This window comes from Microbispora sp. H13382 (assembly GCF_014161445.1).
Taxonomy (GTDB): domain Bacteria; phylum Actinomycetota; class Actinomycetes; order Streptosporangiales; family Streptosporangiaceae; genus Microbispora.
In genome coordinates, this window is the sequence record NZ_JABBXA010000002.1 from 338083 (window position 1) to 393166 (window position 55084).

Below are 55084 nucleotides of genomic sequence, written 5' to 3' on the forward strand. Positions count from 1 at the left end.
TCTTCCTCCGGCTGACCGCGCTGGGAGACGGCACCGAGGACACCAGGCGTCCCATCTCCCGGACGGAGCTCGTCGGCGTGGCCGACCCCGGCGTCACCGCACGCGTGCTCGACCGGCTCGCCGCCGCGCGACTCGTCGTCCTCGCGGAGGAGACGGTCGACGTGGCACACGAGGCGCTGATCAGGGCCTGGCCGCGGCTCCATCACTGGCTCACCGACGACCGCGAGAACCTGTTCGTCCACCGGCGGCTCACCGACGCCGCCCAGTTGTGGCGGGAGCTGGACCGCGACCAGGGGGCCCTGTATCGGGGCGCCCAGCTTCTCGTCGCCCGGACCTGGGCGGAGGACCACCCGCAGGAGCTCAACGACACCGAAAGCGCCTTCCTGCGGGCCAGCCGCGCGCTGGAGGAGAGCGAGCGCACCGCGGCGCGGCGCCGCACCCGGCTGCTGCAACGCCTCCTGGCCGGGATGGCCGTGCTCTTCCTGCTCGCCCTGCTCGGCGGCGGCGTGGCCGTACGGCAGGGCGGCGAGGCCGCCCACCAGCAACTGGTCGCCCTGTCGCGGCAGCAGTCCCTGCAGGCCCGATCGCTCCTCGGCACCGACCCCGACCTCGCCGGCCTGCTGGCGATCGCGGCGTTCCGGCTCGACCCCGAGCCCGAGACACGGGGCGCACTGCTGAGCGTGTCGGCCGCCGCGCGCCGCCGCACCGAGCTCAACCAGGAAGGGCCGGCGGTCTTCGGGCTGGCGTTCAGCCCGGACGGGTCGCGCCTGGCCTCGGCCGGCACCGACGGAGCCGTCGGCCTCTGGGACGTGCGGGCCCGCGAGCGGGTCGCCACGTTCCCCGGTCCGCTGACCCGTACGGGACCGGGGGAGATCCACGCCAGGGCGGCGGCGTTCAGCCGCGACGGCAGCCTGCTCGCCTCCGTGGTCAGGGACGCCGCGCTCGGATCGAGCAGGGGCGTGGTCGTCGTCTGGGACGTGGCCTCCCGCCGGGCCGTGTTCCAGCGGCAACGGGACAGGCTCACCGACGCGATGGCGCTGAGCCCGGACGGCACGAGGATCGCGGTCGGGGCCGGCACGGGCGAGGTCGAGCTGTGGGACCTGCGCGACGGGAGCATGCGCACGCTCAAGGGACACCGGGAGGAGGTCGTGGCGCTCGCCTTCAGTCCCGACCAGGCGTTCCTGGTGTCGACCACGGGTGGCACCGAGAACCCCCTCGTGTGGGACGTCTCCTCCGGGGCGAAGGTCGCGGCGCTCGACGCCGTGAACGTCCACAGGCTGGGCTTCGATCCCGCGAACGGAACCCTCGCCACGGGATCGTCGCACTACGGTGTGCGGTTCTGGCGGATCGCGCGCGACCATGTCACTCGACTGCCGGGGCTGCCGAAGAGGTCGCCGTACACCTGGGACATGTCGGCTCCGGTCGCCGGCCGGATCGCCGTCGCCGACGAGGACGGCCTGATCACGATCTGGGACGTGGCGCGACGGCAGCCCGTCGAGACCTACCAGGACAGAAGCCGCACGGAGACGCTGTCCCTCGCCCTGAGCGCCGACGGCTCCATGCTCGCCTCGGGCGGGCTCGGCCGGACCATCGTGGTCCGCGAGCGCGCCGTTCCCCCGTTCAGCGGACACAGCCAGGCCGTGAACGACATCGAGATCAGCCCGGACGGCCGGCTCGTGGCGTCGGCGAGCAGCGACAGGACCGTCCGCCTGTGGGACGTGCGGGGAAACCCGGTCGCCACGATCGGCGACCACCCCGACCATGTGCGGGCCGTCGCCTTCAGCCCGGACGGGCGCCGGCTCGCGACCGTCACCCGCAGTCACACGCTCACCCTCTGGGACACCGGCAGCGGACGCAGGCTCGGCACGGCCGCGTACCAGGGGCTCGGCGCGTCCACCGACGTCGCCTTCGATCCGCGCGGGCGCTTTCTCGTCGCCACCGCGCTCGGCCGGTTCCGGTGGGACGTCAGCGATCCGGCGAAGCCGGTCGAGGCGCCGTTCCCAGGCGGATACCTCGTCTCGGCGCTGGCGTTCAGCCCCCACGAGCCGCTGCTCGCCACGACCGGCCCCGCCGGCGACCTCATCGTCTGGGATCTGGCCCGGGACCGGGAGGTACGCGCCCTCAGGGCCGGGCAGGGGTCGGTGCTCGACGTCGCCTTCAGCCCGGACGGCACGTCGATCGCCACGGCGGGCGCCGACCGCACCGTCAGGCTCTGGGACACGCGGACCGGGGCGGGCCGCGGCACGCTGATCGGTCACACGGCTCCGATCCAGGTCCTCGCCTTCAGCCGGGACGGCCGTTCGCTCGCGTCCGCGGGGGACGACCGCACGATCATCGTCTGGGACCTCGGGACGATGCGGCCCTCGGCCACGCTGACCGGTCACACGGCTCCGATCAGGGGACTGGCCTTCACCGCCGACGGGGACCTGATCTCCGGAGGCGAGGACGGCAGGATCATCCGCTGGGGGCTCCGGCCCGAAGCGCTCGTGGGCCGGCTCTGCGCGGAGATCGGCCGCGACCTCACCCGCGCGGAGTGGACCTCCCACTTCCCCACGCTGGACTACCGCCCGACGTGCTGAGGGACCACGTGTGCTGAGGGACCACGTGCCGGCAGGACCGCGCGGTCAGGCGAACGTGAGCGCCATGGTGTCGGTATGTCCCGACCAGCTCAAGGTCAGGCGCCAGCAGCCGGCCGTGGGCAGGCTGACCGACGAGGGCCCGGCGCCTCCCGTGATCTCACGGGTCACCGAGGTCGTCGTCCCGTCGAGGCGCGCCTCGATCGTCAGCGGCCGCATCGGCTGCTGCGGCAGCCGCGAGACCCACAGGATCTTGGTGCCGTCGCCGGGATCGGTGGACGCCTTCGGCGGATACTCGAACAGCACGGCGAGTATGTCGCCGCGCTCGCCGAACACGTGCGGGATTCCCGATCCGTCGTCGCTGAAGCCCCCGCGTGCCCAGGTCGGCAGCGCGTCCCGGCTGACGGCGGACGCGCACGCGCCGGACGGCCGCCCGGCGTCCCGGGCCTCGGGCGCCTGACCACCCGCCGAGCACCCGGCGGCCACGACGAGTGCGCTCAAGGCCCACAGGCCCCGTCTGATCACCACACCGACCTCCTCCGCGATGTCGTTCTCCATACGGTCGGGGGCCGCCCGAGGTTCCCTCCGGCGGCCGCCGCGCCGCGTGTCAGCGCAGCGGCTCCCCTTCCGGCAGGGCCAGGGCGGGCAGCTCCGCCCGGGTGGGCAGCCCTTCCCAGTCCCCGGCGCAGGCCACGGAGGCGGCGCCGAGCAGGGTCGCCCGTTCGAGCCGGCCGTACGCGTCGAGCCCGTCGAGCCGCCCGGACAGGTATCCGGCGGTGAACGCGTCGCCCGCGCCGACGACGTCCACGACGGGCACCCTGCGCGCGGGGACGTCGAAGGAGGTGCGCCGGTCGTGGTAGCCGGCGCCCGCGGCGCCGCGCTTGACGACGACCTCCTCGACTCCGGCCTCCAGCAGGGCCGCCACTTGGTCGCGGTCGCCGTCGCCGTCCGCCACGAGGGCCAGCTCGTCGTCGGACGCGATCAGCACGGTCACGTACGGCACCAGCGGGCGCAGCGCTCGCGCGGCCGCCTCCCGGGTCCAGAGCAGGGAGCGGTGGTTGACGTCGAGGCTCACCCAGGCGCCGGACCGGCGCACCTCGCGGGCGGCGGCGGTGACGGCCTCCAGCGGCGCGGGCCCCAGCGCCGGCGTGATGCCGGTGAGGTGCAGGCCCGCCTGACCCGCGTCGACGGCGGGCCGCACCTCCGTCCAGGACAGCGCCGAGGCGGCCGAGTCCCTGCGGTAGTAGTGCACGCGGGCCCGGCCCCCGGCGGCCACGTCCCGGAGCAGCAGGCCTGTCGGGGCGTCCGTACGCCGCACGACGTGGTCGGTGAGGACGCCCTCGGCTCGCAGTGTGCGCAGGACGAGCTCGCCGGGCTCGTCGTTCCCGAGGGCGCCGGCCCAGCGGGCCGTGTGCCCGAGGCGGGACAGGGCGATCGCGACGTTGGCCTCGGCGCCGGCCACGGACACGCGCGCGTCGCCGCCCAGGCGCAGCGATCCGGCGCAGCGGACCGTGACCATCGCCTCGCCGATCGTCAGGACGTCCGCCCTCATGGCGCGCCCACCAGGCCGAGCGCCTTTCTCACGCGGCGGCGCAGGCCGTCCAGGTCGCCGCCGCGCGGGGCGTCGCCGAGCAGCGGCGAGCCGAGACCGACCGCGACGGCGCCGGCCTCCAGATAGTCGTGCACGCTGTCGAGGCCGACACCGCCAACCGGAACGAACGGCACGGCGGGGAACGGGTCGCGCAGCGCGCGCAGATAGGAGGCCCCTCCCGCGGAGGCGGGGAAGAGCTTGACGGCGGCGGCGCCCCGCGCGGTCGCGGCGATGACCTCGGTGGGGGTCAGCGCCCCGGCGAGCACGGGCAGTCCGAGGCGCAGCGCCTCGTCCACTCCTTCGCCCAGGCCGGGCGTGACGACGAACGTGGCGCCCGCGTCCCGGGCCGCGACGGCGTCCCGTGCGGTCAGCACGGTTCCGGCGCCGAGGTGCACGTCCGCGCCCAGGGAGGAGGCCGCCTTCCGGATGACCGGCAGCGCGCCGGCGCCGCTGAGCGAGACCTCCATCAGGGTCACGCCCTCTTCGGCGAGGACGTCGATGCTGCGCAGCGCCGCCACCGGGTCGTCGCCGCGGACGATGGCCAGGAGCCGCCGGGCGCCGAGTAGGTCGAGCAGATCGTGTGGGTGCACGCGGTCACCATTCTGCGTAGGAAGCGGCCGGGTGGCGCCGGCTCGGAGAGCGCCGGCGCATGGCCCTGCTTGTCGGCCTCACGATGCCCAGCCTCGGGTCGGTCGGCCTCAAGCCGGCCGGCCCGGCATGGGCGGCCGTGTCATCGTCTACCACATCTGCGGCCGCGGGTGGTGCTCCGAGCCGCTCTGACAGCCGATTGCGTCGGTCCGACGTGTGGCTGGGCGAGGCGTCCGCGGACGCGGGGCCGCAGGACCTGCGCTCGGAAGCTGTCGCCCGTCTTGGATAGCGTCTGGGCCATGCGGCTTCATGTGGGATGCGCGATGTGGACGCACGCGCCGTGGCGGGGGCGTCTGCTGCCGCATCCGCTTCCTCCCGGGGAGCGGCTGCGGGCCTACGCGACCTGGTGCAACGCGGTTGAGGGCAACACCACGTTCTACGCGACGCCCTCGCGGGACACGGTCGAATCGTGGGCGCGGCAGACCGACCCCGGCTTCCGCTTCGTGGTCAAGCTGCCCAAGCCGATCACCCACGAGCGCCGTCTCACGGGGGCCGACGAGGACCTGCACGCCTTTCTCGACGCGATCGAGCCCCTGGGCCCGCGCGCCCACGCGCTGTGGATCCAACTCCCGGGCTCGTTCGGCCCGGCGGACACCGGCGCGCTGGCGGCCTTCCTCGGCCGCCTTCCCCGTGCGTACCGGTACGCCGTGGAGGTGCGTCACCGCGCGTTCTTCGACGACCCCCGGGCCGTACGGCTCCTGGAACGCGTGCTGACCGGGGCGAAAGCCGAGTGGATCCCGTTCGACACGACCGTCCTGTTCCGCAGCCCGCCGACCAGCGACGCCGAACGGGACGCCTGGACGAAGAAGCCGCGCGTGCCGCTGCGTACGGCGGCGCTCACCGACCGCCCGATCGTCCGCTACATCGGCCGAGACGACCCGGAGCGTACGGCCGAGGGCTGGCGGCACTGGGTGGACGCGGTGGCCGGATGGCTGCGCGAGGGCCGCTCGCCGACGGTGTTCGTCCACACGCCCGACAACGCCGACGCGCTGACGCTCGCCCGCCGGTTCCACGACGACGTGCGCGCCGAGGTGCCCGGCGTGGAGCCGCTGCCCGAGCCTGTTTCGCAGGGACCGGCGCCGGACGAGCCGCTCACCCTGTTCTGATCACCGTTTGACGGCCCGCAGCACGACGAACTTCGGGTCGCTCGCGACGACCTCGCAGCCGCCGAAGAGCCGGCGCAGCTTGACGTGGTAGCCGAGGTGGCGGTTGCCGACCACCCACAGCTCGCCGCCCCGGCGCAGCGCGGCGCGCGAGCCGTTGAACATCCGCCAGGCGGTCGCGTCGGTCCTGCCCCGGTGGCTGTGGAACGGCGGGTTGTTCAGGACCAGGTCGGCCGTGCCCGGAGGGAAGCCCGACAGGCCGTCGGCCGCCACGAACCGGGCGGTTGCGCCCGCCGGGGCGTTCGCCCGGAAGGTGGCCTCCGCCGAGGCCAGCGCCTGGTGGGACTCGTCGACGAACGTCACCTCGGTCTCGTCGCCGGCCAGCGCGGCGGCGAGCCCGACGACCCCGTTGCCGCAGCCGAGGTCGACCACGTGCTCGCTCCCCGTACGCGCGGGCAGGTTGCGCAGCAGGAGCCGGGTGCCGGCGTCGAGGCGCTCGGCGGAGAAGACGCCGGCGTGGTTGACGACGGTCAGGCCGGAGACGACCCCGACGTCGGCGGGCAGCGCGTAGCTCCGCGGCCACGGGCTCACACCTCGGGGCAGCCCGGCGCCGGGCGAGCAGAAGATCAGCCGCGCCTTCTTCACCGCCAGCGAGGTCCGGGTCGGCCCGAGGACGCGTTCGAACAGCTTCAGCGTCGAGGTGTGGATCTCGGTGACCATCCCCGTGCCGACGACCACGGTGCCCTCGTGCACGTGCGGGGCGAGGCGGTGCAACTGGTCCTCCAGGAGGGCGAGGCTCTTGGGCACCCGCACCAGCAGCACGTCGATCCGTTCCGGCGGCGCGTCCCTGGTCGTGCGCAGCCTTACGGCGCTCGCGTCCAGGCCGTTGCGCTCCAGGTTGGCGCGGGTGGCCTGCTGACCGAGGAAGGAGTCGCTGATCTGGACCGGCCGGTGGACGGGGCGGTGCGCGGCGAGGGCGGTGACGAGGGCGCCCCACCGATCGCCCAGCACGACCACGGTCCCCGACAGGTCCACCGGCCCGCCCTCGCGTTCGTCGAGGTGCCGCAGCAGGTATTCGTCGGCCGCGTCCCACGCGCGGAGCGGGTCGCGGGGGTCCTCGGGAAATCGGGCGAGGTCGAAGTCTCCCCGCGCCGTCGTCATACGGTCCATCAGAGCCTCAGGCTAGTGCCGCGGCCGACAAGGTTCGCCCGGGCGAGGATCGGCGGGAGGGGCACGAGTGCCCCGGCTCAGGGACGGCGGCGGGCCATCCAGAACCACATCGACGCCAGGGCCGCGATCGCGACGCAGGCGCCGACGGCCATGCCGGCGAAGAAGCCCGCCCCGTCACCGTCGGACGGCGCCAGCACAAGCCCGGGCGCGACCAGGGCGAGCAGGGCCACGGCCATCAGCAGGTAGAAGCGCCGGCTGAAGAAGACGCTGCTCCGGGGCGCCGCGGGCGGCGAGTCGAGCTGCGCGGCAGGTCCCACGCTGGCGGCCCTGGGCCGCTTGAAGTACCGGTAGTACATCCAGGTGCCGCAGGGCTCCCAGCCCTCGGGCGCCAGCCGCGCCGCCAGCGCGCGGCCCCCGCCCGGAGGCACCAGTTCCCTGCGGTACTCCCATCGCTGCGGCCGTTCCGGATCGCGGTGACTGACGAACCTGCCGAGATGGTCGATCCGGTCGATCTCCCAGCCCTGGTCGCCGAACCGGGCCAGCGTCTGCCGGTCGGCGAAGATGTCCGCGGTCCACCGCCATTCGGTCGCGTCCGCCGGGTCGGCCTCGGGCGCGCGCGCCGTCAGCAACTGCCCCGCGAAGTCGCCGACCGGCCCGAACTCCTCCTCCGGGTCGGCGCCGGTCTCCGCGACGTACGCGGCGAGGTCGGAGACGGTGGCCTCGACCTGCTCCGCGGGCACGCCGCCCTCGCGCAACAGGGCCTTCAGCTCGTCGAGGTAGGTGATCACTTCAGTCCTCCCGAGGCCAGCACTGTGCGTACGGACTCGTCGAACGCCAGCCACAGGCGGCCCTGCTCGGCCAGCGTCTGCCTGCCCTGTTCGGTCAGCCGGTAGTAGCGCCGGCCCGGCCCGCGCTCGGTCACCCGGAACTCGGCCGACACCAGGCCCGCCTCCTCCAGGCGGTTGAGCACGGGATAGAGAGTGCCGCCCCGGATCTGGCCGAGCCCGGAGCCGGCCAGCATCTTGGCGATCTCGTAGCCGTAGTTCTCGCCCTCCGTCAGGGTGGCCAGCACCAGCAGGTCGAGGACGCCCTTGAGCCAACTCGCGCGGCGGTCGGTCGCCATGACGTCATCCTCGCACGGTAGGAGTACTACCTAGACCGCTTGACCGACCGTCCCCCGGGGAGGTGCCGGCAGGCACACGAGCCCCCGGACGTCGATCAGGACGTGCATCACGATCGGCAGCAACAGGCTGCCGGTCGCCAGGTACACGGTGGTGAGCCAGAAGCCGAGGAGAGCCACCACGGCCATGCCCTTCCAGCCCTGGTACCAGTGGCCCGCCACGAAGACCGCCAGGGCCAGGGCGGCGGCCGCGGTGGTGCTCAGGCCCAGGGCGCCGACGCCGAGCGCGATGAGCAGGCCACGGTAGACGATCTCCTCGCAGACGCCCGCGGTGACCGCCATGCCCAGGCCGTGCCACCGCTCGGCGGAAGTGCGGGGCATCAACTCCGCCACGGCCGCCTGGCCCGGTACGGCGCGGCCGGAGCGGGCCAGGCGGTGCAGCAGCACAGTGCCGATCACGATGGCGCCGGTCATGCCGGCGACCGCCGGGGCGATCTGGCTGAGGTGGGTCGGCGTCGCGAAGCCCAGATCCGCGGGGCGGATCCCCGGCGACAGCACCAGGATCAGCGCCGCCACGGCGACCCAGACCCACTCCTCGGCGATCCACAGCCGGTACGCGTGCACCAGCGCCCGGGGGTCGTGGTCGCGGCGGCGCGCCAGCCGGTCGTACTGCCGCCTGCCCAGCCACGGGGAGACGAAGGCCAGATAGGCCGTCAGCGGGGCCGCGAGGAGAAGGCTCGGAGCCGAGAAGCTCATGGATTGCCGCCCTTCTTACGTCAGGTTCACGAGCTAGACGATAGAGCGAGCTAGTTAGGATTGCAATCTAGGTAGAGGGATAACTACTTCAGGGACGATCATCGGCTGTGCTAGCGTTCGCGGCATGATGCGCGCGCTGACGACGACGCCGGAGACCGTCCCGGCGCGCTGACACGTACCTTCACCGAAGCCCCGGGGCGAGTGCCCCGGGGCTTCGTCGTCGTCCGGTCACTCGCCTCGCCGCGGACGAACGCGAGGAGACCGCGATGCACGACCACCGCAAGCTGGGCCGCGAGCTTGGCCTGTTCGACACCGACCCGCTGATCGGCGCGGGGCTGCCCTACTGGCTGCCCGACGGCGCCGTCATCCGGCACACCCTGGAGGAGTACATCCGCGACGCCGAACGGCGGGCGGGCTACCGGCACGTGTACTCCCCCGTGCTGGGCAAACGGGAGCTGTACGAGATCTCGGGGCACTGGTCCCACTACAGCGACGACATGTTCCCGCCGATGGACCTCGGGGGCGAGCAGGTCGTGCTGCGGCCGAGCCTGTGCCCCCATCACGCGTTGATCTACCGCTCCCGCTCGCACAGCTACCGCGAGCTGCCGCTGCGCGTCGCCGAGCTGGGCGGCATGTACCGCTCCGAGCTGTCGGGCGTGCTCGGCGGGCTCACCCGGGTTCGGGCGATCCAGCTCAACGACGCGCACATCTTCTGCACCCTCGACCAGGTCGCCGACGAGGCGGCCGGGGCCCTGGAGCTGATCCGGCAGGCGTACGAGGTGCTCGGCATCCGCCCGGTCCGCTACCGGCTCTCGCTGCCGGGGGCCGGCGGGAAGTACGTCGCCGCCCCCGAGATGTGGCGGCGGGCGACCGCCATGCTGACCGGCGTCCTCGACCGCTCCGGGCTGGCGTACGAGGCCGTGGAGGGCGAGGCCGCGTTCTACGGCCCGAAGATCGACGTGCAGATCGCCGACGGCGCCGGGCGCGAGGCGACCCTGTCCACCGTGCAGGTCGACTTCCACCAGCCCGAGCGGTTCGACCTGCGCTACGTCGGCCCGGACGGCGGCAGGCACCGGCCCGTCATGGTCCACCGCAGCATCATCGGCAGCGTGGAGCGGGCGGTCGCGCACCTCATCGAGGTGTACGGCGGCGCCTTCCCCACCTGGCTCGCCCCCACCCAGGTCGTGGTCCTGCCGGTGACCGAGGCCGAGGCGCCCCCGGCCGAGGCGCTCGTACGGCGCTGCGCCGAGCTGGGCCTGCGGGCGGAGGTCTCCGGTCCCGAGCAGGGCAGCCTGGGCGCCCGCGTCCGGGCCGCCCGGCTGGCGCCGTACCAGGCGGTGATCGGCGCGAAGGAGGCCGGGAGCGACCAGGTCGCGCTGCGCCTGCGCGACGGGCGCGCACTGGAGGCGATGCCCGCCGCCGAGGCGCTGGCCCGCATCGGCGCTCTCGCCGAGGCCCGCGCCGCCGACCTGTGGGAACCGGCCGTCCAGCGGGCCTGACCGCGCGCTGACGACGCTGACGCCCCCCGGCGCCACGGGTTCACTCGTCGGCGAGTTGTGCGAACAGACGGGAGGCCTCGGGCTGCTTCCACTCGATCCGGTTCGGATCCCGCTCGGCGGGCCGCCACGGCACGGTCAGGGCCGTGACCCGGGTGCCGGCCCGCTGCACGTCCACGGCCAGCGTGAGCATGGCGTCCAGGTCCAGCCCCGCGTCGGTGGTGACCGACGTGGCGGCCACGCGGACGAAGGAGACCAGGGCGGCGGGCTCGCCGAGACGAGAGGCCTTCTTCAGCATCGCCTGCATCAGGGTCATGTTCCGCTTGATGCGGGCGATGTCGGAGCCGTCGCCCACGTACCGCAGGCGCGCGTACGCCACCGCGGTCCGGCCGTCGACGAGGGAGCGGCCCGCGGGGAGCTTGAGCTTCGACTTGGGGTCGTCCACCGCGCGGGGGAGGGTGACCTCGACGCCGCCGAGCGCGTCGACCAGCTTCGCCAGGCCGTCGTAGCGGATGGCGACGGCGTGGTCGACGCGCACGCCCGTCGTGGTCTCCACCGTCTTCCACGCACAGGCCAGGCCACCGATCGCGTACGCCTGATTGATCATGTCGACGTGCGCGGCGACGGTCCGGCCGTCGGCGGACCGGCACTGTGGGATCCGGACCAGGGAGTCGCGGGGCAGGCTGACGGCCGTCGCCCGCTTCCGGTCGGCGGACAGCCGCAGCAGGATGATGAGATCGCTGCGCTCCGCGGGGTTGCCGCCGTGCAAGGGCGGCTGGTCGGTGCCGAGGAGCAGCACCGTCAACGCCTCGCCCTGCTTGAACGGACGGTCTCCCGTGGCCGGCGTCAGGAGGTGCGCGCCGGTGCTCCCGCGCAGCAGCACGGTCGGCACCACGATCAGCGCGGCGGTGATCGCCGCGACCGCTGCCAGGGCGATCCAGCCCGCCCGGCGGCCGCCCGGCCACCTCGCCGGGCGCCGCCTGCGCCCGCCCGCCGCCTCGTCGAGCAGGCGGCTTCGCTGGCGTACGAGACCGGCGGGAGGCTCGTGCTCGAGACCCCGGCCGAAGTCGCGGAGCGTCGTGAGGTCGTCCATGGTCACTCCTCGTCCCGCAGCGGATTGGTGTGGCCGAGCGCCTCGCGCACCTTGCGACGGGCCCGGTTCAGGCGTGAGCGCACCGTGCCCACGGGGATGCCGAGTGCCTGCGCCACCTCGTCGTACGACAGGTCCGCCCACGCGATGAGCAGCAGGACGTCGCGGTCGCCCTTCGGCAGGCGCGCGAGCGCGGAGGCGAGCAGCGGGCGGACGGCCGTCGCGCGCACGCCGTCCTCCACCCGTTCGGCGGGGGACTCCGCGACGTCGTCGAGAGGACTGCGGGTGAGCGCGCGATAGCGCGCGGCCTCGTCGCGGTGGTGCCGGGAGACGAGCTTGCTGACGATGCCGAACAGCCAGGGACGGGCGTCCGGGCGGGTGAGGTCGTAGCGGTCCCGGCGCCCGAACGCGACGAGGAACGTCTCACCCACCAGGTCCTCGGCGACCTCCGGACCGAGTCGGCGGGACACGTAGCGGTAGAGCATCGCCGCGTAGCGGTCGAACAGCGCCGCGAACGCCTCGGGCCGCGCCCTTGACTCGGCGATCAGGTCCGAGTCCTGGCGTGGGGTGGCAAGGGGGATCATCAACGACACCATGGCATCGAGCCGGACCTAACTTCGGGAATCTGACAGCCATGTCTCGCCACTCGTGCCGCTGGGAGTTCACGGGCGCTACTCGCCGACGTATACTCGCGAACGAGTATCAGGATGGGGTGAGGCACTTGGCCGGACGGCGGAAGGTGAACAACCTGCTGGGCCTGGCCGTGCTCGCCACCGTCGTCGAGCGGCCGATGCACCCGTACGAGATGGCCACGCTGATCCGCGCCCGCGGCAAGGACCGCGACATGGGCGTCAAGTGGGGCTCGCTCTACACGGTCGTGCGCAACCTGGAGAGACACGGGTTCCTGGCCGTGGAGGAGACCGTGCGGCAGGGGGCGCACCCCGAGCGCACGATCTACCGCATCACCGACGCCGGACGGGCGGAACTGGCCGACTGGGCGCGCGACCTGATCGCGACGCCGGAGCGGGAGCAGTCACGTTTCCAGGCCGGTCTGTCGGTGGGCGCCGTGCTGCCGCCGGACGAGCTGGCCGGCCTGCTGCGCCGGCGGCTGGCCCTGCTGGACGAGGACATCACCGCCCAGCGGGAGATGCTCGACACCGCACGCCGGGAGGTGCCGCGGCTGTTCCTCGTGGAGGCGGAGTACGAACTCGCCGTTCGTGAGGCCGAGGCGTCCTGGGTCCGCTCCTTCCTGGAGGAGCTGACCGCGGGGTCGTTCCCCGGCCTGGACCTGTGGCGGGCCTGGCACGAGTCCGGGCGGATGCCGCCGGAGGTGGCCGAACTCGCGGAAAGGGGCCGTACGACGGACTGAACTCGCAGGAACGGACCCCGGCGAGGTGCGGGAACACCTGGCCGGGGCCCGTGACCCCCGAACCGAAACCGCGGGCGGAATCCGGCCGGAAGGTGGCAACCGCAAGGATATCCGGGCTCCCTCCGCGGGCCGGTTCGGACACGCATGATCCGGAACCGGAGGAGAACCATGGAAAAGATCACGAAGACCCGGGCGCCCGGCATGGAGGGCGCGATGGCCCGGTGGTACGCGCGGCAGCGTGCCTCGGCGCCCCAGATCGCCGTCGTACGGCGGTACGCCGCGCGGGTCACCGCCGGGCTGCCGGCCGGGGCGGCCGTCCTGGAGGTGGCTCCCGGGCCCGGTTACCTGGCCGTCGAGATGGCACGGCTCGGCTTCGCCGTGACCGCGCTCGACCTGAGCCGCACGTTCGTGGAGATCGCCGCGGACAACGCCCGGCGGGCGGGGGTGCGCGTCGACGTGCGGCGGGGTGACGCCGCCGACCTCCCCTTCCCCGGCGGCTCGTTCGACCTGGTCGTCTGCCAGGCCGCGTTCAAGAACTTCGGGCGGCCCGTCCGCGCGCTGGACGAGATGCACCGGGTGCTGCGTCCCGGTGGCACCGCGGTGGTGCACGACATGACCAGGGAGGCGTCCCGGGCCGACATCGACGAGGAGGTCAGGGGGATGGGGCTGACGCCGCTGAACTCCGTCCTGACCAAGGTGCCGCTGCTGATGCTGCGCCGCCGCGCCTACTCCCGCGACCTGTTCGCCCGCTTCGCCGCCGAGAGCGCGTTCGGCACCTGCGAGATCCGCACGGAGGGGATCACCGCCGAGGTCCGGCTGACGAAGTAGGTCCGAAGATTCCGGGGTGGGGTTCCCCACTCCGCCCCGGGCGTCCGGTCAGACGGACGCGGCGGTCATCGCGTCGAGCGTCTCGGTCATGTGCTTGCGCAGCTCCTCGAGGCGTACGTCGAGGATGATCGGCGCGATCTCCGGGTGGCTGTGGATCATCTCGCGCAGGCCGCTGTGCCCCGGGCCGTGCACGAAGCTGTGCCGCACCAGGGTCTGGCCGGGAAGGTCGCCGGGCTCGAGGTCGTAGCGCCAGGACGACGAGGGGCGCTCCGGGTCGGCGGCACGGTCGAGCACCAGCCAGGCGAACGAGCGCTGGTGCTCGACCTCGGTCACGACGCAGTTCACCGTCCAGACCCGGCCCTCGCGGCGGTTGCGCCCCTCGAAGCGCGTCCCCACGGTGACCGGTCCCTCGCCGCCGTCGAGCAGGGCGGTGTGCTCGCACTCGGGGCTCCACTCGCTCACCCGGTGGACGGCGGTGACGAGGTCCCACAACCGCTCCTGCGGCATGTCGACGACGACCTCGAGGTCCACCCGCGCGCCGGTGATGCCGTAGTCCTCCATGCTGACCTCCGTGTGCGGCGTCCCGTCCCCCTCACCATGGACCACCGGCGTGCCGGTGAACAGACCCGCCCTTATCGCAGAATGCGCGGTTTCAGGACACGGCCGCGACGGCCGCGGGCTCCTCGTCGGCGACCCGCAGCCCGCGTACGCCGGGGGCCAGCAGCGCGGCCAGCGTGACCAGCACGATGATCGTCCCGCAGGCGACCAGCGCCGGCCGCGGCCCGACCGCGATGGCCGCCGGCCCGGCCAGCAGCAGGCCGAGCGGCCCGAACATCAGGGATCCGAGCGCGTCGTAGGAGCTCACCCGCGACAGCGACTCGGCCGGGATCTCGCGTTGCATGGTGGTCTGCCACAGCACGCCGAAGATGTCGAAGCACACCCCCATCACGAACGCGCCGCCGATGACCGTCCACAGCGGCGCGCTCATGCCCAGCAGCAGGTACGGCAGAGCCGTGGGCAGGGTGACGAGCGTTCCGATCAGGATGGGCCGCCGCGGCCGCAGCCGCAGCGTGACGACCACCCCGACGATCATGCCGACGGCCTCGCCCGCCAGGACCGCCGACCAGGCGGGCGCCCCGCCGAGCGACTCCTTGGCGACCAGCGGCCCGAGCACGCCGTGGGCGGCCTGCAATGCCATGACCAGGATCGAGAACTGGGCGACCACCACCCACAGCCACTGCCGGGAGACGAACTCGCGCCAGCCGGACCGCAGGTCGGCCAGCACCGAGTGCCCGCCGGCCGAGCTCCGTTCGGCGGGGGTGAGGCGCAGCAGCGTGATCAGCGCGCCGGCCGTGGCGAACATCGCCCCGCTGACGGCCAGCGCCCACCCTCCGCCCAGCAGCACCACGGCGGCGCCGCTCAGCACCAGGCCGGCGACCCGGGAGATGTTCTGTCCCAGTCCCAGCAGGGCGTTGGCGGTCTGCAGCCGGTCGGCGGGCACGACGTCGGGGATGATGCCGGTCAGGGCGGGGAACAGGATCGCGGTCGCGATGCCGCTCACCGCGCTCGCGATGACCAGCGCGGGCAGCGGCGTCCATCCCGTCAGCATCATTCCGGCCAGGCAGAAGTACGCCAGCGCGTTGATCGACTCCCCCGCCGTCATGACCCGGTGGCGCGGCAGCCGGTCGGCGATCACCCCGCCGACCAGCATGAAGAGCACCATCGGCAACGCCTCGGCGGTGAGCACGGCCGACAGCGTCCTGCCGTCCGCGCCCGGGAGGCCGAGCACGCCGAAGGCGAGGGCCACCGGCGCGAAGGCGGTGCCGAGTACGGAGATCGTCCGGGCCGCCAGCAGCAGGGCGAACCGCCGATCCCTGAGCATGCCGAGATCATGGCGGAAGCCAGGCATGAGAGAACTCCGGATGACGTGGAACACGAAGAGGGGGACACTCCATCGTGCCGTCCCCGCTCGCGCCCGTCACCTCATTTACGCCGCAGGCGCGTCGACGGCGGAGGAGGCGGAATAGCGGCGGCATCTGCCGTCGAGCCAGGCGCGGTAGTCGGGGGTGTGACTGGTCATCACGCTGGTGGGGGCCTCGTCGAACACGGCCTGCCATCGGGGCGCGTTGAGCTGCCAGGGGGGTGGTGGTTCGTCCCACGCGACGCCGTCGGTCCACTTCGCCGCCGAACCTCGCAGATGCCCGGGCAGCCGGTCGGCGAGCTTCGCCTTGATCCACTGGTCCCGTGAGTAGACGAGGATCGGCTGGGCGTGCTGCCGCTCGACGACGGGATCGACGATCTCCCGCCACGCGGAGGGTCCGTACGCGGGGTCGGCCAGGACGGGCGCCGCGGACTTCTTGATCTCGAGCAGCGCGACCAGTCCCCGGGCGCGGACGTGGTCGAGCCACTCCCGCAGCGTCGGCACGGGCTCGCCCGCGTAAGGGCCGCGGGCGACGCGGCGGTCCCGCAGGTCGCCCGGCCCGTCGGCCCACCAGGTCTCGCGGATCTCCTGCCGGGGGCCGGTCAGCCCGTTGGTCGTCCTGTTGTGCCACATGACCGCCTTCGCGCCCCGCCTCGTGAGCTGGACGTCGGCCTCCACACCGTCGGCGCCCCACGACCACTGGTCGTCGACCGCCCGCAGCACGTTGGGCTGACGGATCGCGTCCTTCGCCTTGGCCCCGGCGCTCTTCGGGTAGCCGCCGTGACCGAAGACCAGCGGGCACGGCGGCAGGTCCGTGGGGGGCGCGGGAGCGGCGAGCACCGCGACCGCGAGGGTCAGCGCGACACCCGCACATGCCCCGGTCATCGTTCCCCCCGTCTGTCGGCCAGCAGGCATTGTGCGCGGACGCCAGGAGGACGGGCGGCTGGCACAAGGCCACAAAAAGTAAAAAGTTCCCCAAATGTCCACGAGCACATAAGGGCCCTGTGCTCAGGGCGAAGGGCGGGACGTGACGGAACGCCGCCGGGATACCAAAGGGCGTCCAGCACCTGTCCCCGGCTGCGGCAGGTAACCTCATCGGGAAGGCAAGAGCGATCCTCCATACAGTCCGCTCTTGCGGATGCCTTGCGAAAGGTGGCCGGCGGATCGATGAGCGGAGGTGATCGCATCCTGCGGCTTACTCCAGTGAGCGGCCCGTCTGTCGACCTGGACGAGTCGTCTGTCGAAGCGATGGCCGGGCTGGTGCAGGCCATGCTTGACGCGATCTCCATTCAGGGTGTCTGGCTGGCGCCCATCCGCGACAAGGCCGGCGCGATCGCCGATTTCGAGGTGCTCGCGGCCAGTCCCGACGCCAGGGACATCCGCGATCGGGCCGGCAAGGAGCTCGTCGGTCTGCGGACGATCGAGGCGTATCCGGGCGTCGGCGGTTCCCCGCTGTGGGATGCCTACCTTCGTGTCATGGAGACGGGGGAACCCGAGAACGTCGACCCCTACATCCACCGGGAGACCGGGGAAGGCGTCTCGCACCTGTCCACCTACGGCGTCCGCCTCGCCCCGCTGCACGGCGGCCTCTTGGCCTCCTGGGTGCGCCACGACAGGGAGGAGCGCCTGTCGGCCAGGCTGCTCCACACCGAGCGCCTGGGCCACCTCGGATGGGGGCACTGGAGCCTTGTCACCGGCGAGGCCGAGTGGTCGGACCAGCTCTACACCATCCACGGGCGCGACCCGGCCGAGGGGCCGTTCGCGCTGGAGCACTACCGCGAGATCGCCCACCCGGACGACGTGCCGATCGTCGAGCACGCGCTCACGACGCTGACCAGCAGCGGCGGGCCGCACGAGTTCGAGGTCCGCATCCGCGTCGGCGGCGAATACCGGCACATCAGGGCAACGGCCGAGGTCAGCCGGGACGCGAACGGCCGGCCCGTCGAGATCCACGGCGTCGTGCAAGACGTGACCGACTGGCGCAGGACCGCCGACGAGCTCGCCGAGGTCACCCAGCGGCTGGAGGAGGAGTCGCAGCTCACCGCGCGACTGCAGAGCATCATCCTGCCCGTGCAGGACACGGTGCCCGGGCTGCAGATCGGCGTGCGCTACTTTCCCGCCGAGACCGCTCCGCTGGGCGGCGACTGGTACCAGGCCATCCACCTCGATCACGAGGAGGCGCTGCTGGCCGTGGGCGACGTCGCCGGGCACGGCCTGGCCGCCGCCTCAGCGATGGCCAAGCTGCGGCACGCGATCACCGGGCTGGCCTTCGCCGACCACGACCCGGCGCAGATCCTCGTGGCGCTGAACCGGCTGCTGCGGCGGATGCGGCCGGACGTGCTGGCGACCTCGGTGGTGGCCCGCTACCGGACCAAGGACCGCACGCTGCGGTGGACCCACGCGGGTCACCCGCCGATGCTGCTGGTCCGCGGGAGCAGGGTCCAGCGGCTGCTCCACCCGGGCGTGCTGCTCGGCGTCTTCGAGGACGTGAGCTACAGCTGCGCCGAGATCCGGCTGGAACCGGACGATCTACTCCTCATGTTCACCGACGGTCTTATCGAGCGGCCGGGCCGGGACCTGTTCGAGGGCCTGGACATCCTCAGCGCCGCGATCGCCGAGACAGTGCCGAAGGTGCCACCGCAGGATCGCGTGGCGGCGGTGATGGAGGCTCTGGCCCCAAGCAACACCGGCGACGACACCTGCATTCTGGTCGCGCGCATTTTGCCGAACTCCACGGAAGTGTCCTGATGTCTGATCTGCACAACATCTCGACAGCCGAGACCACGTTCGCCGCCGAGAGCAGCGGAAGCATCGGACTGCTGACGGTGCGGGGGACCCTCGACTTCACCACCCACGAGGTGGCCACGGAATTCCTCGACAAGGCCTTCGCTCATTTCGGGCCGTACCTTGTGGTGAACCTGCTCGAACTGGCCTTCCTCGACTCCAGGGCGACGGGCCTGCTGGTCAACTGCTGGAAGCGCGCGCTGGACGAGGGCGGCTGGATGGCCCTCGTCGCGGTCGAGCAGGGCGCGGCCCGCGCCCTGTGGATCACCGGGCTGGCCTTCCACGTCCCGGTCTTCCCCACTGTGGCGGACGCCCTCGCCGCCGCGCCGTCCCGCGAGCCGGAGTAGTCCGCAGGCCCGCCATCCACGACCGACTCCCCTCAGGCACCGCCACTGGCGGGTAGAGCCCCGGAGCCGGGGGTAGCACCCGAGAAGTCGGCCGTGGAGGGGGCGAAGTCATGAAACGTCTCATTGCCGGAGCGGCGGCCCTTGCCGCCGCGGGCCTGGGAGCGGCGCGATGGGCGGCCTCGCGTAGGCGTGTGCAGGCCGCGGCGAAGGACCCCCTGGAGTCGAGCCGCTGGCTCGGCGTCACGATCAACCGGCCGCCGGACGAGGTCGCCCCGGGTGGGCACCTGCCGGATCCGCTGGCCCGGGTGGACGCCGAGGTGCGGATGAACCGGGCGCCGGGCGACCGGGGCACGGAGATCTACGCCCGGCCGAGGGAGCACCGCGCGGGCGCCGAGGGCGTCCTCGCCCGGCTGCGGGGTGACGATCCCCGTACGGTGGTCCGTACGGCGTTGCGTGAGACGAAGTCCCTGCTGGAGACCGGTGACGTGCTGCGGTCGGACGAGGAGCTCGGCACGACCAGGCCGACGATGCCGGGCAAGGTGCTCGACATGGCGCTGGGACGCGCGGCGGAGGGGGGACGACTGTGAAGGCGCTGTGCTGGCAGGGCGTGAACGAACTGTCGGTCGAGCAGGTGCCCGACCCCGCGATCCTCAACGCCCAGGACGCGATCGTGAAGGTGACGGCGAGCACCACCTGCGGTTCCGACCTTCACCTGCTCGGCGGATACATCCCCGCGATGCGGGCCGGGGACGTCATCGGGCACGAGTTCATCGGCGAGATCGTCGACGTCGGCCCCGAGGTGAACCGGCACCGCGTGGGTGACCGCGTCGTGGTCTGCTCCATCATCGGATGCGGCCGCTGCTGGGCCTGCCGGCACGACGAGTGGTCGCTGTGTGAGAACAGCAACCCCAAGCCGGGCGTCACGGACCTGATGTGGGGTGGCACGACCGCCGGCATCTTCGGCTACTCCCACGCCATGGGCGGCTTCCGGGGCAGCCACGCCGAGTACATCCGCGTTCCCTTCGTCGACTACAACGCGTTCACCGTCCCCGAGGGCATCGCGGACCTCGACGCCCTGTTCGCCTCCGACGCGGCCCCGACCGGCTGGATGGGCGCCGAGCTCGGCGGTGTGAAGCCGGGAGACGTGGTCGCGGTGTGGGGGTGCGGCGCCGTCGGCCAGATGGCCGCCCGGGCCGCCATGCTGCTCGGCGCCGAGCGGGTCATCGCGATCGACCGCTACCCGGAACGCCTCGCCATGACCGCCCGCCACGTCGGCTGCGAGGTGATCGACTACACGAGCACCGACGTCACCGCGGAGCTGCGCGAGCGCACCGGCGGCCGGGGCCCGGACGTGTGCGTCGAGGCCGTCGGCATGGAGGCCGACAGCACCGGGATCCAGCGCGTGTACGACGGGATCAAGCAGCAGCTCCGCCTGGAGCAGGACCGCCCGATCGCGGTACGCGAGGCGATCCACGCCTGCCGCAAGGGCGGCTCGGTGTTCGTGCTGGGGGTCTTCGCCGGATTCGTGGACAAGTTTCCACTCGGCGCGCTGATGAACAAGGGCCTCACGCTGCGCGGCGCGCAGCAGCACGGCCAGCGGTACATCCCGAAGCTCCTCGACCGGATCGCGAAGGGCGACCTGAAGACCTCCTACCTCGCGACGCACACGATGACGCTCGACGAGGGGCCGAAGGGCTACGACATGTTCAAGCACAAGAAGGACGGTTGCGTCCGCGCCGTCTTCCGCCCCTGGGCGTGACGTGAGGGGGCGCCCGCCGCCCCGAGGTGGGGCGGCGGGCGGGTGATCTCAGCGTACGGCTGGGGCGGCCAGCCGTTCCGCCTCATGGTGCAGTGCCTCGATCAGGACGAGCTCCAGGCGGAGCTCGTCCTCCACGAGGCTGTCGAGGACGTCCATCCGGGCCTCCTTGTTTCCAAAGACGTCCCGCGGCACGCGGCGGTTGACCATGGCACGGCACGAATCCGGATGGAACGAGGCAATCTTCCCAGTCGGCCGCGCCGCACGTCGGCTACCCAGAACGGATGCGTCATCACTCACATCCGTCACAAAAGACTCGGAAAACAAAAAATCCACCCCGAAGCGGAGTGGAGATCGCGAGGCATGCATGCGATGCCCTATAGTGAGAGATTCCCAAATATCTGATAGACAGACCCTCTCGACAGGAGTTTATCACAGGAATGGGTGACCGTCAATCCGACTCCGCTCGCGCCGACGCCCTGCGGATCGAACAGTCCTACGTCTCCATGCTGTACGACCGCCTCGACATCGCACGTGAGCGGGCCGAGCACGGCATGCGGGAGGTCCTGGCCCGCGGTGGCACGGGCACCCGCCAGGCCGTCGTGGAGCGGGAGGTGACGGCGGCCGAGCACGGCCGCCGCCTCGCGCAACTGTCGGCCGTGGAACGCGGCCTGTGCTTCGGGCGCATCGACGACGCCGACGGCGAGACCCTCTACATCGGCCGCATCGGGCTGCGTGACGACGACCACACCTCCGTGCTCGTCGACTGGCGCGCCCCCGCCGCCCGCCCCTTCTACGTCGCCACCCCCGGCGACCCGGGCTCCCTCGTACGCCGCCGTCACCTGCACACGCGGCACCGCGAGGTCGTGGGCATCGACGACGAGGTGTTCGACCTCGACCGGATGGCCGACGGAGACCGCCGTACGCTCGTCGGCGAGGCCGCGCTGCTCGCGGCGCTGCGCCGCGGGCGCACCGGACGCATGGGCGAGGTCGTCGCCACCATCCAACGCGAGCAGGACCGGGTGATCCGCTCCGGCCTGGCGGGGGCGCTCGTCGTGCAGGGCGGGCCGGGCACGGGCAAGACCGTCGCCGCCCTGCACCGGGCGGCGTACCTGCTCTACACGCACCGCGACACGCTGGAGCGGCGTGGCGTGCTCGTCGTCGGTCCCAACGCGACGTTCTCCCGCTACATCAGCCAGGTGCTGCCCGCGCTGGGCGAGACGCAGGTGGTGCTGACGAGCATGGGCGGGCTCCATCCCGGGGTGCGGGCCAGCGCCGAGGACGAGCCGGCGGTCGCCGTCGTCAAGGGCGACCCGCGCATGGCCCGGGTGGTCGAGGAGGCGGTCCGCGACCGCCAGCGCGTGCCGGAGGGCGACCTGGAGGTGAAGATCCCCGTCCGCACCTCGGTGCGCGGCGGCGTGGAGGTGGTGGTCGAGGAGATGCCGCTGCGGGTGGACCACGCCACCTGCCTGCGGGCCCGGGACCGCGCACGCGGCCTGCGGCGTCAGCACAACATCGCCCGGTGGACGTTCGTGGACCAGGTGCTGCGGGCCCTGGCCCGGGACGAGGCGGCACGGCTCGACCGGCCGCTGGAGGACGGCGACCTGAAGTACGCCGCCACGACCCTGTGGGAGCACCGGCCGGTCCGCGACGCGCTCGACGCCCTGTGGCCGGAGATCACTCCGGAGCGGCTCGTCCGCGAACTCCTGTCGGACGAGGAACGGCTGCGCGCGGCGGCCGGGCCGCACCTGACGGAGGAGGAGCGCACGCTCCTGCTGCGGCCCCGCGAGGCGCCGTGGACGGTCGGCGACGTCCCCCTGCTGGACGAGGCCGCCGAACTGCTCGGCGAGTACGACTACGGGGCCGGGGCCAGGCGGCGCCGCGCGGAGGAGGAGCGGCGCGAGGAGGAGCTGTACGCCCGGGAAGTGCTGACGATCACCGACGTCGACCCCGTGCTCGACGCGACCCTGCTGGCCGGCCGCAACCGCGCCGACGAGGCGTACGTGACGACCGCGGACCGGGCCGCCCGCGACCGCACCTGGGCGTACGGGCACGTGATCGTGGACGAGGCCCAGGAGCTGTCGGCGATGGCGTGGCGGACGGTGATGCGGCGGGTCCCGGCACGCTCCCTCACGGTGGTCGGCGACATCGCCCAGACCGGCTCGGCCGCGGGCGCGCGCTCCTGGGGCGAGATGCTCGACCCCTATGTGAAGGGACGCTGGCGGGAGGAGCGCCTGCTGGTCAACTACCGGACGCCGGCCGAGATCATGGAGGTCGCCGCCGACGTGCTGCGCGCCGTGGCGCCCGGGGAGGAGCCGCCCGAGTCGGTCCGGTTCGGCGGCGCCCGCCCCCGCGCCGTGCCCGCCGCCGGGACCGACCTGCGGCTGCTCGTGGAGTCGGAACTGCGCGAGATCGAAGAGGGACGGGTCGGCGTCGTCACGCCGGACACCCGGCACGCGGAGGTCGCCGCGCTGTTCCCCGAGGCCGTCGACCCCCTGGACAGCCCGGTCGCCGTCCTCACCGTACGCGGCTCGAAGGGCCTGGAATTCGACGCCGTGGTGGTCGTGGACCCCGAGGGCATCCTGAGCCAGTCGTCCAATGGCGGCCAGGATCTGTACGTCGCCATCACCCGGGCGACCCGGCGGCTCACCGTCCTCTACGAGGACCGCCTGCCCGCCATACTCCACCGCCTGGCCACGAGAGCCTCGACGGTGAAGCGGGGTACACCGAGCGAGCCGGAGGGGCGCGCCGCCGGTCTGGACTGAGGAGCGCGCGGGAGCGAAGCGACCAAGCACGACGAGGGCTGTGCCCCTGGCGCGCCTCCGGCACGACCCCGCCGGGAGTGAGCGCCCCGATGAGCGAAGCGGGGAACACCGAGCGAGCCGGAGGGGCGCGCCGCCGGTCTGGACTGAGGAGAGAGGGAGTGAGGAACGAACTCCCGAACGACGAGGGAAGACGGCGGAAGTGAGCGCCCCGACGGTGAAGCGGGAAACACAGTACGGCCGGCGTGGGGGACGCCGGCCGTACTGGGTGGCTGTGAGGGATGAGCTAGGGCATTTTTCCCGAGATTTCATCGGCGGCCTTGTCGGCCTTCTCGCCGACTTCCTCGGCCTTGTCTCCGACCCACTTGCTGGCGTCGGATCCGGTGTGCCGCATGCTCTCCCGCATCGTCTCGGTCCAGCGCTGGGCGTTGTTCCGGTACATCGCCACACCGACCGCGCCGATCGCGACGCCGCTCAGCAACGCGAGGACCGGCCAGCGCCGGCGCGTCTTCTTGGTGCTGGACACGTCGATGCGGCGGGCCATCTCGGTCAGGAACGCGCTGACGATCGGCGCGATCTGCTCCTCGACCGACTGTGCCGCCTGGTCGAGCTTCGGCGCCGCCCAGACCCTGGCGTCCTCGATCCGGTGCGTCGCGAGATCCCGGGCGGTCTCCGCCATCGGGCTCATCCGGCCACCGGCTCTCCTCGCCTGGTCTCTCATCCTGCTCAGCCACGTCTGCGGGATGACCACTTCGGCGCGGCGCCTTCTGTTCATTGTCAGGGACACGATCAACCTCCCCAATCGACGGGGCCCCGGAACGACCCCTTCCCGGATGGTCGCGGCTCAATCACGAGCAGTGCTTGAAGGCATGCTCGATACCCTGTTCACGGACAACAAACACGATCAGACAAAGGGGGCGGCCCTCGTGGCTGACAACCTCATCGCGAATCTGCGCACGAACCACGGCACGATCCGCGTCCAGCTCTTCCCCAACAAGGCGCCGAAGACCGTGCGCAACTTCGTGGAACTCGCCGAGGGCACCCGGGAGTGGACTCACCCGGAGACCGGCGAGAAGCAGACGAACGTCAAGCTCTACGACGGCACGATCTTCCACCGGGTCATCAGCGGCTTCATGATCCAGGGTGGCGACCCGCTCGGCCAGGGCATCGGCGGGCCCGGCTACGACTTCGACGACGAGATCCACCCGGAGAACCAGTTCAACCGGCCCTACCTGCTCGCCATGGCGAACGCGGGCAAGCGGTTCGGCAAGGGCACCAACGGCTCCCAGTTCTTCATCACCGTCGCGCCGACGCCGCACCTCAACCAGGGGCACACGATCTTCGGCGAGGTGATCGAGGGCACCGAGGTGGTCGACGCGATCGCCAAGACCCCCACCGGCCGCAACGACCGCCCGGAGAACGACGTGGTGCTCGAAGAGGTCACCATCGAGCGGTCCTGACGCCGCGTCGTCCGATCCCCGGCGCCCCGGCCGCAGCGAACGCGCGGCCGGGGCGTTTCCGGCTTATAGGCTGGCTCGTGGATGCGCTCCCCCGCACAGGGACACGCCAGGAAAGGACCCCATGACCTCCCAGCCTCCGCCGCCCCCGCAGCCGGGGGCGCAAGCCGTACCCACCTGCTACCGGCACCCCGACCGCGAGACCTACGTCCGCTGCCAGCGCTGTGAGCGCCCGATCTGCCCCGACTGCATGCGGGATGCGGCGGTCGGTCACCAGTGCCCCGAGTGCGTCCGTGAGGGCAACCGGGAGGTGCGGCAGGCCCAAGCCACGTTCGGCGGCGCCGCCGTCGCCACGCCCCGCGTCACGTGGACGCTGCTGGTGCTCAACGTGCTCGCGTACGCGGCCGAGGTCCTGCGCCCGGACGAGGTCGTCCAGCGGTTCGCGATGTGGTCGCTCGGCGTCCACCTGGGTGAGTGGTGGCGGCTGATCACCAGTGCCTTCCTGCACGCCCCGCCGCCGTCCTTCTGGCACATCCTGTTCAACATGTGGGCGCTCTACGCCCTCGGCCCCGAACTGGAGCGCAGGCTCGGCTCGGGCCGGTTCGCCACGCTCTACCTGTTGTCGGCGCTGGGCGGCTCGGTCGCCATCTACCTGTTCGGCACGTCGGCCGTCGGCGCCTCCGGCGCCATCTACGGCCTGTTCGGCGCGTTGTTCGTGGTGGCCCGCAGGCTCGGGTACGACGCGCGTGGCGTTCTCTGGCTGATCGGCATCAACGTGGTGCTGACGTTCGTCGTGCCCGGCATCAGCTGGCAGGGCCACCTGGGCGGGCTCGTGACCGGCGCGATCGTCGCGGCGGGCTTCGCCTACGCGCCGCGCCACAACCGCGCCATCGTGCAGTTCGGCATCGCCGTGGCCGTGCTGGTGGCGCTGGTCCTGCTCGTCACCATGCTCCCGCCGTACGGCCTGCGCCTGGAGGGCGCCTTCACCTGACGGCGTCCGGGGCTCCCTGCGTGATGCGGTCGAGCCAGCGCAGCAGCAGGGCGGTCTCGACCGGCTCCAGTGCTTCGGTGCCGGCGAGGGCGAGTTGCGCGCGCAGGCGCAGCGCGGCCTCGCGCAGGGGGTCGCCGTCCTCGCGTGGGGTCGTCTCGGTGAGAACGTGCCCGAACACGGCGTCACGCATGCGATGCGACAGCGCGGGATCGTCGAAGCACTCCGGACTGGCGATGTGATCGAGAGCGGTGCCGACGCTCGCGGACAGGATCAGCCGGGCGGCGACGCGCGGCTCGACCTTCAGCGCGCCGATCGCCGCACACCGTACGAGCGTGGCCTCCAGGAGGTCGAACACCCGGTCGCGAGCCGTGGAGTGGGACCACGGCCGTGGGGTGAACATGAGCTGGTAGAGGGCCGGGTTGTCCCGCGCGAACGCCATGTGGCCGTCCCAGCCGGCCCGCAGGTCGGTCACCGGATCGGCCGTCTGCTCCTGTGCGGCCTTGAGTGCGACGTAGCGCTCGTACCCGTGGTCGGCGACGGCGTCGAGGAGCCCCCGCTTGTCGCCGAACAGCCGGTAGAGCACGGGCTGGGTCACGCCGACGGCCTCACAGACCGCCCGCGTGGCGATGTCGTTGTCGGATGACGCCGCGAGTTGCTTCTCGGCGGCCTCGATCATCGCCGCGCGTAGGGTGTCCGCACCTGCCATGTAACCAATGATACGAAACTCCGCTAGCGGCGATACGCCGACCGTGCTAACGTTTCGCTCGTAACGTCGATATGCAGAATGCTTATCGACGATAGATGAGGAGGTTCGTGATGAGTGACCAGCGCGTGGCCGTCGTCACCGGCGGCTCCCGTGGGATCGGCCGGGCCGTCGCCACAACGCTCGCCGCACGCGGTCTCGCCGTCGTCGTGGGTTATCAGGGAGCGGCCTCGGCCGCGGCCGAGGTGGTCGACGCGATCACGTCGGCGGGCGGCCGGGCGTTCGCGGCGCAGGCCGACGTCGCGGACGAGAACGCGGTCGCGGCGATGTTCGACACGGCGGACGAGACCTTCGGCGGGATCGACGTCGTCGTCAACGCGGCGGGACGCCTGTCGCTGTCCCCGATCGCGGATCTCGACCTCGCCGACCTGGACGCGTTGCACCGCACCAACATCCGCGGCACCTTCGTCATGGCGAGGGAGGCCGCGCGGCGCGTGCGCGACGGCGGCGCGATCATCACGATGTCCACGTCCGTCGTGGGCCTGCAACTGCCCAACTACGGCGCGTACGTCGCCAGCAAGGGCGCCGTCGAGGCGATGACGCTCGTGCTCGCCCGCGAACTGCGGGGGCGGGACATCACCGTCAACGCGGTCGCGCCCGGCCCGACCGCCACCGAACTGTTCTTCGAGGGCAAGGACGAGGCCACGATCGAGCGGATGGCCAAGCAGCCCCCGCTGGAACGGCTCGGCACGCCGGAGGACATCGCGGAGGTCGTCGCCTTCCTGACGAGCCCCGCGGGGCACTGGGTCAACGGGCAGGTCGTGCGTGCCAACGGCGGCATCGTCTGACGCCCGCGGGACGCGCGGGCCCAGGGCATGCCGGGGTCACAGGCGTCCGCTGGGTGGCCGGCACCCGTCGGTCACGAGTTGCCCACAGGCTGTGGATAAAGACTGTGGAAAGTTTTTGGGAAAGCGCAGGAGCGCTCTAGCGCCACTTGGTCGACAGCACGACGCCGACGATGATGAGCCCGAACCCGATCAGCAGGTTCCAGTTCTGCAGGCTGGAGATCCCCGGGACGTTCGGCGCGATGTAGTAGACCGCGATCCAGGCGATACCGATGATCCAGGTGGCCACCATGACGGGGGCGAGCCAACGCGGGCTGACCTTCACCGTCTGCGCCTTCTGCGGCGGGGTGTAGACGGCCTTCTTGCGAGTCTTCGACTTGGGCACGGGAGTGTCTCCTGGTGGGTACCCGCGCGGTCGTGCGGGCTGGTGTCAATAGCGTAATCGCTGTGGCGATGAAGTCCCGAGCAAGGATAGTCGGCCCGGACCCTGCCGGGCGATCCCCCACGAGGGATTGCCGTACGCTGAAAGTCCGATTTCCGCTCTGCACGCCCAGCCACGCCGGTGAAGCGGGAGACACCTATGAGCCCGACCCGGGTGCTCGTGGTCGACAATCACGACAGCTTCGTGCACACGATCGTGCAGTATCTGCGCGGTCTGGGCGCCGACTGCGACGTACGGCCGCGTGACCACGTCGTCGTGGACGACGCCGACGGCTTCGACGCCGTGCTCGTGTCTCCCGGGCCCGGCACGCCGGAGGCGGCCGGGGTGTCGGTGCCCCTCGTACGGCACTGCGCCGAGCGCGGCCTGCCGCTGCTCGGAGTCTGCCTCGGTCACCAGGCCATCGCCGTGGCCTACGGGGCCGTGGTGGACCGCGCGCCGGAGCTCATGCACGGCCGCACCAGCCTGATCTCCCACGACGGGCGGGGGGTGTTCCGGGAGCTCCCTTCGCCGGTCACGATGACGCGCTACCACTCGCTCGCCGTGGTCCCCGGAACCGTGCCGGACCCGCTGGAGGTGACGGCCACGACCCCCGACGGCGTCATCATGGGCCTGCGCCACCGCGGGGCGCCCGTCGAGGGCGTGCAGTTCCACCCCGAGTCGGTCGTGTCCGAGCATGGCCACCGGCTGCTCGGAAATTGGCTCGCGCAGATCGTGTAACGCTTTCCGCTCTCGGCACGACTACATGAGTGAGGGCTTCCGCCATTGCCCCCGAGTGGCGGAAGCCCTTCCTCATGTCCGCGCGCGCCGTACGCCGTGCGCCGTTCCCGGCGGGCCCCCGGAAACGCCGACGGCGGCCACCGCCTCGCGATGACCGCCGTCCGCTCGTGTCGTCAGTTGCCGAACGGGTTGTCCCCGCCCTCTCCGGGAGGGCCGACCTGGACGCTGTCGCCCCCACCGTCACCGGTGCCGTCGCCGCCGGTTCCCGTGCCGTCGCCGCCGGTGCCGTCACCGGTGCCGTCCGTCGGCGTGTTGCCGGTCGGCTGCTGGGTCGGCGGCTGCTCCTGCGAGGGGCCGCTGGAGACCGTCAGTGTGATCGTGGTGCCGGGGTTGAGCTTGGTCCCCGGCTGAGGCGACTGGTCGATCACGTTGCCCTGCGGCACCACGTCGCTCGGCCGCTCCTGGACCCTGACCTTGAAGCCGGCCCCCTCCAGGGTCTGCTTGGCGTCGTCGAGCGTCTGCCCGACCACGGCTGGCAGCTCGGTCATCTCCTTGGGCACGTACAGCGTGACCAGGGCGCCCTTCTCGACCTTCTCACCCGGCTTGGGCTTGGTGTCGAACACCTGGCCCTGGGGCTTGGTGGAGGCCTTCGGCACGATGCTGACCTTGAGCCCCATCGCTTCCAGTTCGGCCCTCGCCTCCTCCGGCGACTTGCCGAGCACGGTCTCGGGGATGGCGACCTTCTCCTGGCCCTTGGAGACGACGACGGTGACCGTGGACCCCGGGTCGGCCTGCTCGCCCCCGGCGGGATCGGTGCTCACGACGGCGCCCTTGGGCACGTCGCCGTTGAACTCCTCCGGCCCGAAGGCGACCTTGAACCCGGCCGCCTTCAACGCCTGCTCGGCCGCGGCCTTGTTCTGGTTGGTCACCGACGGCACCTCGACCTTGTCGGCCGTGGAGGAGCCGCCGGACCCGAGGAACGCGTAGCCGACGCCGATCATCGCGCCGATCACCAGCAGCGGGATGAGGATCCACAGGGCCGTCTTCAGCGCGTTGTTGCCGCCGCCGTTGCTGCGCCGCCGCCCGTCGTACCTGCCGCCGCGCTCCTCCTGGGCGTACTCGTAGTCGGGGATGGCGCGGGTGTTCTGGGTCATGGGGGCGCCGCCGGCCGTGGTCATCGTCCGCGTGCGGTCCGCCCCGCCGTACCCGTTGTACTGCTGGGTGGCCATCGCCATCGTCTGCGGGTCGACCGGCATGCCGGACAGCGCCCGCTGGATGTCCCCGCGCATCTCCGTGGCGCTTTGGTAGCGGTGGAGCGGGTCCTTGGACATCGCCTTGAGCACGATCGCGTCGGCCCACTGCGGGATCTCCGGGTCGATCCGCGACGGCGGGATGGGATCCTCCCGCACGTGCTGGTAGGCGATCGCCACGGGGGAGTCGCCGGTGAAGGGCGGCTGGCCGGTGAGCAGCTCGTACAGCACGCAGCCGGTCGAGTAGATGTCGCTGCGCGCGTCGACGCGCTCGCCGCGGGCCTGCTCGGGGGACAGGTACTGCGCGGTGCCGATCACCTGGGCCGTCTGGGTCATCGTGGCGGCGGAGTCGGCCATCGCCCGGGCGATGCCGAAGTCCATGACCTTGACCTCGCCGTTGACCGTCAACATGATGTTGGCCGGTTTGATGTCCCGGTGGACGATGCCGCCCCGGTGGCTGTAGTCCAGCGCCCGCAGGATGCCGTCCACCAGCTCCATGGCCCGCTCGGGCAGCAGCCGCCGGTCGGCGCGCAGCAGGTCGCGCAGCGTCCGCCCGTCGACGAACTCCATCACGATGTACGGCACGGGGGTGGCGTCCATCATGTCCTCGCCGGTGTCGTACACGGCGATGATCGACGGGTGGTTGAGCGAGGCGGCGGACTGCGCCTCACGCCGGAAGCGCGCCTGGAAGGTGTGGTCCCTGGCGAGGTCGGAGCGGAGCGTCTTGATGGCGACAATACGGTCCAGGCGGATGTCCCGGGCGCGATACACCTCGGCCATGCCGCCACGCCCCACGACGCCATCCAGCTCGTAGCGTCCGCCGAGAAGTCGTGGCTGAGTCATTTCCTGCACTGTCCCTTGCCGTTCATCTTGGGGTGCCGCCGGTCTCCATCATCGACCCATCTCCTCATCACGCCCCCTCATCCGGAGGGTTCGTGTCGTCGGGTGGGGCTTCCGTCGGGAGCGGAGTCTCATCGGTTTCCGGGGCCGAGGTGGACGTCGAAGTCGGGGTCGAGGTCGGGGACGAAGCGGGTGTGGGCGACTGGGTTGTGGGTGGTGCCGACCTGCTTACGGTAGCCGACGGAACGGCGCTCGGCTCGGCCGACGTCGCCACAGCAGACGGCCGATGCGTCCGCGGAACCTCTGACCTGTGCGTACGTGCCGACGACGGCGATGGCGACGGCGAGGATGACGGTGTGACGGGCACGGCCGTCTCGCCCGGGTCCGGCGGCGCATCGCCGATCCGGGCGGCGGTGAAGGCCAGAACCCCGATGCCGACGGCGGCCGCGCAGCCGGCCGTCGCGAGGAGCAGGGTTGCCGGACGGCGGCGGCGCCCGCCGACGGGCCCGTCGGGACCGCCCGGGCGCCGCGTACGGGCGCCGGGGACGCCCGCGGGAGCCGTACGCGGGGCGGCCGGGGCCGGCCCCAGCGGGGCGGTGGCGCCGGGACGCGAGGTTTCCTGGCCCGGCTGCTGGCTCAGGGGCGCCGTCAGCCCGGGCGCGGCCGCGGCGGTGCGGCCCGCTCCACCGGTCGCGGGGAAGCCCCTGGGGTCGGTCAGCGAGCCGAGGACCGCCGCCGGGGCGGCCGTGCCCGCGAGCGTCTCACGCAGCACCCGCACCCTGTCGAGGAGCACCGGCCCGGTCTCCGGCCGCGCGGCGGGGTCCTTGGCCAGCATGGCCATGACGAGAGCCGCCACCGGCGCGGGCACGTTCCCGGGCAGCGGCGGGGGCGTGTCGTTGAGATGCCGCAGCGCCAGCGCCACCGGGGTCTCCGCCGTGAACGGCGGACGGCCCGCGAGGCACTCGTAGGCCACCACCCCGAGCGAGTAGATGTCGCTCGCCGGGGTCAGGGTCGTGCCGGACGCCTGCTCCGGGCTCACGTACTGGGCGGTGCCGAGGATCAGGCCGGTCGCGGTCAGCGGTGCGGCCTCCAGCGCGCGGGCGATGCCGAAGTCGGTGATCTTCACCTGCCCGTCCTCGGTGACGAGCAGGTTGCCGGGCTTGACGTCGCGGTGGATCACTCCGGCCCGGTGCGCGGCGTACAGGCCCCGGGCGGTCTGCTGGACGATGTCGAGCGTGACGTCCGGCCCGAGCACGCCGTTGCGGGTGAGGATGGCCGACAGCGGCTCGCCCCGCACCAGCTCCATCACGAGGTAGGCGAGGCCGTCGGTCTCGCCGTAGTCGAAGACCTGGGCGATGCCGGGGTCGGTCAGGGCGGCGGTGATCCTGGCCTCGGAGCGGAACCGGTCACGGAAGGTGGCGTCGTCCGCGACGTGGCGGCCGAGCAGCTTGATCGCCACCTCCCGGCCGAGGAGTTCGTCGTCGGCCCGCCAGACCTCGCCCATGCCACCCGCGGCGATGGGGGAGGTCAGCCGGTATCGCCCGCCGAGCACCGTGTCGTTCATGTGTCCGTCACTGTCCGAGCACCGCCTGCATGACGTCGTGGGCGATCGGCGCGGCGACCGCGCCGCCGGTGGCGTCGTTGCCGGCGCTGCCCGACTCCACGAAGACCGCCACGGCGACCTTCGGGTTGTCGACCGGGGCGAAGGAGATGAACCACGCGTGCGACGGCTTGCCCGGCAGGGTCTCCGCCGTGCCCGTCTTGCCGGCCACGGTGATCCCGGGAAGCCTGGCCGCGCCGCCGGTGCCGCGCTCCACCACGTTGACCATCATCTTGGTCAGCTCGCCGGCCACCTCGGGGCTGACGGCCTCGTCCAGCTCGTCGGGGTCGGTCCCGTCGATCTCCGAGCCGTCCGCCATGATCTTGTTGACCAGGTACGGCTTCATGACCGTGCCCTGGTTGGCGATCCCGGCGGCGACCATCGCCATCTGCAGCGGGGTCATCTGGTTGCTCTGCTGCCCGATCGCGGTCTTGGCGAGGGCGGCCTTGCTCTCGTCCGGGCCGATGTCGCTGGCCGCGACGTCGAGGGGGATCTCCAGCGGCTGGCCGACGCCGAACTTCTCGGCCTGCTCCTTGAGCTTGTCGTAGCCGACGTCCATGCCCATGATGGCGAACGGCGTGTTGCAGGAGATCGTCAGCGCCTCGACCAGCGTCGCCCGGCCGCCGCACGACTCGCCGTGGTAGTTGGGCAGCGAGATGTTCGTGCCCGGCAGCGGCAGCGAGTCGGGCGCGTCGACCTGGGTGTTCTCGTCACGCGACTCGTCGTCGCTGAGATAGGCCGCGGCGGTCACGGTCTTGAACGTGGACCCCGGGGCGAACGTCAGGTTGATGGCCCGGTTGAGGAGCGGCTTGTTGTCGTCCTTGTCCAGCTTGTTGTACGCCTTGTTGACGGTCTCCTTGTTCGCCTTGGCCAGCGGGTTCGGGTCGTACGACGGCACCGAGACCATCGCCAGGATCTTGCCGGTCTTCGGTTCGAGCGCGACGACCGCGCCGCGCTTGCCGGTTTCGGCCAGGTCCTTGTACGCGATCTCCTGGGCCTTGGTGTTCAGCGTGAGGTCGACGCTCGCGCCCTTGGCGGGCTTGCCGCTGACCATGTCGATGGCCCGGCGGACGACCAGGTCGGGGTGGCTGCCGTCGAGGTAGCGGCTCATCGCGGCCTCGATGCCCGCGGCGCTCTCCGGCGCGAACCAGCCGACCACGTGCGTGAACGGCTTGCCGAGCGGATACTCCCGCTCGAACCGGAACTGCTTGTCTCCGGTGTCCACCGTCTTGGCCAGGGTGGTCTTGCCGTTGTCGGCCGTGATCCAGCCGCGGTCGACGTTGTAGCGGGCGTACAACATGCGCACGTTGCGGGAGTCGTTGCGCAACCCCTCGGCCCGTACCGCGCCGAGATACGTCACGTTGGCCATGAGCAGGCCGAACATGAGCAGGCAGGCCACGGCGACACGCTTGAGCGGGCTGTTCATCGCTGCATCACCTGGGTCATCCCCTCGTCCTGGATCGCCTGCGGCGGCGGCCGGCGGGCCGCGTCGGACATCCGTACGAGCAGGGCGATGAGCATCCAGTTGGCCAGCAGGGCCGAGCCTCCGGCGGACATGAACGGCGTCACGAGACCGGTCAGCGGGATCAGCCGGGTCACGCCGCCGACGATGATGAACACCTGCCAGGCCAGGATGAACGACAGGCCGCCCGCGAGCAGCTTGGTGAACGGGTCGCGGGCCGCCAGCGACGTGCGCAGCCCCCGCTCGACGATCAGCGCGTAGACCATGAGGATGGCCATCAGACCGGTGAGGCCCAGCTCCTCGCCCACCGCCGGGAAGATGAAGTCGGAGAACGACAGCGGGATCCTGTACGGGTAGCCCTGCCCGAGCCCGGTGCCGAGGATGCCGCCCGAGCCCATCGCGAACTGGCCCTGCATGAGCTGTTCGCTGCCGCCCACGGCCGTGTACAGCCTCTGGTCCTCCGCGTGCAGCCAGACGTCGAACCGGGCCTCGACGTGGCTGAAGATCTGCCCGGCGACGAAGGCGCCGCCGACGAACAGCAGGATGCCGATGAGCACCCAGGAGGTGCGCTGGGTGGCGACGTACAGCATCACGATGAACGCGCCGAACAGCAGCAGCGAGCTGCCGAGGTCCTTCTGCAGGACCAGGACGCCGAGGCTGATCACCCAGGTGATGAGGATGGGACCGAGGTCGCGTGCCCGGGGCAGGTCGATGAACAGCAGGCGGCGGCCCGCGAGGGCCAGCACGTCGCGTTTGGCGACCAGGTAGCCCGCGAAGAAGACGACCAGGGCCAGCTTGGCGAACTCGGCGGGCTGGATGCTGAAGGGGCCGACGCCGACCCAGATGCGTGCGCCGTTGATCTCCCTGCCGATGAAGGGCAGCATGGGGAGCACCAGCAGGCCCAGCCCGGCGAAGCCGGCGGTGTAGGTGAGGCGCTGCAAGACGCGGTGGTCTCTCAACGCGATCAGGACCGCGGAGAACATCACCACGCCGAGCGCCGTCCACATGAGCTGGTTGGCCGCCGACGCGAGTTTCTCGCCGGCCAGCTCGATCCGGTAGATCATCACCAGGCCGATGCCGTTGACCAGCGTCACGAGGGGAAGCAGAAGAGGATCGGCCCATGGCGCCCACTTGGCCAGCACCAGGTAGGCCGCGAGCATCAGACCGCCGAGGCCGAGGCCGTAGCCGAGCATGCCGGACGGGACCTTGCCGTTGATCCCGAGCCCGACGCCGGCGTACGCGCCCATCACGATCAGCACGGCGAAGGCGAGCATGCCCAGCTGGGCCCCCCGCCTCTTCGCGGTCATCGGTACGGGCGTGGCTTCGACAGCAGTCACTTACTGGACCTCGTGGGGGTCGGCGTCGCCTCGGTGTCCGGCGTGGGGGCCGCCGAGGCGCCGAAATTCTTGATCCTGGTGATCCCGGCCTGCAGGTCGTCGACCGGGATGCCGCTGCGGACCTGGTCCTGCTGGACGGCCGGCAGCGACGAGACGCGCAGGTGGTCGGTGTAGGCGACCTTCTTGAAGGACACCGGCCCGACCTCCGCGTCGACGCCCTGGAAGACGACGAGCTCGTCCCCCTTGACGCCTACGTAGAACTGGCTCTGGGTCCACTCGTAGCCGAAATAGCCGCCGGCCCCGAGCGCGGCGGCGACGACCAGCACCCCGGCGGCCACTTTCGGGCCCGACCGGCGCTTGCGCGAACGCCGCGCGGAGGCCTGGGCCTCGCGCGCGGGTTCGTCGTCCAGATCGTCGTCCGTGATCACCGGTTGTGGCGCGGTCACGGTGGCGGCCCGGCCGGCCGGGGTGTCCGGCGGCGCGGAGCGCACCCGGCCGGAACCGGCCGCGCCCACGACCGCCGCCACCCCGAGCGGCGGCTGGAGGTCGTCCACCTCGATCACGTCGGCGACCACGCAGGTGATGTTGTCCGGCCCGCCGCCCCGGTTGGCCAGGTCGATGAGCTGCCGGACGACGTCCTCGGGATCGTCGATCGTGGTCAGGGTGTGGTGCAGGGTCTCGGCGCTGACCACGGTGGACAGGCCGTCCGAGCACAGCAGGTAACGGTCGCCCACCTGGGCCTCCCGGTCCTGCAGGTCGGGGTCGACCTCGCCGCTCCCGTCCAGCGCGCGCAGCAGGATCGAGCGCTGGGGATGGTTGGCGGCCTCCTCCTGCGTGATCCGCCCGTCGTCCACGAGGGACTGCACCAGCGTGTGGTCGTGCGTGATCTGGTACAGCTCGCCGTTCCTGAGCAGGTACGCGCGGGAGTCACCCACGTGGACCAGCGCGAAGCGTGCACCGCTCCAGAGCATCGCGGTGAGGGTGGTGCCCATGCCCTTGAGGCTCGGGTCACGGGCCACCATCGCGTGCAACTGGTGGTTGGCGTCCCGGACGGCCGCCTCGATGGCGTTGAGCAGGTCACCACCGGTGGCGTCCCTGTCGAGGGACGACAGTGCGGCGATGGCGACCGAGCTGGCCACCTCGCCGTGGGCATGCCCGCCCATGCCGTCGGCGACGGCAAGCAGGCGGCCGCTGGCGTACGCCGAGTCCTCGTTGCCTTCACGGAGGAGTCCGACGTCCGAGCGAGCGGCGTAGCGGAGTGCGATGGTCATTTGCGCAATTCGATGACGGTTTTGCCGATGCGGATCGGAACTCCGAGGGGCACCGGGGTCGGGCGGGTCACTTTCGAGCGTTCGAGGTACGTGCCGTTCGTGGAGCCGAGATCCTCCACGATCCACTGGCCGTCCTGAGGAAAGAGCCGGGCGTGCCGGCTCGAAGCGTAGTCGTCGCTGAGAACCAGCGTGGCGTCGTTCGCCCGGCCGATGGTGATTGGCGTCTCCGTGAGGTTGATGATGGTCCCTTGCAGGGGACCACCGGTGACGATCAGCTGGCGGGGTTCGCCCTTCTTGGGCTTGGAAACCGGTCGGGACTGCTTGACCGGCTTGCGTGCGGGCGCGGGGGCCGTCCGCGGACCGAACAGGTCTGTCCGGATGACGCCGACCGCGGCGATCACGAAGAACCACAGCACCGCCAGGAAGGCGAGCCGGATCAGCAGCAGCGTTAGCTCGGACATGGACCGTCTGTCTACCTCTAATCGCGCCTGAACACCAGTGTCGTGCGGCCGAGGGTCACCCTCGTCCCGTCCTGCATCTCGACCCTGCGGACAGGCTGGCCGTTGACGAAGGTGCCGTTGGTCGACCCCAGGTCCACGAGCACGACCTGCGGCCCTTCCACTCTTAGCTCGGCATGATGCCGTGATACGCCGGGATCCACCAGCCGAAGATCACAATCGGTTCCGCGGCCGAGCAGCGTCACCGGTGTGGTCAGCTCGTACGACCGCTGGCCCTGGGGGTCGTCCTGCGTCGAGACGAGCAGCCGGGGACGCCCCTGGAACGCGCTGGGGCGGCCGGCGGGCACGTCGCTCGGCGGCTGACGGATCTCGTCCTGCTCCACCGTCGCGCCGCGGATCACCCCCGACCGGATGCGGAAGAGCCCGACCGCGAGATCGTCGGCGGTCTCGAACCGCACCCGCACCGGCCCGACGAACGAGTAGCCCTGCTCCTTGGCGTACTCCCTCGCGAGAGTTGCCAGTTCATGGCTGATGCTGTCGGCGTACACCTCCAGCCGTTCGCTGTCGGTCGTCGACAGCTCCACCACGAAGTCGTTCGGCACGAGCGTGCGACCCTGAGCGACGATCGCGGCGCGCTCGTCCATCTCCCTCTGCACGGCGCTGGCAACCTCGACCGGCTGGAGATCGGACTTGAACGCCCGAGCGAAGGCACCTTCAACCAACCCTTCGAGCCTGCGCTCGAAGCGCTGAAGGACTCCCACCGGATACCTCCCTTCCACTGCCACTACGGTCGCGATCGCTCCGGTGCTGCACTGAGCTCCTTCGCATCGTCGTTTAGAAGGATCGTATCCGGGTTCGTAAGCACGGGCGGATACGTGCTAACCTTTCCAGGCACCCAGAGATGGGGGCCAACCGCAAGGGCAAGTGGCGGAATGGCAGACGCGCACGGTTCAGGTCCGTGTGTCCGAGAGGACGTGGGGGTTCAACTCCCCCCTTGCCCACCAGAAAGCAGCCCCGTGTGGTCGGAAGCGAAACTTCCTTCCAGCGGGGCTTTCTCTTTGTGCCGTCCAGGGAGGCAACCCCCTGGAACCCCTGGCCGGATGACGCGCCTCGCCTGGTCGCAAGCGAAGCTTTCACGTCCGGCCTCCTCTCCCGGCCCGTACGGCACGGGCCTCGTGTGCGTGTCGCGAGCAGGGGGCCCCGAAGATCGGGGCCCCCTCCGCGCGCACTGCACATTCTCCGGACGCCGCCTTTCAAACCACTTTCCGCACACTTGCATGCGGCGACCTTTACCGTCTGTCCCAGTTCGTGAGCATTGGTGTCTCGCAGTGAGAGACGTCCCCGTGCCCGTCAGGCGACGAGCAGCTCGCCGACCAGGGTGGTGAGATCGATCACACCGACGGGCGTGCCGCCGGCGTCCGTGACGAGCCCGAGCTGGGCCCGGGCCTCCTGCAGCAGAGTCACCGCGTCGGAGATCGTGGTGTTCTTCGCCATGCGGGGGACGGGGGTCGCCAGCTCGCCGGCCCGGCGGCCCGGCTGGATGACCGAGTCGCGCACGTGGAGCACGCCGACCACGTCGTCGGGGGTGACGACCAGCATGCGCAGGCTCCCGCCGCGCGCGGCCGTCCGGCGTACGAGCAGGTCGTCGGCGTTCGCGGGCACCGAGGGCGCCTCGCCGACGGGCACCATCAGCCGTTCGACCGGCTGGGAGTGCACCCGCAGCGCGCGGGTGAGCAGGTCGTGCTCGTCGCGGTCGAGCATGCCCATCCGGCCCGACTCGGCGACCAGCATGGCGAGCTGGCGGGGCGTGCGGGTGGTGGCCAGCTCGTCGCGGGGCCGTACGCCGGCCAGCCGCAGGATGCCGTTGGTCAGCGCGTTCAGCACGGCCAGGATCGGGCGGACGACCCAGGCGAAGCCGCGGAACGGCAGCGCCAGTCCCATCGCCGCCCGCTCGGGATGCGTGAGCGCCAGCGACTTGGGGGCCATCTCGCCCACGACCATGTGCAGGAACGTCACCAGGGCGAGCGCCACGACGTACGCCACGGGCGTGCGCAGCGACTCGGGCAGCAGCGTGAGCACCGGCTCCATCAGGTGCTCGATGGAGGGCTCGGCGACCATGCCGAGGCCCAGGGAGGCCAGGGTGATGCCGAGCTGCGCCCCGGCGAGCATGAGCGACAGCTCGCGCCCGCCCCTGACCGCGGCGCGGGCCGTGACCTTGGCCAGCCGGCCGCCGCTGCCGGCGACCTCCTCCAGCCGGTGCCTGCGGGCCGAGACGAAGGCGAACTCGGCCGCCACGAAGAACCCGTTGGCGGCCAGCAGCACGATGCCGATCAGTATGCCGGTGAGAGAACTCATGCGGGCCTGCCCTGGAACAGCGCGGAGAACAGCTCGGTGGCGTAGTCGGCGCCGCCCGGGTCGCGGGCGGCGCTGCGGGCCTTCTCCCGCTCCGGCCGTTCCTCCTCGGGCGCCTCCGCCGATTCCACCGCGGACGTCTCCGTCGACACCCGCACCCACTCGGGGACGCGGCGGCGCACGCTCAGCACGGTGAGCACGGCCCGCTCGGCGTCCTCCCCCTCCTCGTCGTCGAAGAGGTGGGGCTCGGGCACGAGGGGGGAGACGACCCGGTCACCGGGCTCGGCCATCCGGCCCAGGAGCGCGAGGACGAGCCCGGCGACGGTCTCGTAGTCCTCGCTCTCGGGCAGCCGGACGCGCGTCGCGCGCTCGACCTCGTCGAGGCGGAGGGTGCCCGGCACGTCCCAGACGTCGTCGCCGTGGCGTACCACGCCGAGCGGTTCGGGGTCGTTCTCGTCCACCAGCTCGCCGACGAGCTCCTCGGCCAGGTCCTCCAGCGTCACCACGCCGGCCAGCCCGCCGTACTCGTCGATCACGCAGGTGAACGTCTCACCCGCGGAGGTCATCCGCCGCAGCAGCTCGGGCAGCGGCAGCGTCGCGGGGACGAGCAGCGGCGCGCGGGTGACGCCGCCGACGAGCCCGTCGGACGGAGCGCCGGCCCTCAGATATTCGGGCAGCCCGGCCACCCCGACGACGTCGTCGGCGTCGGTGCCGAGAACCGGGTAGCGGGAGTGGCCGTGCGTACGCAGGGCGTCGAGGAACTCGGCGACCGGCCACTCGGCGCGCAGCGAGACCACGCGCGGGCGGGGGACCATGACGTCCTCGGCGGTGCGGTCGCCGAACTCCAGCGCCCGCTCCAGCATGTCGGCCAGCCGGGGCGGCAGCTCGCCCGCCGCGGCCGACTCCGTCACGATGCGCGACAGCTCCTCGGGGGTGGCGCCGTGTTCGAGCTCTTCCACGGGCTCGATGCCGAACAGGCGCACGAGCCTGGTCGCCGAGGCGTCGAAGAAGCGGATGACGGGCCCGGCGACCACGAGGTAGACGTGCGTCGGGCGGGAGAGGAACTTCGCGACGTCGTCGGGCCGGGCGATGCCGAGGTTCTTGGGGGCGAGCTCGCCGAGGATCATCTGCACGATCGTGGCGATCGCGACACCGAGGGCCACGGCGACACCGGGAACGACCGAACCGGGGAGCCCGGCGGCCTCGAGCGGACCGCGCAGCACGTCGGAGATCGCGGGCTCGGCGATGAAACCCACCAGCAGGGTGGTGACGGTGATCCCGAGCTGCGCGCCGGAGAGCATGAACGACAGGCGTCCGGTGATGTCGAGGGCCCGGCGTGCGGCGTCGTCACCGGCCGCGGCCTGCTCGCGGAGGGTGCCGCGGTCGGCGGCGACGAAGGCGAACTCCTGGGCCACGAAGAATCCGGTGGCCAGGGTCAGGAGCAGCACGGCCAGAAGGCCGAGGGCGGCGCTCATCGGGCGCCCGCCGTGCGATCATGAGATCCCGTGCCTGGGCACGGGCAGGTACTCCAGGGGTCCGAAACGGACACGACGATCCTTTCGCGTGGTGGTATACCACCGTAACGGCTGGAACTTCTCCTGTGTTTCCCGGCAGCCTTTACTGACTGCTTAGAGGGCGTCTGGGTACCGTGAAGAAGGGGGCGCATCGGCAAAGACTTCGGCCGCTGCGGTCAAAGCAGGCGCAAGGACGCTGAGGGGCTGGGGGTTCAGGTGGCCGACGAGGACGAGGCGACCCGCGCGTACCGCCGTACGGCCCGGCCTTCGGCGGCACAGCCTCCGGCGGCACAGCCCCGTGCGGAGGCTCCGGCCGCTCCGGCGGGGTCCGGCAGGGAGGACACGGTCCCCCGCGCCCGCTCCAAGGTGTACGGCAAGCCGCGCTCCGGCGACAGTCCGATCCGCCCGCTCGGCGGGAGCGGGCACGAGGCCGGGGACCGGGACGGCGCCCCGCACGGTGGCGGCGGCGGGCCGAGGGGCCGCGACGGGGCCGTGCGCGGCGGTGGCCGCGGGCCGCGGCGGACCGGCAGGACCGTTCTGCGGGTCGTCGTGGTGCTGGTCGTGCTCCTGCTCGTCGCCGCCGTCGCCGGATATTTCTGGATCGGGTCCCGGTTGAAGCCGGTCGAATCGCTGACCGACTACAGCGGACGGCCCGCCGAGACGCCGGGCGAGGACTGGCTGCTGGTCGGGTCCGACAGCCGGGCGGGGCTGACCGCGGCGCAGCGCAGGAAGCTCGCGACCGGCAAGGCCGTCGGCAAGCGCACCGACACGATGATGCTGCTGCACATCCCCGAGAGCGGCCGGCCGACCCTGGTCAGCCTGCCCCGCGACTCGTACGTCCCGATCGAGGGGCACGGCAGCGGCAAGCTGAACGCGGCGTACGCCTTCGGCGGGCCGAAGCTCCTGTCCAAGACGGTCGAACGGGTGACCGGCATCCGGATCGACCACTACATGGAGATCGGCTTCGGCGGGTTCGTCGGCATCGTGGACGCGGTCGGCGGGGTCAACATCTGCGTTAAGCAGGACATCAAGGACCCGAAGGCCGGGATCGACCTGAAGAAGGGCTGCCAGGACATGGACGGCGGCACCGCGCTCGGCTATGTCCGGACCCGGGCCACCGGCGCCATCCCGGACTTCGAGCGCACCCAGCGGCAGCGTCAGTTCTTCTCGGCCGTCGTGCAGAAGGCCGCGAGCCCGGGCACGCTGATCAACCCGTTCACCTCGGTCCCGCTGGCGCTGAACGCGGCCGACTCGGTCGCCGTCGACCCCGGCACCGGCCTGTTCGACCTGCTGTCGGTCGGCCTGGCCATGCGTGAGGGACCCGTCGCCACCGCCGTGCCGGTCGGCTCGCTGCCGACGATCGGCGGCCAGGCGGTGGTCAAGTGGGACACGCAGAAGGCGCTGCGCCTGTTCGAGGCGCTCGCCGCCGACAAACAGGTCCCCAAGGACGTGATCACCAAGTAGCCGCGGCGGCCGTGCGACGCGCCCGGCCGCTCACCCGGGCGCGCGGCGTGCGCGGCACGAGCGGCAGGGTCAGCCCCCGGGTCCGCCCCCGGGTCCGCCCGGGTCAGCCCCCGGGTCAGCCCGGGTCAGCCTCCGGCGGAGGCGGCGACCGCCGCGGCCGTCGTGGCCGCGACGACGGCGGCGTGCACGGACGCGATCGTCTTGCGGACCGCCTCGCCCGTCCACTGGCCCTGGGCGATCTCCTTGATCCGGTCCTTCGGCGCCCCGGGGAACGCCTTGCGGTCGAGCTTGGCCGCGTGCATGACCGCGAACAGCACCGCCGTCCGCTCGTCGGGCTCGGCCCCGGTCAGGACGTTCTGGACGCGTTCCCGCACGCCCTGCTCGTGGCGCGGGTCGAGCTCGGGATAGCGCGTGGTGGGGAAGATCCCCAGGATCTTGCCCTCCTGCTCGCTCAGCACGCCCCGGGCGGCCAGGCGGGTGAGCAGCCGCTTGCGCAGCCTGCCCATGCGTAGCTTGCCCACCCACCAGCTGGCGTCGCGCCGCCTGGCCTCGCCGATGATCCGGGACAGCGTCGCGTCCAGTTCCTCGTCACCCAGCGGGGCGCCGTCCTCGACCCGCAGCTTCTTGCCGTCGAAGCCGACACGTCCGCGTATGGCGAGCTCCGCGAGCAGAGCACCCGCCAAGGCGCAGTCGAGCTCCAACGACCCGATCATCGGCTTGCCGGTGTCCTCCCGGTAGGCCAGCAGCAGCACTTCCTCGGCGATCGTCAGTGTCACGTGATCGAGCGTAACGCGCCGATCCGGGCCAGAATGTGCCTTTATGGGAATATCTGACGAGCTGCACGCCATCGGGCGGCCGATGCTGGACGCCCAGCTCGCGCACCCGACCGTACGCGGCATCGCGGCGGGCGACCTGCCCGAGCCGGTGTTCCGGTCGTGGCTGGAGCAGGACTACCTGTACCTGCTCGACTACGTCCGGGTGTTCAGCCGGCTGGCCTGGCAGGCTCCGGACGCCCACCTCGGCGACCTGGTCGATCTCGCGTACGCCACCTGGCACGACGAGCTGGACCTGCACCGGTCGCTGTCGGCCGAGTTCGGTGCCGACCTCGACGGCGCGGTGAAGGGCCCGGCCTGCGCGGCGTACACCTCGTTCCTGCTGGAGTCGGCCGCCGACTACGCGGAAGGCCTGGCCGCGCTCTACCCCTGCATGTGGGGCTACTCCACACTCGGCCGGATTCTGGCCGCCGACCCGCCCGCCGAGCCCCGGTACAAGGCGTGGGTGGACACCTACGCCGATCCCGGATTCGCCGCCCTCTCCGCGCGCATCGCCGTCATGATCGACGAGGCGGATCCCGACCCGGCACGCGCCCGGGAGCTGTTCGTCCGGGGTATGGAGCACGAGCTCGCGTTCTGGGACGTCCCCTGACGGAGCGGGTTAGTGTGAGGGCATGCCGGAGCTGCCCGAGGTCGAGGCGCTCGCCGAGTTCCTCCGCGAGCACGCCGTCGGCCATGCCGTCGTCGGCGTCGACGTGACCGCCTTCCAGGCCCTGAAGACCGTCGATCCGCCCGTCACCGCGCTCGCCGGGCTGCTCGTCACCGGTGTGGCGCGGCACGGCAAGTTCCTCGACGTCGACTGCGACGGCCTGCACTTCGTCACCCACCTGGCGCGTGGCGGCTGGCTGCGCTGGCGCGACGACCTCACGGGCGCGCGGCCGGTGCGGCCGGGCAAGGGCCCGCTCGCGGTCCGTGTACGGCTGTCGCCCGGCGAGGACGGCCGCGCTCCCGGCTTCGAGCTCACCGAGGCCGGCACGCAGAAGCGCCTGGCGGTGTACGTGGTGCGCGATCCCGGGGACGTCCCCGGCGTCGCCGGGCTCGGGCCCGACCCGCTGGCGGAGGACTTCACGCCGGGCGTGCTGAAGACGATCGTGGGCGGCAGCCGGGCGCAGATCAAGGGCCTGCTGCGGGACCAGAAGGTGATCGCCGGCATCGGCAACGCCTACTCCGACGAGGTGCTGCACGTCGCGAAGATGTCCCCCTTCAAGATCGCCGGAACGCTGACGGACGGCCAGGTCGCCGACCTGCACGACGCGATCGTGAGCACGCTGCGGGACGCGGTCGGCCGGGCCAGGGGGCTGGCCGCCAAGGACCTCAAGTCGGAGAAGAAGTCGGGCCTGCGCGTGCACGGCCGTACGGGCGAGGCGTGCGAGGTGTGCGGCGACACGATCAGGGAGGTGTCGTTCGCCGACTCGTCGCTGCAGTACTGCCCGACCTGCCAGACCGGCGGCAAGCCGCTGGCCGACCGCCGGCTGTCCCGCCTCCTGAAGTAGCGTCCAGCGGATCACCGTGGGTCACAGCTTCCGGCATGGGCCCGGGCATCGGCGGCGTGCGGCCACAATGGGCGCATGACATTGCCGGAAATCACCCCCGACGCCCTGCCCGACGACGCGTACCTGCTCGACGTCCGTGAGAACGAGGAGTGGGTGGCCGGCCACGCGCCCGGCGCCGTCCACATCCCGCTCGGCGAGCTGCAGGCGCGGGTGGACGAGGTGCCGCACGACCGCCCGGTGTACGTGGTCTGCCGCGTCGGCGGACGGTCGGCGCACGCCGCGATGTGGCTCAACCACATCGGCAGGGACGCCGTCAACGTGGACGGCGGCATGCAGCTGTGGGCCGCCGCCGGGCGCCCGATGGTCAGCGAGGCCGGCGGGACGCCCTACGTCGCATAGGAAAACGGTCAAAGAAGTGTCATAATCCCAAAGACATCATCAATACCCCGCGGGAGCTCGGGCGTGACCGGGCTGAGAGGGCGGATCGAACGTGCCGCCGACCGCATGAACCTGTCCGGATAATGCCGGCGTAGGGAGCGTGTGATGACTTCTGCCGTCGTCGACGACGCGCACGCGGAGGTTCCCCTCACCCTGGACGAGGAGGCCCCCAGGACTCTGGGGCTGCTCGACCAGGGAGCGTTCTGGGCCAATCTCGGCGTCAGCCTCCTCGGCTTCTCGGGGGCGCTGTTCCTCCTCGACCCCCTGGGCGGCAAGCCGCTGACCTTCACCGCGGCGGTGCTCGCCGCCGTCGTCGGCAGCCTGCTGGGCACGGCCATGGTCGGCCTGGCCGCGATCCCCGGCGCGCGTACCGGCCGGCCCGCGATGGTGCTGCTGCGCGGCCTGTTCGGGGCCCGGCTCTCGTACATCCCGACCGTGCTGAACATCGTGCAGATGCTCGGCTGGGGCGCCTTCGAGCTGTGGGTCATCGCCAACGGCGCGCAGGCCCTGTTCGGCACGGCGGTGCCGTACGCGGTGTGGGCGGTCGCGGCCGGTGCGCTGACGATCGCGCTGACGATCCGCCCGCTCGGCGCGCTGCGACTGCTGCGCCGCTACGTCACGGCGGGCGTGGTGGTCGCGATGGTCTGGCTGTCGGTCGCCCTGTTCACCCAGGGGCCGTCCGTGGGGGGCGGCTCCTGGGACGCCTTCGCCCCCGCCGTCGACTACGTGATCGCGCTGTCGGTGTCGTGGGTGCCGATGGCGGCCGACTACGCCCGGCACTCGCGGTCGAGCGGCGCGGCGTTCACCGGCGTGGTGGCGGGTTACACGATCGCCCAGGTGGCCTGCCTGGCGCTCGGCATCGCCGCGCTCGCCCTGGTGGGCAACGACCCGGACAAGGTGTGGGACCCGTTCGTGGCCGCCCCGCTCGGGATCCTGTTCTTCGGCATCCTGGTGCTGCGCGAGGCCGACCAGTCGTTCGCGAACGTCTACTCGACGACCGTGTCGATCCAGAACCTCGCGCCGCGCTGGGACCGCCGGGCGATCTCGATCGTGATCGGCGTGCTCACGACCCTGGTCGCGCTGTTCGCCGACGTGAACTCCTACGGCGCGTTCCTGACCGTGATCGGGGCGGTCTTCGTGCCGATGTTCGCCGTCCTCGTGGTCGACTACTTCCTGCTCGGCGGGGCCGCCCGGTGGAACACCGCCGGGGACGCCCCCTCCCGGTGGCTCATGGTCGTGCCGTGGATCCTCGGGTTCGTGGCGTACTGGATCGTCACGTCCACCCCGACGGTCGGCTGGTGGGACGGGTTCTGGACCGACGTCCGCCTCGCCCTCGGGTTCGTCCACCAGCCCTGGATGAACGCCGCGCTCGCCGCGTTCCTCGTGGCCGCGGTGGCGACCGTGGCGCTGTCCGTCCCGGCCCGCCGCCTGCGGTCTCGCCGTTGAGTTCGTCGAGCCTCACCTGCCGATCCGCGGGTTCGGGCCGCGTCCCCGGCGCCTGCCACAGCGCTCCGGGGGCGTGATCCGGCGGTTCAGGACGGGCGGGCAGCCTTGCCCGCGGTGCGCACGAACGGCTCCAGCAGGGCCCGTGCGGACTCCCAGGCGGTCTCCAGGTCGGTGCCGGACTCGATCAACCGGGACCCGGCGAACACGATGGCGTTGATCATCTCCGCGGTCTCGGGCACCGCGGCGACGCCGAGGCGGCGCAGCGCCTCCACGAGCGGCTCCAGGAGCTGCTGATGCATGGCCCGGCTCTGCTCCGCGACCGTGTCGCCCGGCGCGACCTCCGCGAGGACGGTGGCCAGCGCGTGCTCACCCTCGTTGATGAGCTCGAAGTTCGTCAGCACGTAGGCGAGTACGCGGTCGGCGGGGGTCGCGGCGGCGTCCATCGCCGCGGCGACCCCCGCCGACCAGCGGGGGAAGACGTCCTCCACCAGCGCGTTGAGCAGGTCCTCCGAGGACCGGAAGTACTGGTAGAGACTGGGCCGGGCCAGCCCGGCGCGCTCCGCGACCCGGGTCAGCGTCGGCGGCCGGCCGGTCTCCGCGAGGATCTCCCTGGCGGCGTCGAGCAGCGCCCGGTGCTGGGCGGCCCGATGCTCGGCGACGGTAGCCGCCTGGATGCGTGGCACCTGCTCTCCTCCGCCATGGTCGTCTACTCCGACAGTCTCCCATCCACCATCGACAGGACGCGATCGCAGTGACCGAGCACCTCGTGATCGTGGGTGACCATGATCGTCGCGACGCCCGACTCGTGCGTCTCGTGCGCGAGCAGTGTGACGATGTCGTCGCTGCGGGCGCGGTCGAGCGCGGCGGTCGGCTCGTCCACCAGCAGCACGGCCGGGCGGGTGACGAGTGCCCGGGCGATGCCCACGCGCTGCCGCTCGCCGCCGGACAACTGGTGCGGGCGGTGCCCGGCGCGGTGCCCCATGCCCACCCGGTCGAGCAGCTCTCGCGGGTCGTGACCGTCACCCGCGCGTCTGCCCGCCACGTCGAGCGCGAAGCGGAGCTGGTCGAGCGCGGTGAGGGCCGGGATGAGGTTGCCGGACTGGAAGACGAACCCGATCCGGTCGCGGCGGTGGCGCGCCTTCTCGCGGGCGCTCGCCCGGGAGATGTCGACGCCGTCGAGCAGGACCCGGCCGGTGTCCGGCGTGGTGAGCGCGCCGGCGACGGCGAGCAGGCTCGACTTGCCGGAGCCGGACGGCCCGACGATGGCGACGAACTCGCCGGACGCGACGTCGAGGTGCACGTCGTCGAGCGCGGTGACCGTGGCGTCGCCGTCGCCGAGGGTCAGGGTGACGCCCTCCACCAGCAGGCCGCCGCGTTCCCGGGCGCCGGGCCGGAGCGAGTCCGGGCGCGGGGACGTGGAACTGGTGGTCATCTCTGCCCTCCCAGGGCTGCGAGCGGGTCGACGCGGACGATGCGGCCCACGGCCGCCACGGCACCGGCGAGGCCGAGGCCGACGAGGAGCAGGGCGGCGAGGACGAGCGGGGCCGCCTCCAGCGCGAACGGCATGGGGGTCGTGGTGAGCAGCGTGCCGCCCCCCACCCCCAGCAGGAAGCCCACGGCGGTGGACACGGTCAGGATGACGGTCGCCTGGATCATCGTGTCCCGCATGAGGTAGCCGGTCGAGGCGCCCATGGCCCGTATGACGGCGAGCTCGTGCTTGCGCTGGATCGTCCACACGGTGAAGAACGTCCCGACGACGAGCGCGGAGATGGCGTACAGGAAGACCTGGATCAGCGTGAGCGTGGAGGTCTCGGCGGAGTAGCCGGGGGAGGCGCTGAAGGACTCCTTGAGCGTCATGCCCGTGGTGCCCGCCGCGGCGTCGCCGCCGGACAGGTCGATCCGGTCTCCGTCCCGGGCGCGCAGGGCGATGGCCGTGGCCTCCTCGTACGCCCCGTCACGCACCTCGTCCCCCGGCCCGGCGCCCGCGCGCACCTGCTGCCAGGTGCGCAACGGCAGGTACGCGACGTCGACGTGCCCGAAGGTGCGCTGGTCGCCCGTGGTGCCGACGACCTTGAGCCGGGTGCCCAGGCGGTCGATGACGACGGTGTCGCCGATGCCCACGCCCTCGTCCAGGACGGTCTTGCTGACCACGATCCCGTCGGGGTCGCCGAGTCCGGCGCCGTCGGAGACGGCGGGGGCGAGGAAGGAGCCGGGGTCGACGCCGAACAGGGCCAGGTCGATCGGCACCTGGGTGCCGGCGGCGGTCGTGGCCTTGGCGTTGACCAGCATGTTGCCGAACGGCGCGGCATCGCCGACGTCGTCGCGGCCCTTCCACGCCTCGGCCTGGTTCACGTTGACGGTGCTGCGGGAGAAGGCGGAGTCGGTCTTGGTGCCCTCGGCGAAGGCGAACGCGGTGACGGGCAGCCGCTGGAGCCCGGAGACGCCGTCGTTGACGAGCCCGGAGGAGAGGCCGGACAGCAGCACGACGAGGATCGCGATGAGGGCGACGACTCCGCCCATCAGGCCGAAGCGTGCGCGGGCGAAGACCAGCTCGCGCCAGGCCAGGAACATGGCACTCCTTCGGAGCAGGGATTTCAGGGACGACGAGCGCCCCGATTTGCCGACGCTCCGTTGGTAAACATACCAACACTGCGTCGGGAAGAAGCCCGCGCCGTGGTCCGTGGAGCGCTGAGAGGCCGTGGTCCGTGGAGAGTGCCGCGAGGTCTGCCGCTGAGACCTCACGCCCGCGCGCCCGCCGACGCGCCGGAGTGACTAGAGAGCGCCCTCCAGGCGGAGCAGGTGCTCCTTGGCCGCCTGGCCGCCCGCGTAGCCGCCGAGTGCGCCGGGGCCCTCCACGGCCCGGTGGCACGGCAGGAGCAGGCAGACCGGGTTGCCGGCGAGGGCGTTGGCCACCGCGCGGGGGGCCTGCGGCCGTCCGATCCGCTCGGCGATGTCCTTGTAGGTGGTGACGCTGCCGTACGGCACGGCCGGCATGAGCTGGATCACCGTACGGCTGAAGCCGGTGACCAGGCGCAGGTCCACGGAGAGGGAGAAGGTGCGCAGCCTGGCCGTGAAGTAGGCGTCGAGCTCCCTGCGCAGCGGATCGAGACGGCGCGGGTCGGGCCCGATGAACGAGCCGACGGCGCGGGAGATCCGGGCGAAGACCTCGTGCTCGCCCTCGTAGGTGCAGGCCAGCACGCCGCGTGCGGTCACCGCGAGGACCAGGCGGCCCACCGGCGCGTCGGTGGTGCCGAAGGCGACCTCGGGCGGGGTCTCGCCGACGTAGCCCGGCGAGGTCACGCGCAGCAGGGCTTCGAGGTCCTCGGTGGACATGGGCGCCCCGCTTTCTCTTCTCCGCGTGCAGGCAGCGTATCGGAGCGGTTGCGAGGTGACGGAAAAGGCCAAGATCAAAAGGTGAAAGAAGGCACGATGGGGGCGTGGGTGACAGCAGCGTGGACGGCCGGGCGGCGGACATCGCCCCCGCGGCCGCTGACGCCGCGGACGTGCTCGCGGGCGAATTCGACATGCAGCCGGGTGGTGGCTCAGGCGCGGGTCTCCACGGGGGCGACGTCGAGGAGGGCCTCGCGCGCGCGGTCCTGGCCGGCTCCCCCGACGCGATCGTCGCGCTCGACCGCGACCTGGCCGTGCTGAGCTGGAACGCGGCGGCCGAGCGGATGTTCGGCTGGCCCGCGGCCGAGCTGCTCGGCAGGCGGGCGCCGATCGTGCCCGACGAGCTGATGGCCGAGCACAACGCCGTGCTCGAACGCGTACGCGCGGGCGGCCGGGTGTCGCTGACCACCAAACGTCTCCACCGCGACGGGCGGCTGCTCGACCTGCGGGTGGACACGAGCGCGCTGAGCTCCCCGGCCGGCGTCCTGCTGGGGTACGTGAACGTCTACCACGCCGCCGAGGACGACGACGCGGCGCACGGCAGGATGGTGCGCCGCGCCCGCCTGGTGCGGCGGCTGACCGACGTGGTGGGCGACATCAACGCCGAACTCGACCTGCCCGTCGTGCTCGACCGGATCGCCGCGAGCCTGACCGAGCTGACCGGCGCCGACGCCGGCGGTTTCGTGTCCATCGAGGGGGAGCGGCTGCGCCTGGTCGGCGTCCACCGGTTGCCCGAGACACTGCGCGGGGCCACCGCCGACCTGCACACGAGCCTGGTCGCCAAGCTGCTGCGCACCGGCAAGACCGTGCTGCTGGAGACCGGCCCGGAGGGCTTCCCGGACCTGATCTGGGCGCGCGTGCCCGGCCTGCACACGATCGCCGTCGGCATCGCCGCCGTCGGCGGACGTCCCTATGGAGCGCTCTACGCGTTGTTCGCCCGGCGCAAGGCGAGTCATCTGGAGCTCGAACTGCTCGAACTGCTCGCCGGGCACGCCGGCATCGCGGTCGCCAACGCGACGGCCTACCAGGACGCGGTGCGGCAGCGCGCCCACGAACGGGCGGTCTTCGACGCCAGCGCCGACGGCATCGCGGTGCTGGACGGCGCGGGGGCGGTCGTGCGGTGGAATCCGGCCGCGGCCGAGCTGACCGGCCACCCGGCGGAGCGGGTGATCGGCGGGCCGCCGCCCTTCCCGCTGCCGGCGCCGGGCGAGAAGCTCACCTTCCAGCTCCCGTCCGGCCGGTGGCTCGACGTGCTGTGCGCGGAGATCCGGGAGACGGGGGAGACCGTCGTCGACTTCCGCGACGTGACCCGGGCCAAGGAGCTGGAGGAGGCCAAGGACCTGTTCCTCGCCACCACCAGCCACGAACTGCGTACGCCGATCACGATCGTGCACGGCTTCGCCAGCACGCTCGACTCCCGCTGGGACCACCTGGCGGACGTGGAGCGGCGGTCGGCGGTCCACACGATCGCCGAGCGCGCCCGCTCGCTCGGGCAGCTCATGGACCATCTCCTGCTCGGCGCGCGGGCGGGCGCGGAGGAGCTGAAGGTCAGGGTCGAGCCCTTCGACCTGGCCGCCCGGGTCCACGCGGCGACGCTCGGGCTGCCGGTCCTGTCGGACCGGCACCGGCTGGAGGTGGACATCCCGCCCGATCTCCCCCTCGTGTACGGCGACGCGCTGGCCACCGACATCCTCCTGGCCCAGCTGCTGGAGAACGCGTTCAAGTACTCCCCCGACGGCGGCCTGATCCGGGTCGAGGCGTGGCCGGAGGACGACCGGGTCGTGCTGGTGGTGGACGACGAGGGAGTGGGAATCGCGCCGGGCGACCGGGAGCGGATCTTCGAGCGGTTCGTCCAGGCCGACAGCGGCAACCGGCGCAGGTTCGGTGGAGTCGGGCTGGGGCTCTACATCGTGCGCAACCTCGCCCGGGCCCAGGGCGGGGACGTCGCCGCGCTGCCCCGATCCGGTGGGGGGACGCGGATGCGACTGGTGCTGAACTCGGCGGAATCTTCATCCTGACAGGACAGATCGGAGCGTGGCGTCACCACTTAAGGACTGATCTATTGTCCAATGTGCACAAGCTGTGATGCGGGGCACGGTTTCCCGGCCGAGTGAGCGGGGCATTTCGGTCGTAGTTGCTCGTGCAGCAGATACGGGGGTCAGGGGGAGGTGAGTGCGTCGAGCGTCGTGATGCTGCCGTACGCACCGTCGAGCGTCGCCGTCGCACGTCAGCGCCTCAGCGCCGAGCTTTCGACCGCGGGGCTGCTCGCCTCCGCGGTCGACGACGTCGTGTTGATCATGAGTGAACTGCTGAGCAACGCGCTGCGCCATGCCCATCCTCTTCCGTGCGGCCGGCTCAAAGTGGCCTGGGTCTGCTCGGACAGCCAGGTCGAGGTGGCCGTGAGCGACGGCGGCGCGTGTACGGAGCCCCGCGCGGGCCGCCCGACGCTGTCGTCCCTCGGCGGCCGTGGGCTCGGCATCGTGGAGTACCTCGCAGAACGCTGGGGAGTCCGGCATGAGGAGGAGGCGACCACCGTCTGGGCCGTCGTGCCCGCCTCATGGCCCGACCAGAATGGGCATGCCGAGCTGTCCGATATTCCGGTGCTGCGCGAGGTCGGCTGACGCGCGCTCACGCCGCGTGGCCGGGCATCAGGGCCGGCTGTGCTCCATGCAGATCAGGTCGTCGCGGGAGTCCCACGACGCGGTGACGGTGAACCCGAGCCGCTCGTAGAGGGCGATCGCCGTCGTGCGCCACCGCCACACCGACAGCCGTACCGACCGCAGGCCGGTCGCGTGCGCCCGGGCGAGCGCGGCGCGGACGAGCGCGGCGGCCACGCCCCTGCCACGCTCGTCCGGGTCCACCCACAGGCGTTTGATCTCGGCCCGTCCGCCGGCGGGCGCCGCGAGCACCACGCAGCCGATCGCGGCGTCGCCGCGGCGCGCGACCAGCACGACGTCGTCCGCGAACGCCGCGCCCGGGTCCTCGACCTCCGCCCGGTAGCGCTCGGGCAGGCGCGTCGCGTCGGCCGCCGGGACGCCCTTCTCGGCCTCGGTCCGCAGGTGGTAGGCGGCCAGGAGCGCCCGCAGGTCCTCCCGGCCGTCGTCCCCGGCCGCCCAGGTCACGATCGCGTGGTCACGGATCACGCCCGCCAGCATTCCACCGATCCGGGGTCAGGCCGTGCGCGGGTGGAGCACGGCCCGCTCGGCCGTCGTCCAGGCGCTGCTCACGAGCAGGTAGACGCCCGCCGCGAGCGGGAGGAAGGCCGCGGCGAGCACGGTCCAGAACGGCATCAGGACCGCCAGGCGCCGCATCGGCGCAGTGGGCTCGACCCGGCGGGCGGCGATCACGGCCACGGCCACGAGCAGCCCGAGCAGCGCGGCGAACACTCCGGCGACAGGGCTGACCAGGCCCGCCCCGGCAAGCACGGCGGAGAGGTGCTCCCCCAGCGGCACGCCGAGCACGCTCTGCGCCAGCAGCAGGTTCGGGTGCCCCGCGATGACGGCCGCCGTGAACAGCCGGTAGGTCACCGTGAAGAACGGCAACTGCGCGAACGCCGGGAGAAAGCCGGTGAACTGGCCCACGCCCTCCTTGGCGTACAACGCGTCGACCTCGCGCAGGAGCCGCTGCGGGTCGTTCTTCCACCGCGTGCGCAGCCCTTCCACCTGTGGTGCGAGCCGCATGCGGATCCGCTGCGCCCGCGCGACGCGGACGCTCAGCGGCAGCAGCGACAGCCGTACGGCGAGGGTGACCAGGACGATCGCGAGTCCGGCGCCGGTGAGGTGGCTGAGCGCGTCGATGAGCCGGTAGGCGGGGCCGAGCACGAAGTCGAACATGGGAAGCCTTTCGTCTGTGACCTGTTGCCGGTGAATGAGGGCATGACGAAAGCGCTCGTCACCGGATCGCCGGTCAGACGAGCGCGGGGCTTCCTGATGGTGCGCGGGGACGGGGACGGCCAGGCGTGCCGGGATCACGCAGCCTGACCATCGCCGTCTCACCGTTGTACGACGGCCTGCCCGGCCCCTGACGCAGAACGGGGACGCCGGCCAGCCGGCAGAGCATCCAGGCGAACACCAGGACGGCCACGCCGGCCAGGCCGACCGCGGTCAGCGCGCCGGGGCCCGGGGACCCGGCGGCCAACTCGGCCAGCAGCCAGAGGAGCGATCCGATGGCGGCCTGGAGCGCGTTCACGTCAGCGGGACAGCTTCCCGACGACGGTGACGACGACCACGGCGACGAGGGCGATGATGCCGATGATCAGCAGGAACTTCAGCGTCGCGAACAGGGCGGGGATCACGAATCCGAACACCAGCCAGAGGGCCAGGAGGATCCCCAGTACGGTCAGTACGGTACGGGCCATAGCCACAAGGTACGCGGTGGGACCGACAACCGCGAGCTTGATCGTGTTCGACCGTCCTCGGCCCTGCGATGATCCACTGAATCCGCGCTCGCGACGGGCGGCGTCTGTCAGACACTGTCTTGATCCAGAATCGGTTCGCATACCCGTGATTCATGAGGTTTCACGTGAATCATCGCGTTCGGCGGCAGTTCATCAACAGAAAGTCAGGGCTCCCCTGCCGGTCCCTGTGGTCTCATCGGCTACCTTCACCGCATGCGCCGTAGGCTCCGCTTGATCACCGTGAAATCACCCGACTCGTGGCGTTCCTGACGCGGCCGCGCGGCGCACACGACCCGGTCCCACTGGTTGAGGTATGAACCTTCCGCAACTCACACCGGCCCTCCAGGGGCGTTTCAGTCCGCTGCGCTTCGATCCGCACCATCGGCTGTCCGGCTCGGACGTCGAAACCCTGCTGGAGGCGGCCCGGTGGGCTCCGTCTGCCGGTAACGCGCAGCCCTGGTCGTTCCATCTGCGCCGCCGGGGAGAGGACGGGCACGGGCAACTCGTGGAACACCTCGCCGGCAGTTCGCGCCGGTGGGCGCCCGATGCCAGCGCGCTGGTCGTCAACCTGGCCCATCGCGAGGCCGACGACAGCGGCCTGCTCTACTCCGAGTTCGCCGACTACGACCTCGGCCAGGCGGTGGCCCATATGACCGTGCAGGCCCATGCGATGGGCCTGTCCTGCAGGCAGTTTCGCGCCTTCGACCTCGAAGGGCTGCACACCCGGCTCGGCGTCAGGCCCGGCTGGCGGATCCTCACGATGACGGCCATCGGAGTGCCGCCCCTGGACGCCACGACACCTCCCGCACGAGAGCGCCGGAGCATTGTGGACCTGCGTACCGCGGGAGTGTCGTCCCCCTGATGTGGTGACGCGCCGTGCAGGGCGGCCGTGTCCACGAAGTGCGTGTTCTTCCGGAAGCGCGACGGCCGCCGCGAGCGGCGGTTCTTACGGGGCGGTGACGGCGCTTCGCCGGGCCGCCCGCCGGACTTACCGTGGGGACGTGCCCTCCTCGAGAACTTCCCAGAATCCCGCCCGCGTCCTGGTGGTGGAAGACGACCCCACCGTCG

At 71.9% G+C, this 55084-nt stretch carries 55 protein-coding genes, 1 tRNA gene, 1 pseudogene and 1 riboswitch (2 of these 58 running past the window's edge); of the genes and pseudogenes, 24 read left to right on the forward strand and 33 right to left on the reverse strand.

The window, feature by feature from the left end:
• A protein-coding gene (locus tag HHX41_RS05450) for a BTAD domain-containing putative transcriptional regulator (RefSeq protein ID WP_182905038.1) crosses the window boundary here: on the forward strand, window positions 1-2579 show its 3' portion. It extends 1642 nt beyond the left edge of the window; only the last 2579 of its 4221 coding nucleotides appear in the window; the start codon falls outside the window, past its left edge; it ends in the stop codon at window positions 2577-2579.
• A 45-nt stretch (window positions 2580-2624) separates the two neighbouring features.
• Here HHX41_RS05450 and HHX41_RS05455 read toward each other — a convergent pair whose 3' ends face one another.
• The 3 genes from HHX41_RS05455 to HHX41_RS05465 form a co-directional block, all read right to left on the reverse strand.
• Window positions 2625-3104 carry a hypothetical protein gene (locus HHX41_RS05455; protein WP_220503747.1) on the reverse strand — a complete coding sequence of 160 codons (480 nt, stop codon included), beginning with the start codon at window positions 3102-3104 and terminating at the stop codon, window positions 2625-2627.
• Between the two features lie 79 nt (window positions 3105-3183).
• Window positions 3184-4128, reverse strand: a complete 945-nt coding sequence (locus HHX41_RS05460; protein ID WP_182905040.1) for a sugar kinase — start codon at window positions 4126-4128, stop codon at window positions 3184-3186.
• Window positions 4125-4757 carry a bifunctional 4-hydroxy-2-oxoglutarate aldolase/2-dehydro-3-deoxy-phosphogluconate aldolase gene (locus tag HHX41_RS05465; RefSeq protein WP_182905041.1) on the reverse strand — a complete coding sequence of 211 codons (633 nt, stop codon included), beginning with the start codon at window positions 4755-4757 and terminating at the stop codon, window positions 4125-4127. The genes HHX41_RS05460 and HHX41_RS05465 overlap by 4 nt, the downstream gene beginning before the upstream one ends.
• Window positions 4758-5054: 297 nt before the next feature.
• Here HHX41_RS05465 and HHX41_RS05470 point away from each other — a divergent pair, with 297 nt between their 5' ends.
• Window positions 5055-5921 carry a DUF72 domain-containing protein gene (locus HHX41_RS05470; protein WP_169983964.1) on the forward strand — a complete coding sequence of 289 codons (867 nt, stop codon included), beginning with the start codon at window positions 5055-5057 and terminating at the stop codon, window positions 5919-5921.
• Here HHX41_RS05470 and HHX41_RS05475 read toward each other — a convergent pair whose 3' ends face one another.
• The 4 genes from HHX41_RS05475 to HHX41_RS05490 all read right to left on the reverse strand — a co-directional run bounded on the left by HHX41_RS05475 (window position 5922) and on the right by HHX41_RS05490 (window position 8964).
• On the reverse strand, window positions 5922-7088 hold the full coding sequence (locus HHX41_RS05475; protein ID WP_169983965.1) for a methyltransferase: 1167 nt from the start codon (window positions 7086-7088) through the stop codon (window positions 5922-5924).
• Window positions 7089-7165: 77 nt separating this feature from the next.
• A complete protein-coding gene (locus HHX41_RS05480; RefSeq protein ID WP_182905042.1) occupies window positions 7166-7876 on the reverse strand; it encodes a hypothetical protein in 711 nt (236 codons plus the stop codon).
• A complete protein-coding gene (locus HHX41_RS05485) occupies window positions 7873-8211 on the reverse strand; it encodes a PadR family transcriptional regulator (protein WP_169983967.1) in 339 nt (112 codons plus the stop codon). The genes HHX41_RS05480 and HHX41_RS05485 overlap by 4 nt, the downstream gene beginning before the upstream one ends.
• A gap of 30 nt (window positions 8212-8241) precedes the next feature.
• Window positions 8242-8964 (reverse strand): CPBP family intramembrane glutamic endopeptidase, encoded by a 723-nt coding sequence (locus HHX41_RS05490; RefSeq protein WP_182905043.1) that lies wholly within the window; start codon window positions 8962-8964, stop codon window positions 8242-8244.
• Between the two features lie 260 nt (window positions 8965-9224).
• Between HHX41_RS05490 and thrS the strand changes: the two are divergent.
• Window positions 9225-10463, forward strand: a pseudogene (thrS, locus tag HHX41_RS05495) (threonine--tRNA ligase); the annotation flags it as partial.
• Window positions 10464-10503: 40 nt separating this feature from the next.
• Here the strand turns inward: thrS and HHX41_RS05500 are convergent.
• Window positions 10504-11553, reverse strand: coding sequence for an LCP family protein (locus tag HHX41_RS05500; protein ID WP_182905045.1), 1050 nt, complete (start codon window positions 11551-11553; stop codon window positions 10504-10506).
• A 2-nt stretch (window positions 11554-11555) separates the two neighbouring features.
• Window positions 11556-12134 (reverse strand): RNA polymerase sigma factor, encoded by a 579-nt coding sequence (locus HHX41_RS05505; protein WP_259400644.1) that lies wholly within the window; start codon window positions 12132-12134, stop codon window positions 11556-11558.
• Between the two features lie 128 nt (window positions 12135-12262).
• Here HHX41_RS05505 and HHX41_RS05510 point away from each other — a divergent pair, with 128 nt between their 5' ends.
• Together HHX41_RS05510 and HHX41_RS05515 are read left to right on the forward strand one after the other, a co-directional pair.
• Window positions 12263-12919, forward strand: coding sequence for a PadR family transcriptional regulator (locus tag HHX41_RS05510; RefSeq protein WP_310741787.1), 657 nt, complete (start codon window positions 12263-12265; stop codon window positions 12917-12919).
• Window positions 12920-13087: 168 nt separating this feature from the next.
• Window positions 13088-13747, forward strand: coding sequence for a class I SAM-dependent methyltransferase (locus HHX41_RS05515; RefSeq protein ID WP_169983973.1), 660 nt, complete (start codon window positions 13088-13090; stop codon window positions 13745-13747).
• A 48-nt stretch (window positions 13748-13795) separates the two neighbouring features.
• Here HHX41_RS05515 and HHX41_RS05520 read toward each other — a convergent pair whose 3' ends face one another.
• From HHX41_RS05520 to HHX41_RS05530, 3 genes are all read right to left on the reverse strand, one after another.
• Entirely contained in the window at window positions 13796-14308 is a 513-nt protein-coding gene (locus HHX41_RS05520; protein ID WP_182905048.1) for an SRPBCC family protein, read from the reverse strand.
• 91 nt (window positions 14309-14399) lie between these two features.
• Window positions 14400-15629, reverse strand: a complete 1230-nt coding sequence (locus HHX41_RS05525) for an MFS transporter (RefSeq protein ID WP_259400645.1) — start codon at window positions 15627-15629, stop codon at window positions 14400-14402.
• Between the two features lie 105 nt (window positions 15630-15734).
• The gene (locus HHX41_RS05530; RefSeq protein ID WP_182905050.1) at window positions 15735-16553 is read right to left on the reverse strand and encodes a glycerophosphodiester phosphodiesterase family protein; all 819 of its coding nucleotides are present in this window, start codon (window positions 16551-16553) and stop codon (window positions 15735-15737) included.
• Between the two features lie 282 nt (window positions 16554-16835).
• Between HHX41_RS05530 and HHX41_RS05535 the strand changes: the two genes are divergently transcribed.
• The 5 genes from HHX41_RS05535 to HHX41_RS05555 all read left to right on the forward strand — a co-directional run bounded on the left by HHX41_RS05535 (window position 16836) and on the right by HHX41_RS05555 (window position 23320).
• Window positions 16836-18416, forward strand: coding sequence for a PP2C family protein-serine/threonine phosphatase (locus HHX41_RS05535; protein ID WP_169983977.1), 1581 nt, complete (start codon window positions 16836-16838; stop codon window positions 18414-18416).
• Window positions 18416-18799, forward strand: a complete 384-nt coding sequence (locus HHX41_RS05540) for an STAS domain-containing protein (protein WP_169983978.1) — start codon at window positions 18416-18418, stop codon at window positions 18797-18799. Before HHX41_RS05535 ends, HHX41_RS05540 begins: the two co-directional genes overlap by 1 nt.
• Window positions 18800-18909: 110 nt before the next feature.
• Window positions 18910-19386 (forward strand): hypothetical protein, encoded by a 477-nt coding sequence (locus tag HHX41_RS05545; RefSeq protein WP_220503748.1) that lies wholly within the window; start codon window positions 18910-18912, stop codon window positions 19384-19386.
• A 20-nt stretch (window positions 19387-19406) separates the two neighbouring features.
• Window positions 19407-20558 (forward strand): zinc-dependent alcohol dehydrogenase, encoded by a 1152-nt coding sequence (locus HHX41_RS05550; protein WP_396794056.1) that lies wholly within the window; start codon window positions 19407-19409, stop codon window positions 20556-20558.
• 437 nt (window positions 20559-20995) lie between these two features.
• Window positions 20996-23320, forward strand: coding sequence for an ATP-binding domain-containing protein (locus HHX41_RS05555; protein WP_182905051.1), 2325 nt, complete (start codon window positions 20996-20998; stop codon window positions 23318-23320).
• A 283-nt stretch (window positions 23321-23603) separates the two neighbouring features.
• On the opposite strand, the gene HHX41_RS05560 is transcribed toward HHX41_RS05555, so the two are convergent.
• Window positions 23604-24092 carry a DUF5324 family protein gene (locus HHX41_RS05560; RefSeq protein ID WP_220503749.1) on the reverse strand — a complete coding sequence of 163 codons (489 nt, stop codon included), beginning with the start codon at window positions 24090-24092 and terminating at the stop codon, window positions 23604-23606.
• A 151-nt stretch (window positions 24093-24243) separates the two neighbouring features.
• Between HHX41_RS05560 and HHX41_RS05565 the strand changes: the two genes are divergently transcribed.
• Together HHX41_RS05565 and HHX41_RS05570 are read left to right on the forward strand one after the other, a co-directional pair.
• Window positions 24244-24777, forward strand: coding sequence for a peptidylprolyl isomerase (locus tag HHX41_RS05565; RefSeq protein WP_310741788.1), 534 nt, complete (start codon window positions 24244-24246; stop codon window positions 24775-24777).
• Between the two features lie 121 nt (window positions 24778-24898).
• Window positions 24899-25765, forward strand: coding sequence for a rhomboid family intramembrane serine protease (locus HHX41_RS05570; protein ID WP_182905053.1), 867 nt, complete (start codon window positions 24899-24901; stop codon window positions 25763-25765).
• Here HHX41_RS05570 and HHX41_RS05575 read toward each other — a convergent pair.
• Window positions 25758-26471 carry a TetR/AcrR family transcriptional regulator gene (locus HHX41_RS05575; protein ID WP_182905054.1) on the reverse strand — a complete coding sequence of 238 codons (714 nt, stop codon included), beginning with the start codon at window positions 26469-26471 and terminating at the stop codon, window positions 25758-25760. The two genes, HHX41_RS05570 and HHX41_RS05575, sit on opposite strands and share 8 nt — an antisense overlap.
• A 110-nt stretch (window positions 26472-26581) precedes the next feature.
• On the opposite strand from HHX41_RS05575, the gene HHX41_RS05580 reads away from it, so the two are divergent.
• Window positions 26582-27316 carry an SDR family oxidoreductase gene (locus tag HHX41_RS05580; protein WP_182905055.1) on the forward strand — a complete coding sequence of 245 codons (735 nt, stop codon included), beginning with the start codon at window positions 26582-26584 and terminating at the stop codon, window positions 27314-27316.
• A 136-nt stretch (window positions 27317-27452) separates the two neighbouring features.
• On the opposite strand, the gene HHX41_RS05585 is transcribed toward HHX41_RS05580, so the two are convergent.
• Window positions 27453-27698, reverse strand: a complete 246-nt coding sequence (locus tag HHX41_RS05585) for a cell division protein CrgA (RefSeq protein WP_169983986.1) — start codon at window positions 27696-27698, stop codon at window positions 27453-27455.
• Window positions 27699-27893: 195 nt separating this feature from the next.
• Here HHX41_RS05585 and HHX41_RS05590 point away from each other — a divergent pair, with 195 nt between their 5' ends.
• On the forward strand, window positions 27894-28472 hold the full coding sequence (locus HHX41_RS05590) for an aminodeoxychorismate/anthranilate synthase component II (protein ID WP_169983987.1): 579 nt from the start codon (window positions 27894-27896) through the stop codon (window positions 28470-28472).
• 173 nt (window positions 28473-28645) lie between these two features.
• Here the strand turns inward: HHX41_RS05590 and pknB are convergent, their stop codons facing one another.
• The 7 genes from pknB to HHX41_RS05625 form a co-directional block, all read right to left on the reverse strand.
• Window positions 28646-30565, reverse strand: a complete 1920-nt coding sequence (gene pknB, locus HHX41_RS05595) for a Stk1 family PASTA domain-containing Ser/Thr kinase (protein WP_182905056.1) — start codon at window positions 30563-30565, stop codon at window positions 28646-28648.
• A gap of 67 nt (window positions 30566-30632) precedes the next feature.
• Complete coding sequence (locus HHX41_RS05600; RefSeq protein WP_182905057.1) at window positions 30633-32126, reverse strand: serine/threonine-protein kinase; 1494 nt, start codon at window positions 32124-32126, stop codon at window positions 30633-30635.
• 7 nt (window positions 32127-32133) lie between these two features.
• Window positions 32134-33588 (reverse strand): penicillin-binding protein 2, encoded by a 1455-nt coding sequence (locus HHX41_RS05605; RefSeq protein ID WP_182905058.1) that lies wholly within the window; start codon window positions 33586-33588, stop codon window positions 32134-32136.
• Window positions 33585-34931: an FtsW/RodA/SpoVE family cell cycle protein gene (locus HHX41_RS05610; protein WP_169983991.1), complete on the reverse strand. Its 1347-nt coding sequence runs from the start codon at window positions 34929-34931 to the stop codon at window positions 33585-33587. Before HHX41_RS05610 ends, HHX41_RS05605 begins: the two co-directional genes overlap by 4 nt.
• A 26-nt stretch (window positions 34932-34957) precedes the next feature.
• Window positions 34958-36232 (reverse strand): Stp1/IreP family PP2C-type Ser/Thr phosphatase, encoded by a 1275-nt coding sequence (locus HHX41_RS05615; RefSeq protein ID WP_182905059.1) that lies wholly within the window; start codon window positions 36230-36232, stop codon window positions 34958-34960.
• Window positions 36229-36693: an FHA domain-containing protein gene (locus HHX41_RS05620; RefSeq protein ID WP_169983993.1), complete on the reverse strand. Its 465-nt coding sequence runs from the start codon at window positions 36691-36693 to the stop codon at window positions 36229-36231. The genes HHX41_RS05615 and HHX41_RS05620 overlap by 4 nt, the downstream gene beginning before the upstream one ends.
• A gap of 17 nt (window positions 36694-36710) precedes the next feature.
• A complete protein-coding gene (locus HHX41_RS05625) occupies window positions 36711-37451 on the reverse strand; it encodes a DUF3662 and FHA domain-containing protein (RefSeq protein WP_169983994.1) in 741 nt (246 codons plus the stop codon).
• 157 nt (window positions 37452-37608) lie between these two features.
• Here HHX41_RS05625 and HHX41_RS05630 point away from each other — a divergent pair.
• A tRNA-Leu gene (locus HHX41_RS05630) sits at window positions 37609-37694 on the forward strand.
• Window positions 37695-38040: 346 nt separating this feature from the next.
• Here the strand turns inward: HHX41_RS05630 and HHX41_RS05635 are convergent.
• Window positions 38041-39045, reverse strand: coding sequence for a hemolysin family protein (locus tag HHX41_RS05635; protein ID WP_169983995.1), 1005 nt, complete (start codon window positions 39043-39045; stop codon window positions 38041-38043).
• A complete protein-coding gene (locus tag HHX41_RS05640) occupies window positions 39042-40517 on the reverse strand; it encodes a hemolysin family protein (RefSeq protein ID WP_182905060.1) in 1476 nt (491 codons plus the stop codon). The genes HHX41_RS05635 and HHX41_RS05640 overlap by 4 nt, the downstream gene beginning before the upstream one ends.
• Window positions 40518-40772: 255 nt before the next feature.
• On the opposite strand from HHX41_RS05640, the gene HHX41_RS41595 reads away from it, so the two are divergent.
• Window positions 40773-42020 carry an LCP family protein gene (locus HHX41_RS41595; RefSeq protein ID WP_310741789.1) on the forward strand — a complete coding sequence of 416 codons (1248 nt, stop codon included), beginning with the start codon at window positions 40773-40775 and terminating at the stop codon, window positions 42018-42020.
• 125 nt (window positions 42021-42145) lie between these two features.
• Here the strand turns inward: HHX41_RS41595 and HHX41_RS05650 are convergent, their stop codons facing one another.
• A complete protein-coding gene (locus HHX41_RS05650; RefSeq protein WP_182905061.1) occupies window positions 42146-42796 on the reverse strand; it encodes a GPP34 family phosphoprotein in 651 nt (216 codons plus the stop codon).
• Window positions 42797-42839: 43 nt separating this feature from the next.
• Here HHX41_RS05650 and HHX41_RS05655 point away from each other — a divergent pair, with 43 nt between their 5' ends.
• From HHX41_RS05655 to HHX41_RS05670, 4 genes are all read left to right on the forward strand, one after another.
• Window positions 42840-43445, forward strand: a complete 606-nt coding sequence (locus HHX41_RS05655; protein ID WP_182905062.1) for a TenA family protein — start codon at window positions 42840-42842, stop codon at window positions 43443-43445.
• Window positions 43446-43467: 22 nt separating this feature from the next.
• A complete protein-coding gene (locus HHX41_RS05660) occupies window positions 43468-44346 on the forward strand; it encodes an Fpg/Nei family DNA glycosylase (protein ID WP_182905063.1) in 879 nt (292 codons plus the stop codon).
• 75 nt (window positions 44347-44421) lie between these two features.
• Window positions 44422-44745 (forward strand): rhodanese-like domain-containing protein, encoded by a 324-nt coding sequence (locus HHX41_RS05665; protein WP_169984000.1) that lies wholly within the window; start codon window positions 44422-44424, stop codon window positions 44743-44745.
• 39 nt (window positions 44746-44784) lie between these two features.
• Window positions 44785-44899, forward strand: a riboswitch (TPP riboswitch).
• A complete protein-coding gene (locus tag HHX41_RS05670; RefSeq protein WP_182905064.1) occupies window positions 44890-46230 on the forward strand; it encodes a cytosine permease in 1341 nt (446 codons plus the stop codon). Its footprint overlaps the riboswitch before it by 10 nt.
• Window positions 46231-46316: 86 nt before the next feature.
• On the opposite strand, the gene HHX41_RS05675 is transcribed toward HHX41_RS05670, so the two are convergent.
• From HHX41_RS05675 to HHX41_RS05690, 4 genes are all read right to left on the reverse strand, one after another.
• Window positions 46317-46913, reverse strand: coding sequence for a TetR/AcrR family transcriptional regulator (locus tag HHX41_RS05675; protein WP_182905065.1), 597 nt, complete (start codon window positions 46911-46913; stop codon window positions 46317-46319).
• A 23-nt stretch (window positions 46914-46936) separates the two neighbouring features.
• Window positions 46937-47662: an ABC transporter ATP-binding protein gene (locus HHX41_RS05680; protein WP_182905066.1), complete on the reverse strand. Its 726-nt coding sequence runs from the start codon at window positions 47660-47662 to the stop codon at window positions 46937-46939.
• A complete protein-coding gene (locus HHX41_RS05685) occupies window positions 47659-48801 on the reverse strand; it encodes an FtsX-like permease family protein (protein ID WP_182905067.1) in 1143 nt (380 codons plus the stop codon). Before HHX41_RS05685 ends, HHX41_RS05680 begins: the two co-directional genes overlap by 4 nt.
• Before the next feature lie 201 nt (window positions 48802-49002).
• Window positions 49003-49563 carry a methylated-DNA--[protein]-cysteine S-methyltransferase gene (locus HHX41_RS05690; RefSeq protein WP_182905068.1) on the reverse strand — a complete coding sequence of 187 codons (561 nt, stop codon included), beginning with the start codon at window positions 49561-49563 and terminating at the stop codon, window positions 49003-49005.
• Between the two features lie 191 nt (window positions 49564-49754).
• Between HHX41_RS05690 and HHX41_RS05695 the strand changes: the two genes are divergently transcribed.
• Window positions 49755-51638, forward strand: a complete 1884-nt coding sequence (locus tag HHX41_RS05695; protein WP_169984091.1) for a PAS domain S-box protein — start codon at window positions 49755-49757, stop codon at window positions 51636-51638.
• 150 nt (window positions 51639-51788) lie between these two features.
• Window positions 51789-52241: an ATP-binding protein gene (locus HHX41_RS05700; RefSeq protein WP_310741790.1), complete on the forward strand. Its 453-nt coding sequence runs from the start codon at window positions 51789-51791 to the stop codon at window positions 52239-52241.
• Between the two features lie 27 nt (window positions 52242-52268).
• Here HHX41_RS05700 and HHX41_RS05705 read toward each other — a convergent pair whose 3' ends face one another.
• The 4 genes from HHX41_RS05705 to HHX41_RS05720 form a co-directional block, all read right to left on the reverse strand.
• Window positions 52269-52763 carry a GNAT family N-acetyltransferase gene (locus HHX41_RS05705; RefSeq protein ID WP_310741791.1) on the reverse strand — a complete coding sequence of 165 codons (495 nt, stop codon included), beginning with the start codon at window positions 52761-52763 and terminating at the stop codon, window positions 52269-52271.
• 27 nt (window positions 52764-52790) lie between these two features.
• On the reverse strand, window positions 52791-53453 hold the full coding sequence (locus HHX41_RS05710; protein ID WP_182905070.1) for a membrane protein insertase YidC: 663 nt from the start codon (window positions 53451-53453) through the stop codon (window positions 52791-52793).
• Window positions 53454-53526: 73 nt separating this feature from the next.
• The gene (locus HHX41_RS05715; protein WP_169984008.1) at window positions 53527-53808 is read right to left on the reverse strand and encodes a DUF6412 domain-containing protein; all 282 of its coding nucleotides are present in this window, start codon (window positions 53806-53808) and stop codon (window positions 53527-53529) included.
• A 1-nt stretch (window position 53809) separates the two neighbouring features.
• Entirely contained in the window at window positions 53810-53977 is a 168-nt protein-coding gene (locus HHX41_RS05720; RefSeq protein ID WP_182905071.1) for a hypothetical protein, read from the reverse strand.
• Window positions 53978-54329: 352 nt separating this feature from the next.
• On the opposite strand from HHX41_RS05720, the gene HHX41_RS05725 reads away from it, so the two are divergent.
• Window positions 54330-54878 carry a nitroreductase family protein gene (locus HHX41_RS05725; protein WP_182905072.1) on the forward strand — a complete coding sequence of 183 codons (549 nt, stop codon included), beginning with the start codon at window positions 54330-54332 and terminating at the stop codon, window positions 54876-54878.
• A 139-nt stretch (window positions 54879-55017) separates the two neighbouring features.
• On the forward strand, window positions 55018-55084 hold the start of the coding sequence (locus HHX41_RS05730; protein ID WP_182905073.1) for a response regulator transcription factor. 647 nt of this gene lie beyond the right edge of the window; the window shows 67 of its 714 coding nt (coding positions 1-67); the start codon lies at window positions 55018-55020; its stop codon lies beyond the right edge, outside the window.

What these genes read in the sequence shown, in the direction of transcription:
- HHX41_RS05505 (WP_259400644.1), bottom strand. Translation starts at nt 12,134, where the DNA reads ATGATCCCCCTTGCCACCCCACGCCAGGACTCGGACCTGATCGCCGAG.
- HHX41_RS05710 (WP_182905070.1), bottom strand. Translation starts at nt 53,453, where the DNA reads ATGTTCGACTTCGTGCTCGGCCCCGCCTACCGGCTCATCGACGCGCTC.
- HHX41_RS05665 (WP_169984000.1), top strand. Translation starts at nt 44,422, where the DNA reads ATGACATTGCCGGAAATCACCCCCGACGCCCTGCCCGACGACGCGTAC.
- HHX41_RS05515 (WP_169983973.1), top strand. Translation starts at nt 13,088, where the DNA reads ATGGAAAAGATCACGAAGACCCGGGCGCCCGGCATGGAGGGCGCGATG.
- HHX41_RS05580 (WP_182905055.1), top strand. Translation starts at nt 26,582, where the DNA reads ATGAGTGACCAGCGCGTGGCCGTCGTCACCGGCGGCTCCCGTGGGATC.
- HHX41_RS05680 (WP_182905066.1), bottom strand. Translation starts at nt 47,662, where the DNA reads ATGACCACCAGTTCCACGTCCCCGCGCCCGGACTCGCTCCGGCCCGGC.
- HHX41_RS05485 (WP_169983967.1), bottom strand. Translation starts at nt 8,211, where the DNA reads ATGGCGACCGACCGCCGCGCGAGTTGGCTCAAGGGCGTCCTCGACCTG.
- HHX41_RS05640 (WP_182905060.1), bottom strand. Translation starts at nt 40,517, where the DNA reads ATGAGCGCCGCCCTCGGCCTTCTGGCCGTGCTGCTCCTGACCCTGGCC.
- HHX41_RS05635 (WP_169983995.1), bottom strand. Translation starts at nt 39,045, where the DNA reads ATGAGTTCTCTCACCGGCATACTGATCGGCATCGTGCTGCTGGCCGCC.
- HHX41_RS05660 (WP_182905063.1), top strand. Translation starts at nt 43,468, where the DNA reads ATGCCGGAGCTGCCCGAGGTCGAGGCGCTCGCCGAGTTCCTCCGCGAG.
- HHX41_RS05590 (WP_169983987.1), top strand. Translation starts at nt 27,894, where the DNA reads ATGAGCCCGACCCGGGTGCTCGTGGTCGACAATCACGACAGCTTCGTG.
- HHX41_RS05720 (WP_182905071.1), bottom strand. Translation starts at nt 53,977, where the DNA reads ATGGCCCGTACCGTACTGACCGTACTGGGGATCCTCCTGGCCCTCTGG.
- HHX41_RS05615 (WP_182905059.1), bottom strand. Translation starts at nt 36,232, where the DNA reads ATGACCATCGCACTCCGCTACGCCGCTCGCTCGGACGTCGGACTCCTC.
- HHX41_RS05695 (WP_169984091.1), top strand. Translation starts at nt 49,755, where the DNA reads ATGCAGCCGGGTGGTGGCTCAGGCGCGGGTCTCCACGGGGGCGACGTC.
- HHX41_RS05545 (WP_220503748.1), top strand. Translation starts at nt 18,910, where the DNA reads ATGAAACGTCTCATTGCCGGAGCGGCGGCCCTTGCCGCCGCGGGCCTG.
- HHX41_RS05475 (WP_169983965.1), bottom strand. Translation starts at nt 7,088, where the DNA reads ATGGACCGTATGACGACGGCGCGGGGAGACTTCGACCTCGCCCGATTT.
- HHX41_RS05655 (WP_182905062.1), top strand. Translation starts at nt 42,840, where the DNA reads ATGGGAATATCTGACGAGCTGCACGCCATCGGGCGGCCGATGCTGGAC.
- HHX41_RS05605 (WP_182905058.1), bottom strand. Translation starts at nt 33,588, where the DNA reads ATGAACAGCCCGCTCAAGCGTGTCGCCGTGGCCTGCCTGCTCATGTTC.
- HHX41_RS05570 (WP_182905053.1), top strand. Translation starts at nt 24,899, where the DNA reads ATGACCTCCCAGCCTCCGCCGCCCCCGCAGCCGGGGGCGCAAGCCGTA.
- HHX41_RS05535 (WP_169983977.1), top strand. Translation starts at nt 16,836, where the DNA reads ATGAGCGGAGGTGATCGCATCCTGCGGCTTACTCCAGTGAGCGGCCCG.
- HHX41_RS05555 (WP_182905051.1), top strand. Translation starts at nt 20,996, where the DNA reads ATGGGTGACCGTCAATCCGACTCCGCTCGCGCCGACGCCCTGCGGATC.
- HHX41_RS05490 (WP_182905043.1), bottom strand. Translation starts at nt 8,964, where the DNA reads ATGAGCTTCTCGGCTCCGAGCCTTCTCCTCGCGGCCCCGCTGACGGCC.
- HHX41_RS05520 (WP_182905048.1), bottom strand. Translation starts at nt 14,308, where the DNA reads ATGGAGGACTACGGCATCACCGGCGCGCGGGTGGACCTCGAGGTCGTC.
- pknB (WP_182905056.1), bottom strand. Translation starts at nt 30,565, where the DNA reads ATGACTCAGCCACGACTTCTCGGCGGACGCTACGAGCTGGATGGCGTC.
- HHX41_RS05500 (WP_182905045.1), bottom strand. Translation starts at nt 11,553, where the DNA reads ATGGACGACCTCACGACGCTCCGCGACTTCGGCCGGGGTCTCGAGCAC.
- HHX41_RS05620 (WP_169983993.1), bottom strand. Translation starts at nt 36,693, where the DNA reads ATGTCCGAGCTAACGCTGCTGCTGATCCGGCTCGCCTTCCTGGCGGTG.
- HHX41_RS05670 (WP_182905064.1), top strand. Translation starts at nt 44,890, where the DNA reads ATGACTTCTGCCGTCGTCGACGACGCGCACGCGGAGGTTCCCCTCACC.
- HHX41_RS05540 (WP_169983978.1), top strand. Translation starts at nt 18,416, where the DNA reads ATGTCTGATCTGCACAACATCTCGACAGCCGAGACCACGTTCGCCGCC.
- HHX41_RS05685 (WP_182905067.1), bottom strand. Translation starts at nt 48,801, where the DNA reads ATGTTCCTGGCCTGGCGCGAGCTGGTCTTCGCCCGCGCACGCTTCGGC.
- HHX41_RS05530 (WP_182905050.1), bottom strand. Translation starts at nt 16,553, where the DNA reads ATGACCGGGGCATGTGCGGGTGTCGCGCTGACCCTCGCGGTCGCGGTG.
- HHX41_RS05460 (WP_182905040.1), bottom strand. Translation starts at nt 4,128, where the DNA reads ATGAGGGCGGACGTCCTGACGATCGGCGAGGCGATGGTCACGGTCCGC.
- HHX41_RS05600 (WP_182905057.1), bottom strand. Translation starts at nt 32,126, where the DNA reads ATGAACGACACGGTGCTCGGCGGGCGATACCGGCTGACCTCCCCCATC.
- HHX41_RS05610 (WP_169983991.1), bottom strand. Translation starts at nt 34,931, where the DNA reads ATGACCGCGAAGAGGCGGGGGGCCCAGCTGGGCATGCTCGCCTTCGCC.
- HHX41_RS05690 (WP_182905068.1), bottom strand. Translation starts at nt 49,563, where the DNA reads ATGTCCACCGAGGACCTCGAAGCCCTGCTGCGCGTGACCTCGCCGGGC.
- HHX41_RS05560 (WP_220503749.1), bottom strand. Translation starts at nt 24,092, where the DNA reads ATGAACAGAAGGCGCCGCGCCGAAGTGGTCATCCCGCAGACGTGGCTG.
- HHX41_RS05525 (WP_259400645.1), bottom strand. Translation starts at nt 15,629, where the DNA reads ATGCTCAGGGATCGGCGGTTCGCCCTGCTGCTGGCGGCCCGGACGATC.
- HHX41_RS05725 (WP_182905072.1), top strand. Translation starts at nt 54,330, where the DNA reads ATGAACCTTCCGCAACTCACACCGGCCCTCCAGGGGCGTTTCAGTCCG.
- HHX41_RS05575 (WP_182905054.1), bottom strand. Translation starts at nt 26,471, where the DNA reads ATGGCAGGTGCGGACACCCTACGCGCGGCGATGATCGAGGCCGCCGAG.
- HHX41_RS05470 (WP_169983964.1), top strand. Translation starts at nt 5,055, where the DNA reads ATGCGGCTTCATGTGGGATGCGCGATGTGGACGCACGCGCCGTGGCGG.